General features: G+C 57.6%; 53 protein-coding genes and 2 pseudogenes. 14 read left to right on the top strand and 41 right to left on the bottom strand.

The window, feature by feature from the left end:
- Nucleotides 1-374: 374 nt before the first annotated feature.
- The 6 genes from FD02_RS10310 to FD02_RS10335 all read right to left on the bottom strand — a co-directional run bounded on the left by FD02_RS10310 (nt 375) and on the right by FD02_RS10335 (nt 4,832).
- Nucleotides 375-668, bottom strand: a complete 294-nt coding sequence (locus tag FD02_RS10310) for a PTS sugar transporter subunit IIB (protein WP_056952144.1) — start codon at nt 666-668, stop codon at nt 375-377.
- Between the two features lie 91 nt (nt 669-759).
- Entirely contained in the window at nt 760-2,154 is a 1,395-nt protein-coding gene (locus FD02_RS10315) for a PTS galactitol transporter subunit IIC (protein WP_054722066.1), read from the bottom strand.
- A gap of 23 nt (nt 2,155-2,177) precedes the next feature.
- Complete coding sequence (locus tag FD02_RS10320; protein WP_054722064.1) at nt 2,178-2,468, bottom strand: PTS sugar transporter subunit IIB; 291 nt, start codon at nt 2,466-2,468, stop codon at nt 2,178-2,180.
- A 2-nt stretch (nt 2,469-2,470) separates the two neighbouring features.
- Nucleotides 2,471-2,944 (bottom strand): PTS sugar transporter subunit IIA, encoded by a 474-nt coding sequence (locus tag FD02_RS10325; RefSeq protein WP_056952146.1) that lies wholly within the window; start codon nt 2,942-2,944, stop codon nt 2,471-2,473.
- A 3-nt stretch (nt 2,945-2,947) separates the two neighbouring features.
- Nucleotides 2,948-3,361, bottom strand: a complete 414-nt coding sequence (locus tag FD02_RS10330) for a PTS sugar transporter subunit IIA (RefSeq protein WP_056952148.1) — start codon at nt 3,359-3,361, stop codon at nt 2,948-2,950.
- A 1-nt stretch (nt 3,362) separates the two neighbouring features.
- Nucleotides 3,363-4,832 carry a BglG family transcription antiterminator gene (locus FD02_RS10335; protein WP_056952150.1) on the bottom strand — a complete coding sequence of 490 codons (1,470 nt, stop codon included), beginning with the start codon at nt 4,830-4,832 and terminating at the stop codon, nt 3,363-3,365.
- A gap of 177 nt (nt 4,833-5,009) precedes the next feature.
- Between FD02_RS10335 and FD02_RS10340 the strand changes: the two genes are divergently transcribed.
- A complete protein-coding gene (locus FD02_RS10340) occupies nt 5,010-6,419 on the top strand; it encodes a C69 family dipeptidase (protein ID WP_056952152.1) in 1,410 nt (469 codons plus the stop codon).
- A gap of 68 nt (nt 6,420-6,487) precedes the next feature.
- On the opposite strand, the gene FD02_RS10345 is transcribed toward FD02_RS10340, so the two are convergent.
- The 6 genes from FD02_RS10345 to FD02_RS10370 form a co-directional block, all read right to left on the bottom strand.
- The gene (locus FD02_RS10345; protein WP_054722053.1) at nt 6,488-7,060 is read right to left on the bottom strand and encodes a GNAT family N-acetyltransferase; all 573 of its coding nucleotides are present in this window, start codon (nt 7,058-7,060) and stop codon (nt 6,488-6,490) included.
- Nucleotides 7,057-7,467 carry a peptide deformylase gene (locus FD02_RS10350; RefSeq protein WP_054722118.1) on the bottom strand — a complete coding sequence of 137 codons (411 nt, stop codon included), beginning with the start codon at nt 7,465-7,467 and terminating at the stop codon, nt 7,057-7,059. The genes FD02_RS10345 and FD02_RS10350 overlap by 4 nt, the downstream gene beginning before the upstream one ends.
- Nucleotides 7,451-8,560: an endonuclease/exonuclease/phosphatase family protein gene (locus FD02_RS10355; protein ID WP_056952154.1), complete on the bottom strand. Its 1,110-nt coding sequence runs from the start codon at nt 8,558-8,560 to the stop codon at nt 7,451-7,453. Before FD02_RS10355 ends, FD02_RS10350 begins: the two co-directional genes overlap by 17 nt.
- Before the next feature lie 65 nt (nt 8,561-8,625).
- A complete protein-coding gene (locus tag FD02_RS10360; RefSeq protein ID WP_056952226.1) occupies nt 8,626-10,614 on the bottom strand; it encodes a KUP/HAK/KT family potassium transporter in 1,989 nt (662 codons plus the stop codon).
- A 136-nt stretch (nt 10,615-10,750) separates the two neighbouring features.
- Entirely contained in the window at nt 10,751-10,966 is a 216-nt protein-coding gene (locus FD02_RS10365) for a P8 family protein (protein WP_054722052.1), read from the bottom strand.
- 88 nt (nt 10,967-11,054) lie between these two features.
- Nucleotides 11,055-11,633 (bottom strand): uracil-DNA glycosylase family protein, encoded by a 579-nt coding sequence (locus FD02_RS10370; RefSeq protein WP_056952158.1) that lies wholly within the window; start codon nt 11,631-11,633, stop codon nt 11,055-11,057.
- A gap of 141 nt (nt 11,634-11,774) precedes the next feature.
- Here FD02_RS10370 and FD02_RS10375 point away from each other — a divergent pair, with 141 nt between their 5' ends.
- From FD02_RS10375 to FD02_RS10390, 4 genes are read left to right on the top strand one after another with little or no spacing between them, the layout of a single operon-like run.
- Complete coding sequence (locus tag FD02_RS10375; RefSeq protein WP_054722050.1) at nt 11,775-12,149, top strand: GntR family transcriptional regulator; 375 nt, start codon at nt 11,775-11,777, stop codon at nt 12,147-12,149.
- On the top strand, nt 12,142-12,849 hold the full coding sequence (locus FD02_RS10380) for an ATP-binding cassette domain-containing protein (RefSeq protein WP_056952161.1): 708 nt from the start codon (nt 12,142-12,144) through the stop codon (nt 12,847-12,849). The genes FD02_RS10375 and FD02_RS10380 overlap by 8 nt, the downstream gene beginning before the upstream one ends.
- A complete protein-coding gene (locus FD02_RS10385) occupies nt 12,846-13,634 on the top strand; it encodes a hypothetical protein (RefSeq protein WP_054722048.1) in 789 nt (262 codons plus the stop codon). The genes FD02_RS10380 and FD02_RS10385 overlap by 4 nt, the downstream gene beginning before the upstream one ends.
- Nucleotides 13,635-13,644: 10 nt before the next feature.
- Nucleotides 13,645-14,448 carry a hypothetical protein gene (locus FD02_RS10390; protein WP_056952163.1) on the top strand — a complete coding sequence of 268 codons (804 nt, stop codon included), beginning with the start codon at nt 13,645-13,647 and terminating at the stop codon, nt 14,446-14,448.
- 49 nt (nt 14,449-14,497) lie between these two features.
- Here the strand turns inward: FD02_RS10390 and FD02_RS10395 are convergent, their stop codons facing one another.
- Together FD02_RS10395 and FD02_RS10400 are read right to left on the bottom strand one after the other, a co-directional pair.
- A complete protein-coding gene (locus FD02_RS10395; RefSeq protein WP_054722042.1) occupies nt 14,498-15,007 on the bottom strand; it encodes a transcription repressor NadR in 510 nt (169 codons plus the stop codon).
- Between the two features lie 742 nt (nt 15,008-15,749).
- Complete coding sequence (locus tag FD02_RS10400) at nt 15,750-18,464, bottom strand: HAD-IC family P-type ATPase (protein WP_056952167.1); 2,715 nt, start codon at nt 18,462-18,464, stop codon at nt 15,750-15,752.
- Between the two features lie 175 nt (nt 18,465-18,639).
- Between FD02_RS10400 and FD02_RS10405 the strand changes: the two genes are divergently transcribed.
- Together FD02_RS10405 and FD02_RS10410 are read left to right on the top strand one after the other, a co-directional pair.
- A complete protein-coding gene (locus FD02_RS10405) occupies nt 18,640-20,004 on the top strand; it encodes a TrkH family potassium uptake protein (RefSeq protein ID WP_056952170.1) in 1,365 nt (454 codons plus the stop codon).
- A 16-nt stretch (nt 20,005-20,020) separates the two neighbouring features.
- Nucleotides 20,021-20,653, top strand: coding sequence for a potassium channel family protein (locus FD02_RS10410; protein ID WP_054722293.1), 633 nt, complete (start codon nt 20,021-20,023; stop codon nt 20,651-20,653).
- A 46-nt stretch (nt 20,654-20,699) separates the two neighbouring features.
- Here the strand turns inward: FD02_RS10410 and FD02_RS10415 are convergent, their stop codons facing one another.
- From FD02_RS10415 to FD02_RS10505, 19 genes and pseudogenes are all read right to left on the bottom strand, one after another.
- The gene (locus tag FD02_RS10415) at nt 20,700-21,026 is read right to left on the bottom strand and encodes an AzlD domain-containing protein (RefSeq protein WP_054722291.1); all 327 of its coding nucleotides are present in this window, start codon (nt 21,024-21,026) and stop codon (nt 20,700-20,702) included.
- Entirely contained in the window at nt 21,016-21,723 is a 708-nt protein-coding gene (locus FD02_RS10420; protein ID WP_056952173.1) for an AzlC family ABC transporter permease, read from the bottom strand. Before FD02_RS10420 ends, FD02_RS10415 begins: the two co-directional genes overlap by 11 nt.
- Before the next feature lie 116 nt (nt 21,724-21,839).
- The gene (locus tag FD02_RS10425) at nt 21,840-22,214 is read right to left on the bottom strand and encodes a hypothetical protein (protein WP_054722289.1); all 375 of its coding nucleotides are present in this window, start codon (nt 22,212-22,214) and stop codon (nt 21,840-21,842) included.
- A gap of 93 nt (nt 22,215-22,307) precedes the next feature.
- Nucleotides 22,308-23,225 carry an aldo/keto reductase gene (locus FD02_RS10430; protein ID WP_054722287.1) on the bottom strand — a complete coding sequence of 306 codons (918 nt, stop codon included), beginning with the start codon at nt 23,223-23,225 and terminating at the stop codon, nt 22,308-22,310.
- A 51-nt stretch (nt 23,226-23,276) separates the two neighbouring features.
- Nucleotides 23,277-24,131 carry a DegV family protein gene (locus FD02_RS10435; RefSeq protein ID WP_056952176.1) on the bottom strand — a complete coding sequence of 285 codons (855 nt, stop codon included), beginning with the start codon at nt 24,129-24,131 and terminating at the stop codon, nt 23,277-23,279.
- Nucleotides 24,132-24,206: 75 nt separating this feature from the next.
- Nucleotides 24,207-25,299 (bottom strand): annotated as a pseudogene (locus FD02_RS10440) (NADH-dependent flavin oxidoreductase).
- A 134-nt stretch (nt 25,300-25,433) separates the two neighbouring features.
- Nucleotides 25,434-25,754: a PTS sugar transporter subunit IIB gene (locus FD02_RS10445; protein ID WP_054722285.1), complete on the bottom strand. Its 321-nt coding sequence runs from the start codon at nt 25,752-25,754 to the stop codon at nt 25,434-25,436.
- Between the two features lie 82 nt (nt 25,755-25,836).
- Nucleotides 25,837-26,664, bottom strand: coding sequence for a tyrosine-protein phosphatase (locus FD02_RS10450; protein ID WP_056952179.1), 828 nt, complete (start codon nt 26,662-26,664; stop codon nt 25,837-25,839).
- Between the two features lie 272 nt (nt 26,665-26,936).
- Nucleotides 26,937-27,671: a GntR family transcriptional regulator gene (locus FD02_RS10455; RefSeq protein ID WP_054722281.1), complete on the bottom strand. Its 735-nt coding sequence runs from the start codon at nt 27,669-27,671 to the stop codon at nt 26,937-26,939.
- 45 nt (nt 27,672-27,716) lie between these two features.
- Nucleotides 27,717-28,205 (bottom strand): GNAT family N-acetyltransferase, encoded by a 489-nt coding sequence (locus FD02_RS10460; RefSeq protein WP_054722279.1) that lies wholly within the window; start codon nt 28,203-28,205, stop codon nt 27,717-27,719.
- 9 nt (nt 28,206-28,214) lie between these two features.
- Nucleotides 28,215-29,621, bottom strand: a complete 1,407-nt coding sequence (gene dcuC / locus FD02_RS10465) for a C4-dicarboxylate transporter DcuC (RefSeq protein WP_056952181.1) — start codon at nt 29,619-29,621, stop codon at nt 28,215-28,217.
- Entirely contained in the window at nt 29,618-30,559 is a 942-nt protein-coding gene (locus FD02_RS10470) for a nucleoside hydrolase (RefSeq protein WP_054722277.1), read from the bottom strand. Before FD02_RS10470 ends, dcuC begins: the two co-directional genes overlap by 4 nt.
- Before the next feature lie 271 nt (nt 30,560-30,830).
- On the bottom strand, nt 30,831-31,841 hold the full coding sequence (locus tag FD02_RS10475) for a zinc ribbon domain-containing protein (protein ID WP_056952184.1): 1,011 nt from the start codon (nt 31,839-31,841) through the stop codon (nt 30,831-30,833).
- A gap of 11 nt (nt 31,842-31,852) precedes the next feature.
- Nucleotides 31,853-33,115, bottom strand: coding sequence for a PDZ domain-containing protein (locus tag FD02_RS10480; RefSeq protein WP_056952187.1), 1,263 nt, complete (start codon nt 33,113-33,115; stop codon nt 31,853-31,855).
- A gap of 32 nt (nt 33,116-33,147) precedes the next feature.
- On the bottom strand, nt 33,148-34,266 hold the full coding sequence (locus FD02_RS10485; protein WP_054722267.1) for a serine hydrolase: 1,119 nt from the start codon (nt 34,264-34,266) through the stop codon (nt 33,148-33,150).
- A gap of 275 nt (nt 34,267-34,541) precedes the next feature.
- Nucleotides 34,542-39,719 carry a S8 family serine peptidase gene (locus FD02_RS10490; RefSeq protein WP_082603397.1) on the bottom strand — a complete coding sequence of 1,726 codons (5,178 nt, stop codon included), beginning with the start codon at nt 39,717-39,719 and terminating at the stop codon, nt 34,542-34,544.
- A 414-nt stretch (nt 39,720-40,133) separates the two neighbouring features.
- A complete protein-coding gene (locus FD02_RS10495; RefSeq protein WP_054722252.1) occupies nt 40,134-41,123 on the bottom strand; it encodes an aldo/keto reductase in 990 nt (329 codons plus the stop codon).
- A 40-nt stretch (nt 41,124-41,163) separates the two neighbouring features.
- The gene (locus tag FD02_RS10500) at nt 41,164-41,973 is read right to left on the bottom strand and encodes a Cof-type HAD-IIB family hydrolase (protein ID WP_054722249.1); all 810 of its coding nucleotides are present in this window, start codon (nt 41,971-41,973) and stop codon (nt 41,164-41,166) included.
- A gap of 14 nt (nt 41,974-41,987) precedes the next feature.
- Entirely contained in the window at nt 41,988-42,329 is a 342-nt protein-coding gene (locus FD02_RS10505; protein ID WP_054722247.1) for a hypothetical protein, read from the bottom strand.
- A gap of 191 nt (nt 42,330-42,520) precedes the next feature.
- On the opposite strand from FD02_RS10505, the gene FD02_RS10510 reads away from it, so the two are divergent.
- Nucleotides 42,521-42,784, top strand: coding sequence for a DUF2187 family protein (locus FD02_RS10510; protein ID WP_054722246.1), 264 nt, complete (start codon nt 42,521-42,523; stop codon nt 42,782-42,784).
- A 38-nt stretch (nt 42,785-42,822) separates the two neighbouring features.
- Here FD02_RS10510 and FD02_RS10515 read toward each other — a convergent pair whose 3' ends face one another.
- Together FD02_RS10515 and FD02_RS10520 are read right to left on the bottom strand one after the other, a co-directional pair.
- Nucleotides 42,823-43,503 carry a histidine phosphatase family protein gene (locus FD02_RS10515; protein ID WP_056952193.1) on the bottom strand — a complete coding sequence of 227 codons (681 nt, stop codon included), beginning with the start codon at nt 43,501-43,503 and terminating at the stop codon, nt 42,823-42,825.
- A gap of 11 nt (nt 43,504-43,514) precedes the next feature.
- Nucleotides 43,515-44,336, bottom strand: a complete 822-nt coding sequence (locus FD02_RS10520) for a Cof-type HAD-IIB family hydrolase (protein WP_054722242.1) — start codon at nt 44,334-44,336, stop codon at nt 43,515-43,517.
- A gap of 118 nt (nt 44,337-44,454) precedes the next feature.
- On the opposite strand from FD02_RS10520, the gene FD02_RS10525 reads away from it, so the two are divergent.
- Entirely contained in the window at nt 44,455-44,934 is a 480-nt protein-coding gene (locus tag FD02_RS10525; RefSeq protein ID WP_056952195.1) for a ribonuclease H family protein, read from the top strand.
- On the opposite strand, the gene FD02_RS10530 is transcribed toward FD02_RS10525, so the two are convergent.
- The gene (locus FD02_RS10530; protein WP_054722240.1) at nt 44,931-45,824 is read right to left on the bottom strand and encodes a LysR family transcriptional regulator; all 894 of its coding nucleotides are present in this window, start codon (nt 45,822-45,824) and stop codon (nt 44,931-44,933) included. The two genes, FD02_RS10525 and FD02_RS10530, sit on opposite strands and share 4 nt — an antisense overlap.
- Nucleotides 45,825-45,938: 114 nt before the next feature.
- Between FD02_RS10530 and FD02_RS10535 the strand changes: the two genes are divergently transcribed.
- On the top strand, nt 45,939-47,123 hold the full coding sequence (locus FD02_RS10535) for an aminotransferase-like domain-containing protein (protein WP_054722238.1): 1,185 nt from the start codon (nt 45,939-45,941) through the stop codon (nt 47,121-47,123).
- A gap of 25 nt (nt 47,124-47,148) precedes the next feature.
- Here FD02_RS10535 and FD02_RS10540 read toward each other — a convergent pair whose 3' ends face one another.
- The 3 genes and pseudogenes from FD02_RS10540 to FD02_RS10550 form a co-directional block, all read right to left on the bottom strand.
- Nucleotides 47,149-47,523: a DUF1634 domain-containing protein gene (locus FD02_RS10540; RefSeq protein ID WP_056952196.1), complete on the bottom strand. Its 375-nt coding sequence runs from the start codon at nt 47,521-47,523 to the stop codon at nt 47,149-47,151.
- Nucleotides 47,523-48,368: pseudogene (locus FD02_RS10545) on the bottom strand (sulfite exporter TauE/SafE family protein). Before FD02_RS10545 ends, FD02_RS10540 begins: the two are co-directional and overlap by 1 nt.
- 2 nt (nt 48,369-48,370) lie before the next feature.
- Nucleotides 48,371-48,952: a hypothetical protein gene (locus FD02_RS10550; RefSeq protein WP_054722236.1), complete on the bottom strand. Its 582-nt coding sequence runs from the start codon at nt 48,950-48,952 to the stop codon at nt 48,371-48,373.
- A gap of 154 nt (nt 48,953-49,106) precedes the next feature.
- On the opposite strand from FD02_RS10550, the gene FD02_RS10555 reads away from it, so the two are divergent.
- Genes FD02_RS10555 through FD02_RS10565 form a run of 3 tightly spaced genes read left to right on the top strand, consistent with a single transcriptional unit; the run spans nt 49,107 to nt 52,982 of the window.
- Nucleotides 49,107-51,488, top strand: coding sequence for an ATP-dependent DNA helicase (locus FD02_RS10555; protein WP_056952198.1), 2,382 nt, complete (start codon nt 49,107-49,109; stop codon nt 51,486-51,488).
- Nucleotides 51,466-52,149 carry a hypothetical protein gene (locus FD02_RS10560; protein ID WP_056952201.1) on the top strand — a complete coding sequence of 228 codons (684 nt, stop codon included), beginning with the start codon at nt 51,466-51,468 and terminating at the stop codon, nt 52,147-52,149. Before FD02_RS10555 ends, FD02_RS10560 begins: the two co-directional genes overlap by 23 nt.
- Nucleotides 52,146-52,982, top strand: a complete 837-nt coding sequence (locus tag FD02_RS10565) for a sce7725 family protein (protein ID WP_054722234.1) — start codon at nt 52,146-52,148, stop codon at nt 52,980-52,982. Before FD02_RS10560 ends, FD02_RS10565 begins: the two co-directional genes overlap by 4 nt.
- 459 nt (nt 52,983-53,441) lie before the next feature.
- Here FD02_RS10565 and FD02_RS10570 read toward each other — a convergent pair whose 3' ends face one another.
- Together FD02_RS10570 and FD02_RS10575 are read right to left on the bottom strand one after the other, a co-directional pair.
- Nucleotides 53,442-54,188: a DUF975 family protein gene (locus FD02_RS10570; RefSeq protein ID WP_054722232.1), complete on the bottom strand. Its 747-nt coding sequence runs from the start codon at nt 54,186-54,188 to the stop codon at nt 53,442-53,444.
- A gap of 54 nt (nt 54,189-54,242) precedes the next feature.
- Nucleotides 54,243-55,004 carry a DeoR/GlpR family DNA-binding transcription regulator gene (locus tag FD02_RS10575; RefSeq protein ID WP_056952229.1) on the bottom strand — a complete coding sequence of 254 codons (762 nt, stop codon included), beginning with the start codon at nt 55,002-55,004 and terminating at the stop codon, nt 54,243-54,245.
- Nucleotides 55,005-55,329: 325 nt separating this feature from the next.
- On the opposite strand from FD02_RS10575, the gene FD02_RS11640 reads away from it, so the two are divergent.
- Nucleotides 55,330-56,061 carry an RlpA-like double-psi beta-barrel domain-containing protein gene (locus FD02_RS11640; RefSeq protein WP_338034801.1) on the top strand — a complete coding sequence of 244 codons (732 nt, stop codon included), beginning with the start codon at nt 55,330-55,332 and terminating at the stop codon, nt 56,059-56,061.
- Nucleotides 56,062-56,194 lie beyond the last annotated feature (133 nt).

The raw sequence follows: 56,194 nt of genomic DNA on the forward strand, positions 1-56,194 counted from the left end.
ACAGCCCACAAAGCCCGGTATATCAACACCGTATTTTTGACGATTGCGGGGAAAATTCAGCGGGTGAGGCAACCCACTCGACCGAAAAAGTAAATTCTAAAGAATACTTTTGTTGAAGAATTACAACATGACAACTCCATCATCTTCAAGCCTGTTTTTTTCGCTGCATGGCTTTCTAGACCGTGAGATTTTTTTGAAAATGGCGATTTTTGCTGTACTGTGAAAACAAGTCAGGCCGGCGTTTTTCGAGCACTTTTAACACTTTTCTGGGCTGAGCGCTTTATATAAGTGTAGGGCGCGCAGGCCCGATCACCTTCCGCGCCCACACAAAAACCCACCCGGCCAAGCCGAGTGGGTCAAGTTCACGACGTTGATTATTCTTGGAAGCCCAAGACCTCAAACGCCTTGTCGATCAGCGGCTCAACGCCGATGTTCGTCAGGAATGGCAGACCGTTCAACACAGTCGTGCCTTCTGCGCCATCGTATTGGGTGGTGGTCACAACTAAGTCATAGTTGTCAGCCATCGAAGCCACTTGGGCAATCGAGGTTTGGTCGATTTGGTAAGCATCTTCTGGCACATGATGTTCGTCGAAGGCTTCCTTGAGCTTATTCATAGCAACGGTGCTGGTCACAACACCGGCGCCACAGGCAACGAGGATTTTTTTCATGAGAATCTTCCTTTCTTGGTGACAAGTCAATTATACGCGCTTTGGCGCCACATCGCTGCACGCACCATGAGCTTTACAAATTGCCGCCACATTACTTTGCGGCTTCTGCGGGCTTAGCGTTTTCTTCAGCAACAATCTTCTTGCGGTTCCAGAAAATCAGAATCGCGCAGACGATGATCCCAAAGGCATACAGGACCCACTTGTTTTGCGCCAACTTAACGAAGACCCAAGGGAACGGGTCGGACCCGTTGTCGATACTGTTGATCAACGTGGAGCCCTTAGGAATGGAGAAGTGAGCGGCACGGGCAGCGCGCGTAACCAGCGGTGCCAGGTCAGTACCGATCCACAGGCCGATGACAACGTGGATGGCCCCGATGATGAAGGAGCGGAAGAAGTCACCATGCACAACGGAAACGATCAGTGGGAACATGAAGACGAACCCAACCAAACCGATAGTTGGCAGGAACTGGTTGCCAGGCAGGATGAAGGCAAACAGCAAGGCGACTGGAATCATCAGCGTGGCACAGGCCAGAACCACTGGGGAACCAATCCCAACGGCGGTATCAAGGCCGATGTACAGCTTCCGGTTACCAGAGAACTTCTTTTGCGTCCACTTCTGGATGTTGCCAGAAACTGGCACAACGCCTTGCAGCAACATGGCCGCCATTTTTGGCGTGATGACCATGACGGCAGACAAGGTGACACCCATCAAGAGAATCTTCCCGATCTTGTCGGCGATACTGATGCCAGGGACGGCAATGTACGCCAGCAGACCGATGAAGCAGCCAATGACGAAGCCCAACAGCGTCGGTTCGCCCCAGGCCCCAAACTTCTTGTTGAAGTCCTTAGCTTCCAGGTGAATCTTGTTGACGCCAGGAATCTTGTCGATAATCCAGTTCATGACAATCGCAGTTGGCACATAAGTCGCGGCGTAACCATGAGGGATACTGATCCCAGGCAGGCCCAGATACTTATCAACCAGTGGTGCAGTCCGGTCGGCAATGACCATGACGATGATCATGAAGACCGAAGCGGTGAACAAGCTCAAGACAATGTCCTTAGTCATCGCGTAAACCAGAGAACCGGAAAAGGCGAAATGCCAGAAGTCCCAGATATCAACATCAATCGTTTGAGTGGTCTTGGTCACGATCATGATGATGTTGATCAAGATGCCTAGCGGGATGATGGATACCCCAACGGCAGTCCCATAGGCGATGGCACTGGCGGATGGCCAGCCCACATCGATAACCTGCAGGTGCAGGCCCATGGTTTTGATCATGCTTTGAATCGCAGGGTTCATGACGTCAGTCAGGATGGACACGGTCGCGTTCAACCCAATAAAGCCAATCCCGACCATCAAGCCACCACGCAGGGCTTTGGCAAATGGGACCCGGACGGCTAAGCCGAAAATCAACATGATGATCGGAATCATGACCGTGGGGCCGAGATTAACGATGTACATAATTGCATCGATAAATATCTTCATGATAACTATTTCACTCCAATTTATTAATCCAGTGACAAGTAATGGGCAAACTCAGCAAAGAACGCCGCCGTATCGTCGCCGGCCAACAACGCTAAGGCCGAAATGATGCGTTCGTCAGGGCCCGCCTCAAGCGGCGTGGTCGTGACGACCAAATCATAATCGGCGGTTTGCGCGTACACGTCGCTTAACGTGCCTTGCGTCAACTCGATGCCGGTCCAGCCGCGGGCCTGGATTTCCCGGGAAATCTTCGCCATCACAATCGTGCTGGTGACGATACCCGACCCGCAGGCGACCAATACGTGCTTGGTGTTCATGCTTAGTCCTCGAACTTTAAATCACTTAAAAAGGCGTCCACATCGGCGAAGATGTCGTCAACTGTGGTCATGCCTAACAACTTTTGCAGGTGAGCCTGATCTTGCACCAGGCTCATGATCTTCTGTAAGGTCGCCACTTGGCCGTGGGCCTCGTGGATTCCGAGCATGAAGACGAGACTGACATCAAGCTCTTGGGTGGTGTCCGCCATGTTGCGGAACTTCACCGGGTGGGCCAACGTGGCCACGGCAATTTTCGACTCGTTGGTGTACTTGGCATCGGCGTGCGGAATCGCCACGTTGATGGCCCCAGTCGGCAACCCTGTCGGAAATTTGCTTTCCCGGGTCAACACTGCCGCCTTGAAGCTATCCTTGACGAAGCCGTTCTCAGTCAGCTTGTCGGCCAATTGACTGATGACATCTTCGGCGGTGTCGGCAACCAACTGTGGCACAATTAATTTTGTATCTGCTAAACTCACGTACTAACCCTCCATGACTTGACGAATCAGTTCTTGAATAACGGGTAACGTGGCGGTGCTTAACCGCTGCAACCAGGTTGCATCAGCCAGTGCCGTCATCAACTTGATCATTTGCGCATCCGCGCCCCCTGGCGGTAAGACCAGCACCAAGCACAGGTGCACGGTGTGACCATCCGGCCAGGCCAATGGCGATTGGCTTCGCGCAATCACCAGCGTCGGGGTCAAGCCAGGAGCCACATAATGCGGCGTGGCAATGCCGGCCCCGATATAGGTCGAGCCCAGCGCCTCGCGCTTCGCGACAGCGCGAGCAAAGGCAGCAGGTTCTGCAATAATAGCGTGTTCTTGGAAATAGCGACCCAGGTCGGTCATCGCGGCTTGCACCGTTTGCCCGGCCATGGTCGTGGTCAGAATCTGCATGTCATGCCCGCCCTTTCAGTGTTTCGACGATGCGCCGCCGGTCTTCTTCGGAGAACAAGGCCGATACGACCACGACCGGCGTACCGGCAATTTCCGGCGCGGCCACCGTGGAAATCACGAGGTCGGGGTGCTCGGTGTTGACCACCGTGTCATATTCCGCCAGGGCCATCACCTTGATGATGTCGAAATCGGGAAAGGCTTTGTGCACCTTGACCTTAATCAGCATCGAGGTGCCGACGCCCGTGGTGCACATGATGGCCACCCGCTTTTGCGTCGCCTGCTGCTCAAGGCAGCGGGCGAAGTATAGCGTGATGAACCCGACTTCGGCGTCGGGGATTGGCTGGAGGTCAAACAGCGACTCCGAGCGGGTCATCACGCCGCGGATCTCGTCGAATAAGCGGCGGTACTGGCGCCGGGTTTCAGCCAACCAGACGTTGACCACGAAGATGCCGTTCTTGTTGCGGTTGAGCATCGGTTGGAGATGGTTGACCAAATCGTCCATGATCATGCTGGATTCGATTTGGTTGTTTTCCAACCGGTTCACCTCGTTGTACAGGTATTCGGTGTAGGCGCGAACCTGTGGATCCAAGTCCCGCGGCCGCGTTGGGCGGCTTTGTAACCGAATGGATAACAGGTATTGCAACAAGTTCACCGTTTCGCTGTACGGCATCTTGGTGTTCAAGTAATGGTTGAAGTCGGCAATGACATCCGTGACGATTTGGTACAACACGGCGTTATCGTCGATGAGGCTCCGCTCACGCGGGGACAGGCTTGGCTGTGCCGCCGGAATTAAGGTCCCTTGGCGCATGCGCATGATCAAGATATAGAGATGAGAAAAGATGTTGATGTTATACGGGTAGGGAATGGGCTCGCCGAGCTTCTTTTCGATGGTCAGCAACTCCCGGGTAATAAACTGCTGATCATAGGGGTTCAAGTCCTTGGCATCCGCCGAGAACTCCTGAATCCCACTCACGGAAAAGAGGTTCATGTTCGCCAACGTCGCGTTGATTGCCGTGCGCACCGCCGCTTCGGTGCCGATGACGCCGTAGCGGTGGGTGTCTTTGTTCAACGCGAGGGCATAGCCCTGGAGGGTCTCTTCTAAGGCGGCCAAGTCACTGGCTTGGGTCGATTCGCTGATGTAGAACTCCTCAAACAGCTGCTGCGCAGTCACCTGATACGGCGCCTTGAACAGCAACACGAGCAGTTCCTTGTTCCGCCGCTGCAACGGGGTGAAGCTCGCCTGGTTGCTTGGCGTCTCCGGCACCGCCACGGAGGCGGTGGTCGGGGTCATGCGAATGCCCTTGCCTGGGCTTTTTTCCACAAGGGGCGTGGCGGATTGCGCGTTGATCCGCGCAATCAGGCGATAAACCGTCTTGCTCGACACTCCGAGCTCCGTCGCGACTTGATTGGCCGAAACAAAGTCGGGATGGCTACGGAGAGTGGCGATCAGTTGGCTTTCATTGGCCCGCATAGCATTCATCCTTTCGTTGTCTACTTTACGCATTCACGCGTTGGCCACATGTCAACATGTGTCCACATCTATGGACAATTATCGTGAAAATCTCATGAAAAGCAAGTAATCGCCTTTGCTAATTATCCGATCCTCCCCTACAATATGGCTGAAGCCCCATTGAAGGAGGAAATCATTTTGACAAAACGCGTTCATGGTTCCTGCACCACTATTCTCGTCGGCAAGGCCGCCAGCATCGACGGCTCCACGATTATCGCCCGTAACGAAGACGGCAACGTCCCACTGCAGCCGCAGAAGTTCGTCTACGTGCACCCGGCCGACCAGCCGCGGCACTACCAAGCCGAGCTCAGCGCTTTTAACCTCGACTTGCCGGATAATCCGCTGGGTTACACCTCGACGCCAGAAGCCGTTGCCGGCAAAGGCCTCTGGGCAGCCGCTGGCATCAACAGCGAAAACGTCGCGATGACCGCCACGGAAACCATCACGACCAACGCCCGCATCCTCGGCATCGATCCGCTGGTGCCAGAAGGCCTCGGTGAAGAAAGCATCACCACCATCGTCTTGCCTTACATCCACAGCGCGCGCGAAGGCGTGCAACGCCTCGGCGCATTGCTGGAACAATACGGCACCTACGAAACCAACGGCATCTGCTTCTCCGACAAGGATGAAGTCTGGTACTTTGAAAGCATCGCCGGCCACCACTGGGCTGCCATTCGGATTCCCGATGACGCCTATGTGGTCGCCCCGAACCGCTTCAACATCACCGACTTCGACTTTAACTCCGCCGACTGCATGGCCAGCGCCGACCTCGAAGAGCTGATTACCACGTATCACCTCAACCCGGACCGTGACGGCTACAACCTGCGCCACATCTTCGGCAGCGCCAGTGCCAAAGACACCCGCTACAACAACCCGCGGGCTTGGTACGGTCAGCTGTACTTCAACCCAGAGTTCGACACTGAACCGATCGATCAGGACCTGCCGTTCATTTGTCGCACAGATAAAAAAATCAGTATCGAAGACGTGAAGTACGTATTGTCCTCGCATTACCAAAACACGCCTTACGATCCGTATAGCAACGCCGGTACCGAGGAAGAAAAGAAGCGGTTCCGCCCAATCGGCATCAACCGCAACCAGGAACTGCATATCCTGCAGATTCGCAACGATGTGCCAGCCGCCATCGCCGGCATTCACTGGCTCGCCTTTGGCCCGAACACGTTCAATGCGGTCGTGCCATTTTACGCCAATGTGACCGACACCCCAGCGCCTTACCGCGACACCACCAGCACGTACGATCCGCGTAACATGTACTGGCTGTTCTCCACGCTGGCCGTGTTTGGCGACACCGATTTCACCTTGTACCAAGACTTTGAAGACCTCTTTGAGCAAAACACGGTAGCCGCTTGCCGCCACCTGCAAATTGAGGCCGACGCGCACTACGCCGACCAAGCCGATCCCGTTGAATACCTCACCGCGGTGAACGCCAAGATGGCCGACATCGCCTTGGCCAAGGCCACGACCCTGTTAGGCCAAATGGTGGCCTTGGGCGCGCCAAAGATGAAGCTACAGTTCACGTTAAACGACTAATCTCGTTGCACATCAAAAACCACTTCGCATCTGCGAAGTGGTTTTTTCGTCTGCTCTAGCTCAGCCTGTCAGTGCGCCGTGCCAACCGCCTCACGTGGCCGCGGGTCACTGGCCAGCATCCCCATTAGAATGTCGTCACCATATTGCCCGGTGGCCGAGTCCCACACCGCATCGCGCAGCCGGCCTTCGTCGATAAAGCCGGCCCTTTGGTAGACGTGATGCGCCCGCGGGTTGAACGAGAACACATCCAACCCCAGCCGGTGCAGGTGCAGCTGATCGAAGGCAAAATCGCGCGCCGTCGTGACCAACCAGGTGCCCCAGCCGTGGTTGCGCAAGGCGGGGTCAAACAAATAGATGCGGTAGTTGGCGCAACGCAGCGTCCAGTCGATGTCATTCAGGACACTTTCGCCGGTGATCCGCCCATCCGGTGCCACCAGCAACAAGTCGTAGCGGTTCGGGTCAGTGATGGTGTGCAGGTAAAACTCGACGACTTGTTGCTTGGTGAAGCTGCCGCTGCCGGTGAAGCGATCCCCTTCCGGATCGCGCCGAGTGAAGTTAGCGTAGTAGGTCTCCGCCTCAGCTGGCCGCCCCAGCCGCAAGGTGTAGCCGGCGCGTTGCCACTGTGGATCGAGCTTGGTCATATCAAAATTCCTTTCAAGTGGTCGCATTCGTGTTGAATAATTTGCGCCTCAAAACCGGTGAAGCGCCCGGTTTGCGCTTCTCCGCTCGGCGTGTGCCAGCTAACCGTGATGCGCCGGTATCGGGTCGTCGGCCGCGTCCCCGTCAGCGACAGGCACCCCTCCTCGGTCTCAAAAGGGCCGCCTTCGCGGGTGATGACGGGATTCATCATCGCCACGGGGCCGGCGGCGAGTTGCGCGACGATGATGGCCACCGGCTGGCCAATCATGTTTGCTGCCATCCCCACGCACTCGGCCCGGTGCGCCGCCAAGGTGGCCAGAAGGTCCTGGGCAATGTCGGCGTCGGCAGTAGTCGCTTGCCGGGCGCGTTGTTGAAGCAAGGCTTGGTTGTGATTAATCGGTCGAATCATGAGGGCCCTCCATGGCTGGTTGTAACGCAAACGTCAGCCGTACCGGGTTATGGTCGGAGTCTTTAAAGCCGGCATCCACCACCCGCACCTGCTTAACGGTGACATTCGGCGACACGATGAAGCCGTCGATCAAGGTCACGAAGGTGCGCCCGGGTTGATACGGCGCGTCGAGGTAGCGCACCGAGGGCACCGCGGCCGCGGCCAGACCCGCCAGCGGCACGGTAAACCCAGCCGGCAAGTCCGCCACCGGAAACGGGTGCGTCCAGGTGTAATCCGGCTGTTTGGTGTGGAACACCGCTGCGCTATTGGTCAGCAGGCGGTGGTTAAAATCGCCGCCCACCACCACGTAGTCGCCGGTGCGGTACGCCGCGGCGATATAGGCAAAGAGTTTGTGCAACTGGGCGGCTTGTACCGCCCGGTTCTTGGTGAAGGCCGACAGGTGGACGTTGACCAGCTGCAGGTGGTGGCCATCGCTGGTGGGCAATTGCGCGACGGTAAAGGCCCGATCCAAGTCGAGAAACTTGCTAAGGTCGGTGGGAATCGGCAACGAATACCGCCGGGCGCTGTCGATGCGCGTGGTACTTAGCGTCAACAACCCCGACTGCGCCGCCCCAATCGGCTGGGTGAATGGATACGCCAGGTACTTGGTGGCGTAGTTTTGGCCGTACACCGCCTCGTGGGTCTGGGCGAAGGCCCCGGTGAGCCAGGCCACCTCGTTGACGTGCCGCGAGCGGTCGCCGTCGCTATCGACCTCTTGGAACAAGGCAAAATCGGGCAGATCCTGGCGCGTGGTGGCTTCGATGCCGCGCATGGCCTGCTGCACACTGGCGGCGCTAGTCGCGCGGCTAGACTTACCACCGGCCATGAAGAACGAATAACTCGGCGGATATGACCCGTAGCCGATGTTAAAGGTTTGCACGGTGTACTCGCGTCCGGTCTGCATCAAAGCAGCGCCCGGCCGGTGATGCACCGGCAGCGTCTGGTCATCCGGCAGTCGCCGGTAAGTCGCCAACATGTACGCCACGTAGCTACCGGCAACGAGCCCCACCCCACCGGCCACGCCGCCGAGCACCTGCCATAATCGTTTCGTCATCGCTGTCACCTCCACCGTTAGTTTACCATGAACAAAGCGGCCAGCATGCGCTGGCCGCTTTAAGCTTATTCTGGTTTCCGCGTGTTCTTGATTTCACTACTTTCGAAGTGTGGCGCCGGCGCTGCGTTGATAAATAGCGGCACGGTTTCCACCACCACGTCCGAGAATTCCAGCCCGTACCATTGCGCCGGGTTGGTGGCGATGTTTTGCAGCCACAGCCGCCCACCGATCAGGCGCTTTTGCCAGTTCGGGATGTCCTGGCTGGTTTGCAGGCCCTGCGGCTGTTCGGTGAGGATGATGAACTTGAAGTCCCCAACCGTGCGGTGATGTAGCGTGGAGTAGCGCGGCTGCTGCGCGTCGATGGCGTGGGCGTCGATCAAATCATTAATGATTTGGCGCATGTAGACATTGACGTGCTGCGAACACCGGAACCCGAGGTACAACTGCACGTCGACGACGTTGCGCGTGCCCATCAAGTCGGCGGTGTAGCTCATCGAATACGGCTCGGCGGTTTCGTTTACCGTCACGAACCAATAGACATGCGCGCGCTTAGGCCGCTTGTCGAGAATCGAATACATCGCGGTCCGGCGCAAGGTATAGTCCTTGCGCACCCGCGTCATGTACACGAGGTTGGTCGAATACAGCGGCACCCCGTGGTCGCCAATCAGGCGGTTGAGCTGCGGGAGGTAGTCCTTTAGGTTTACCGACTCGCTTTCGCCTTGGTACCGCTCGCGCAGCTTGTTGCCGAAGAACCACACCACCATCAGCAGCAAGATCAACAACATGATGACCAAGGTGATGTAGCCGCCGGCGATGAACTTGGTCAGGCTGGCAATCAGGAAAATCGACTCGATTAGCGCAAAGAAACCGGCCACCAGTAACGCGCGAACGCGTGACCCGTGCATGCTGAGAAATTCATACAGCAACAGTGTCGTCATCAGCATCGTGACGGTGATGGCCAACCCGTAGGCCGCCTCCATCGCCTCGCTGGTGCGGAAATACCAAACGACGCCCAGCGTCACCACCAACAGGAACCAGTTCACGGATGGAATGTACACCTGACTGCGATGCAGGTTCGGGTGGCTGATGTGCAGGCGCGGCAGGAACTTCAACCCAATGGCTTCGTTGACCAGCGTGTAGGACCCGGTGATTAAAGCCTGCGACGCGATGATCGCCGCCAAAGTGGCCAGGACAATCGCCACCGGCCGCAGATTATCCGGCAGCATGGCGTAAAACGGGTTTAAGGCGGTTTCGTTGGCGTATTGCGCGTCGTTGGCGTGGGCAATGAGCCAGGCGCCTTGGCCGAAGTAGTTCAGCATCAGCATGGCGAACACAAACGGCCAGGTGCGGTAAATGTTGTGCTTGCCGACGTGCCCCATGTCCGAGTACAGCGCCTCGGCCCCGGTCGTCGCCAGAAAGATACTGCCCAGCAAGAAAATCCCGACCTTATTGCCTGGTGCCACCAGCACCTTCAGCGCCGGCACCGGCGACAAGGCCTGGAGAATCTCGACGTGCCCGGCCAAGTGCCAGACGCCGACGATTCCGAGAAACAGGAACCACCCCAGCATCACCGGGCCAAACGCGCGCCCGATGGTGGCGGTGCCGAAGCGTTGAATCAGGAACAACGCGACGAGAATGGTCGTGGTAATCGCCAGCACCAACAGCTGCGAGTCGCTAAAGGTGAAGCTACCAAAGCGCTGGCTTTTTAATCCCTCTACCGCACTGGTCACGGTCACCGCCGGGGTCAAGGTCCCATCGGCCAACAGCGCTGCGCCGCCAATCAACGCCGGCAACGCCAACCAACGCCCGCGCTTGCGCACCAAGGCGTACAGCGCAAAGATGCCACCTTCGCCGTTGTTATCTGCGCGCATGGCAATGAGCACGTACTTCACCGTCGTCAGCAGCACCAGCGTCCAAAAGATCAGGGACACGCTACCAATCACGATGTCTGGCGTCATGTTGCCGACGCGTTGCTCGTCGCCGATGATGGCGTTCATGACGTACAACGGGCTGGTCCCAATATCCCCGTAGACGATTCCCAGCGTGATCAGCATCCCCGCCAGGCTCACCTGTTTTTTCGTGGTCAAAGTTTGTCCTCCTCAACTCAATACGCTTCAGCATAGGGCCTAAAGGCGAACGTGTCAACGGGCCACGAAAAAACCGACTCGCACTGCGAATCGGTTGAGTAGTTTACTTGAGTTCCTTTTCGGCCAAGGCCTTGACGTCTGCATCGGACATGTCCAATACCGGCTTCATTTGCTCCTCAGTCTTGATGGTATCCTTGCCGTTTTGCTCCATATAGTGATCCCACAGTGCGTCGCGAACAGGGAGCTCTGACTGACTCCAGTCGAACACCTCATTCATCTTCTGATCCAATACCAAGGTCTTCTCTAAATCTTCAGCCATTGCGAATCCTTCCTTTCTGAATCTTTCGTACAAGTTCATTATAGTTCATTTTTTAGCAGTCGAGCAAGAAAAGTGCTAAGCAACCAATTTAGAGTAAAGCGCGGACCCGTTGTTGGAGGTCTGGCACCACCTCTTGCTCAAACCACGGGTGCTGATGCAGCCACCCGTAGTTCAATGGCGAGGGGTGCACCAAGGGAAAATACTCTGGCAAATAATCTTGGTAGTGGGCCACGGTGGCGGTTAACGTGGGCTGGCGCCGCTTGCCGAGGTAATACTTTTGCGCGTACATCCCAATCAACAACGTCATTTGCAGGTGAGGCATTAATGCCAACAACGGCGGGTGCCACTTCTCCGCAAAGCCCTTGCGCGGCGGCAAGTCGCCGCGCCCGCCCTTGCCGGGATAGTAGAAGTCCAAGGGCATCACGGCAATCTTGCCGGCATGGTAAAACTCCTCATCGCTGACCCCCAGCCACTGGCGCAGCCGGTCGCCACTAGGATCATGCCAAAAGGTCATCGCCGCTTGGGCCTGGCGACTCGGCGCTTGGCTTAGGATCAACATGGTGGCGCTTGGCATCACCTTAAACAGCGGGTGCAACCCCGCCTTGGTGTAGGCCTGATTCTGCGCATCGGCTTCGATGGCGGCAGTAATGCTGGCAACAGTGGTCATGGCGCGCCTCCTTTACTGGTTTCTATTCTACCAGCCCCCGCCTGACCGCAACTAACGATTTTTTTGCCACAGTGCTTGCGCATTTCGTGTGATGGCATTATAGTGTACTAGTAATCTAATACACTAGTAAGGAGGGCCACAATGGAATTCAACGATAATCTGCCCATTTACCTCCAAATCAAGCAGGTGTTGGCCGATCGCATCATTCGCGGCGACTTGCGGCCAGGTGACCAGTTGCCGCCGGTGCGCCAGCTGGCCTTAGACCTCACCGTCAACGTCAACACGGTGCAGCGCGCCTTGAGCACGATGATCCAAGACGGCATCATCGTCACCCAGCGCGGGCGGGGCAATTTCGTCACCGAAGACGCCACCGTGGTGAGCCGCCTCACCGCCGCCGTGGTCGACTCGGCCGTCGCCAGCCTGTGCACGCAGCTGACGACACTTGGCCTGACCGATTCGCAAATCATTCAAGCCGTCACGCAGCACCTGGCCGGAAAGGACGATTCCAATGACTGATTTATTGCAGATTGAGCACCTAGACTATCAACGCAACTACCACCGCATTCTCACGGACATCAACTTGACCCTGCCGGCCGGGCAAATCGTCGGCTTGCTGGGCGCAAATGGCGCCGGGAAAACCACCTTGATGCGCCTGATCGCCGGGGTGGCCCCGCATTTTCGCGGCAGCATCACCGTCGCCGGGGCCACGGCCATTGCCGCTCGCAAAGCCGTGGTCAGCTACTCGGCTTTGCTGGCCGGCGCGCCGGCCAATGCGCGGCTGGAACAACTCGCGCTGTTTTGTGAGCGGCTATATCCCGATTTTGCCTTCGCCCACTTCCAACAACTGGCCACAGAATTCGCCCTGGACTGCCACGCTAAGCTCTCAACGCTGTCCAAAGGGAACCAGCGCAAGTTCACCATCGCCTTGACGCTGGCGCGGCGCAGTCAGCTCTACCTGCTCGATGAGCCCTTCGATGGCATCGACAGCATGACGCGCAAAAAGATTCTGGCCGGGATTATTCAGTGGAAGCCCGACGCCGCCACCATGGTTATCTCCGACCACCACGTCGGCGATATCGCCAACTTGCTGGATAGCGTCGTCATCATCAAAGACCAGCGTATTGTCGCGCATGAACGGGCCGACACGATTCGCGAGACGCATCATCAAAGCATCGAGGACTACTACGAGGCGCTGTATGAGGAGGCGCAATCATGACCCATTTTCGGCATTATTTCGCCGCCTGTTTGCGGCAGCGCACGCGCCTCTTCGGGTTTGCCTGCGGGTTGGAAGTCGCCATCGTCGCCGGAATCATCTTCTTAATGGCCATCGGCTGGATCAATAGCGACCTGAGTGTGGACAGCGCGCAAGGGGCCTTGGTTAGCGGCGGCATCCTCGCCGCGATCGTCTTGTACATTCGCCTGGCCGCATTCACCGAGCACACCTGGGGGCGCAACCTGGACCGCCTCGTGCCAATCAGCGAATCGGCGCGCTACACCGCCAACCAACTCGCCACGCTGGTGTGGTTCTGCGCCTTTTTCCTCCTGCAGATTGTGCTGTGGAATCTGTTTGCCGTGCTCGATGGCGGCGCGTTTAACTTCACCTCTGGCGACTGGGGCTTTGGCTCGTGGCTGCTGGCGGTGCTGACCTTAAGCTTTCTGTGGGGGTTCGTGCTGGTCAGCCTGGTCCACCTGCTGACGACGCTCATCACCACATTTTTGCCAGGGCGGCGCCAAAAGCTCGTCACCCAAGTGCTGTACGTCCTTGTTGCCATCGCCGTCATTTGGTTCATTAACTGGGTGATCGATTTGATCACCCACATCGCCGGATCCGCGCTGAAGGGGTGGTTCAACCACGCCTTCAACGTCGAAGGCACGCACTTCGGTGAGCGCCCCGGCATCTTGTTCATCGCCCTGGCCGTGTTCGCCTTGATCATCGCCGGCTTCAGCGCGGTGAACGTGTATCTGCTTAAGCACTGGACGGAAACTCAGACCCAACCTTAGGAGGCCCAGGATGAAAATACAGTTTGCCTACCTGCGGGCATTACTTTCGCCGCGCCTGCGCACCGTGCACCTGCTGTTCGGCCTGCAAGCCCTCGCCGTGCTGGTCACCCTCGGCGCTGAAGTCCTCCACCTCGGTCACCTGCGGCTACATCCTGGCGACCTGGCTGGCTTCGGGCTCAGCTACGCCGTGCTCGCCGGCATCGTGTTGTTCGTGCTGCTGGCGCGCACCACCGAAAGAGAGTGGACGGCCAATCTGTGGCGGCTCGTGCCGCTTGGTGACGGCACCCGCTTCGTGACCGCCCAATTGGCGACGGTGCTGGCGGCCACGTATTTTGTGCTGGTCCAAATCATCTGGCTGGTGCCCGCCGCCCACTTCGGCGGCGGCGCCGGGTTCTCCACGAATCTCCACGCCTCGGGGCCGGTGATGGTAACGCTGGCCTTCATCGCCTTATCCGCGTTGGTGTGGGGCTGGTGTTTCGTCTCCCTGGTCCACCTCGCCGGGTTGGCCCTGGGCACCTATCTGCCAACCACGCAGGAACAATTCTGGCGCGGCTTCTTGTACATCGGCTTGTTCTTCTTGCTGGGCACGACCTTGGATAAACTGGGCGACCTGCTAGCGCTGGTGTTAGGTCCAACGATGATTGCCGGGCTCAACTTTGTGCTTGGCGGCAGCGGCAACACGTTAAACTTCTCCGGTCACTGGTCGGCATTATGGGCAGCAGCCGCCTATCTGTGGGTGCTGAACCTACTCATGGGTGCTGCTAGCGCCTGGTTGCTGGCCCACCGGGTGGAAACCACGGAAAATTTAGCCTAAAAAAATGTGGCGGCCAGCTGGTCGTCACAATTTTTTTGCCTCGAGGCACTTATTCGTAAAGGTAGCCGGCATCGCGCAGCGTGGCCTTAATCGCCGCCAACTGTTCGGGCTCGTCATAGGCAACCGTGTGCAGGTGCACGCCGTTGGTCAACTCCGACAATAAGTGGCCGGCATGACCGCGCCACTTGCTGACGAAAAGATGCACGTCGACTGCCGTCCGAATCTGTAGCTCGCCGCGCAGCTGGCCGTAAAGCGGATGGTCGATCAACACATCCAACACCGTACCCCCGGCGCCGACGATTCGCAGCAACTCGTCTTCGGTTTCCTCTGGCGTGTGGCGGCAAACAATCACCGCCTGGTGCCGCACCGCCTGGCGGTATTCATACCCTCGTGGCGTGGCAATAATATCCTCGCCAAGCGCACGGAGCAGGGCGACATCCCCCACTACCGTTTGCCGACTCACGTTAAATTGCTTGGCAAATTCCGTCGCCGTAATCGGCTCCGGCGTATCCCCCAAAGCCGCCTTAATCCGAGACTGCCGCTGTGCACCAGATAACATGATAAAACCTCCCATTGAACAAGTTGCGAGCGGGGACGGTTATGAGACGGAGCAGATGCGCCGCCTGGGCGGTGAGTCGCGCTTTTTGCGACTCGGCGACCGGGTGGTCATCTGTGCAGTCTCATGCCCCCGCGAGCACGATTAAGTTGCGAGCAAGCCCGGTTAAGGGCCGAAGCGTAGGCGCCGCCTGGTGCTTGAAAGGCGCCTTTTGCCTTTCGAGTGCCGGGTGGTCCTACGTGCAGGCCGCTGCCGGTGCGAGCACGATTAAGTTGCGAGCGGGGGCGGTTATGAGACGGAGCAGATGCGCCGCCTGGGCGGTGAGTCGCGCTTTTTGCGACTCGGCGACCGGGTGGTCATCTGTGCAGTCTCATGCCCCCGCGAGCACGATTAAGTTGCGAGCAAGCCCGGTTAAGGGCCGAAGCGTAGGCGCCGCCTGGTGCTTGAAAGGCGCCTTTTGCCTTTCGAGTGCCGGGTGGTCCTACGTGCAGGCCGCTGCCGGTGCGAGCACGATTAAGTTGCGAGCAAGCCCGGTTAAGGGACGGAGCACAAGCGCCGCCTGGTGCTTGAAAGGCGGGCTTTGCCTTTCGAGTGCCAGGTGGACTTGTGTGCAGTCCCTTGGGCTTGCGAGCACGATTAAGTTGCGCCCCCAACCACGATCTAGACTCTCCCATAAGTGTACCGTTTTCCGTCTCGCGCGCAAGCAAAAACCGCCTGTCCATTTCAGACAGGCGGCAGTTAGCGCTTAGGCTTTGGCTTTACTGGTACTCATTTTATCGCGCCCGGCGCGGTGGCGCAGGCTCATGCGGATCAGCTTGTCGATTTCCGTAACCACCAACACGATGAAGCCGGCGGCGATGGAGATGCCCCATTCGCGCCACGACATGTTGGCGGTGCCCATCACGTGGTGCATGAACGGCACGTAGGTCAAAATCAGCTGTAGCACAATCATGATGCCGATGATCACGAAGGCCATCGGGTTGGAGAAGAACTGCTTGGAAAACGCCAAGGCCTTGGTGCGGATGTTGAACAGGTAGAACACCTTGCCAATGATGATGATGTTGACCATCATCGTGCTGGCCGTGGCGGTATCCACCAAGCCGCGGCTTAACAGATAGTCATGCGCCAGCAGGCCAATCCCGGAAATCATGATGGCCACATAGATCAGCTGGAAGACGTCATGCTTGTTCATCATCGGCGCGTTATTCGGCCGCGGCGGACGATCCATGATGCCGCCTTCCGCCGGTTCGAAGATGAACGCGAACTGAATCGTAATCGCCGACACCATGTTGATCCAGAGCATTTGAGGCGCGTTCAACGGCATGTCGTCCATCGTCAAAATGGTAAAGGCAATGACCAGCCCTTCGGCAAAACTCGTTGGCAACAGGAACAAGATACTCTTTTTGATGTTGTCATAGATGCGGCGGCCCTGAGCGATGGCGCGCTCCATGGTGGTGAACTTGTCGTCGGTGAGAATCATGTCGGCGGCGTCTTTGGCGACGTCGGTGCCGGCCATCCCCATCGCCACGCCGATGTCGGCCTTCTTCAGCGCCGGGGCATCGTTCACCCCATCGCCGACCATGGCCGTGATGTTCCCGGCCTTTTGCAAGGCGGTGACGATTTCCAGCTTGTTCTTCGGCGTGGTCCGCGCGAAGACATCGGCTTGCACCATCGCCTTGGCCCGGGCGTCGTCATCCATTTCATCCAGTTCGGTGCCCGTGACGACTCGCGGTGAGTCGGCTAAGCCGAGCTTGCCGGCAATCGCGGCCGCAGTTTCCGGATGGTCCCCGGTAATCATCTTGACCTTCACCCCGGCATGGCGCATCGAGCGAATCGAAGCGATGACGTCCTCCCGCGGCGGGTCGATAATGGCGGCCAAGCCGAGGAAGGTAATGCCAGAGTCGAGACAATCGGGCGTAATCTCCGTCATGTCGGTCGGGCAATCCTTCTCTCCCACGGCGATGACCCGCTGACCTTGCTGGCTAAATTGGCTGGTCAGCTGCAGGTAATGTTCGGCATCAAACGCGGGGTCGCCGGCCTGCGCCATCGGCAACAGCTTATCTGGTGAGCCCTTGATGTACAACTTGTGGGTGCCATCCGGCAACGCCAGCAGCTTGGCCATGTAGCGGTAGTCGGAATCAAACGGCAGCAAGTCGAGCTCTTCGCCTGCCGGCTCCTGCTCACCATAAGCCTTGTGATAGGCAGTTAAAAACGCCCCATCCGTCGGTTCACCATTGATTTCATATTGACCATCGATTTCCGCCAGAGTCGTGTCGTTGGCCTCAAAGCCGGCAATCAACAGCGCCGGCAAGCCGTCGGTGCTGGTCGGGTCCACCACTTGGCCCGCCTGGCTGAACTCGCCAGTCGGGGTGTACCCCGTGCCACTCACGTCGAAGGTGGCACTCGGCGTAACGATGGTGGTGATGGTCATTTCGTTTTTCGTCAGCGTCCCGGTTTTATCGGTGGCGATGACGTCAACACTCCCCAGCGTCTCGGCGCTTGGCAGGGTCTTCACAATCGTGTGCTCGTGCTTGGCCATGCGGGACACGCCCATTGCCAAGACGACGCTGGTGGTCGCCGGGAGGCCTTCAGGCAGCGAGCCGACGATCATCGTGACGATGGCCAACGCCAAGGTGCCGAGCGTATAGTGGCCGCCAATTAAGCCCAAGATAAAGAAGCCTACCGCCGCCACCAGAATCCCCTTGGAAATCCCGGAGCCGACGCCATCGAGCTGCTTCATCAGTGGGGTTTGGCCCTTGCGCACATCGGCCACCGACTGGGAAATCTTCCCCAGCTCGGTGTCGGCGCCGGTGGCCACCACTAACCCAATCCCGCTCCCGGTGGCAACCGCCGTGGAGGCAAAGGCCATGTTGCTTTGTTCGGCCAGCGGAACGTTACCGGTTAAGGCCTCAGTTTGTTTCTCTACCGAGTTAGATTCACCGGTCAAGGCGGCTTCTTGAATCGTTAAGTTATCTTCTTCGATGAGGCGCAAGTCGGCCGGCACGTTATCGCCGGCCTCCAAAAAGACGACATCCCCGACCACCAAGTCGGCAGTCGGCACGTCAATGCGGTCGCCGTCACGATAAACCGTGGCTTCGGCCGCCAGCATCTTTTTGATCTTCTCCAATGCGTTACTTGCATTGGCTTCTTGGTAATAGCCAATCACCGCGTTAATAATGATGACCAAGGCAATGATGATTGTGTCGGTGGTGAGCCGCATTAAGCTGGTCATCACCGCCGCTCCAATCAAGATGTAAATGATCAAATTATTAAACTGCCTCAAGAACATGACCCATTTAGGCGTTGAGTGTGACTCTAAGGCGTTCGGGCCGTTTGCCACCAGTCGTCTGGCGGCTTCCGCGCTGGTTAACCCAGCCTCCAAGTCGGGCGTGCCGACCTGTCCTTGCGCTTGCTCAACTGTTAAATGGGTCATCCTTCGCTGCTCAGCGGGATCGTCCATATACCATCATCCTTTTTTAACGAAATTTGACAACAAATGTTGCCATCGTTTTGACATTATTTTAGAGGAGCCGCGGGCTAGAATCAAGCAACCCCGCAATATTGCCTGGGAAATGTTCGCGTCGCGGCCCGCAGTTCGATAAACTAGAGGTAACCCTTACCGAAAGGAGCCTGCGATGCGCGCTCACGTTCACCTGTCCGCCGCCCAAGCCATCTTATTGAGCTTCGCCGCGATGATCACCGTTGGCACCGCGTTGTTGGCCCTGCCGATGGCCTCGCGCAGTGGTGTCAGCGTCGGCTGGCTCGATGCGCTGTTCACCGCCACCAGCGCCAATTGCGTCACCGGCCTGGTGGTGGTCACTACAGCCAGCCACTGGACCCGATTCGGCCAGCTGGTGATTCTCGCCTTGATTCAGCTTGGCGGCATTGGCTTCATTACCGTGGTCACCGGCGGCTTGATCGTCTTACGCCGGCGCATCAGCCTGCGGCAACGCCTCACCATCCAAACCAGCTTCAACCAAGCCAACATCGGCGGCATGGTAAAGCTGGTTGGCCGGGTGTTGCGCTACACGCTCCTCATCGAAGGCGTCGGCGCCGTGGGGTTGACACTAGCGTTTTGGCGCGACTACCCGCTCGGCCGTGCCGCGTGGTACGGCGTCTTCCACGCGATTTCCGCGTTTTGTAACGCCGGGTTCGACGTGCTCGGGGCCAACTCACTGGCGCCGTATCGCGACGACCCGTTGGTAACCGGCATCATCATGCTGCTCATCGTGCTGGGTGGGTTGGGCTTCACGGTGCTAACCGAACTGCGCAACCTGGTGCGGCCCAACCCGCGGCGCTGGGACAAGCGACTGCGCCACCTCTCCTTGCACACCAAGCTCGTCTTAGTCACGACCGCCGGCTTGCTGGTGGGTGGCACGCTACTGTTCGCCTTGCTGGAGTGGCACAATCCCGCCACGCTGGGAGCAGCCAGCGCCGGGCACAAGTGGTGGGCCAGCGCGTTTGAAAGCGTCACGTTGCGCACCGCCGGCTTCTTCTCCATCGACCAGGGTGGCCTCAGCGACATCAGCAAGCTCGCCGCCAGCGCCTTGATGTTCATCGGGGGCTCCCCGGCCAGTACCGCCGGTGGGATCAAAACCGTTAGCCTGGCGGTGATGGCCGTGGCCGTGCTCGCCGCCATTCGCGGGTCGAATCGTCTCACTGTTTTCCGCCGTCAGCTGCCCCTGGCCGCGCTCCAAAAGGCGTTGGCCATCACCGGCACCCTAGCCGGCTTGATCGCGGTGGCGGTGTTGATTCTGCACTTCACCGAACCCGGTAGCTCGGCGTTAGACCTCTTGTTTGAAGCCACGAGCGCCACGGGTACCGTGGGCCTGACCACCGGCTTGACGCCGAGTCTATCCGCCGCCGGCAAGCTCGTCATCACCTTGTGCATGTTTATTGGCCGGCTGTCGCCGCTGACGCTTGCCGTGGCGCTCACCGGCCGCATGGCGGCCAACCCCGACCTGCTGGCCTATCCCGACGAAACCATCATCTCCGGCTAACGTGAAAGGAGCCCTTATGTCTGAGCAACACAGCTTCGCCGTTTTCGGCCTCGGCCGCTTCGGCACGAGTATCGTCACTCACCTGGCAGCCCACGACGTCGAGCTACTCGCCGTCGATCGCGACCACGACCGGGTCAACGCCATCGCCGAGTTCGTCGACCAAGCCGTCACCGGTTCGGCCGACGCCGAGGAGCTGCTCGCCCGCATCGGGGTCGAGCATTACGATGTCGTCGTTTTTGCCATGGGGGAAGCCTTCGAAAGCAGCGTGATGGCCACGATGATCGCCAAGGAGCGCGGCGCCAAGCGCGTCGTGGTCAAGGCGTTGAATGAACGCCAAGCCCAGATTCTCCGACGAGTCGGCGCCGATCAAGTCGTCTTGCCCGAGGTGGAAATGGGGGCAAAGCTGGCGCGCAGTCTGGTCAATCCCAATATTCTCGACGTCATCGACCAAACCAACGGCATCAGTCTCACTGAACGCCGGCCCGATCCGGAGTGGGTCGGTCAAACCTTGGCCGAAGCCAACATTCGCGCCACGGCGAACCTCGAGGTGATTGCCTTGATTCGCCAGCGCCGCACCTACATCCCCGCTCCCGCGGACCTGGCGCTGGCCGCCGATGACGTACTGGTGACGATTGAACAAACGCAGTAACCAAACAGACCCGACCACGCGTTGCGTGACCGGGTCTGTTTTCACATTATCCCCAGCCAAGCGCGCGCACCGCCGCCATGCTGACGACGCTGACCACCACCGTGACCAACAGGGACTTGCTGATGATGGCCGCCACCACAGTCGGCACGGCGGCAATCAGGTTTTGCGGGTTGACAGTCGGCCACTGTCCGGGCCGATACACCAGCATGCCTTCGACGAAAATCGCCGTGAGAATCGCCACCGGCACGAAGCTGAGAAACTGCAATACCCACTTCGGCAGGCGAGCGGCCTTAACCAAGAGGAATGGCACCACGCGAATCAGCCAGGTGCCGATCCCGGCGCCGAGAATGGTCAGCATGATTTTACTTGGCATCGCGTTCCACCACCATTCCAAAGACGCACCCAACCACCGTCGCCAACAAGATTGCCGTGTTGCCCGGCATGAAGCGCTCGAGCACCACCATTTCCACTGCCACGAACCCGGCGATCAACAGGTGCCGGAGCAACGGCCGGGAGCGGTCGCTAATCATTTGCAGGTACAACAACCCGATAAACATGCCCACCACCGCAAAGTCGAGGCCGAAGGTTTTGGCATCGGGAATCATGCCGCCTAACAATGCCCCCACCACCGTGGCCAGCGCCCAGACGAGGTAGGCGGTGATGTTGGCGGCGTGAAACCACGCCGGCTTCAGGCGGTGGCCGGTCAGGTTCAGCTTGTTCATCGATAAGGCGAAGGTCTCGTCGGTCAACAGCGACCCGATGCCGATGTTTTGCGCCAAGGATTCCTGCTTCAAGTACGGCGCCACGGTCATACTCATCAGCGCCATGCGCGCATTGACCAGCACCGCAGAGGCAACGATGGCGCTGACCGGGGCGCCGGCGAGAAACATGCTAGCGATGATGAATTGACTGGAGCCCCCGTAGACGATCAACGACATCAACCCGACCATCAACGTCGGGATGTGGCTGGTGTGCGCCACCACGCCGAATGCCAAGCCCACGCCGATGTAGCCGAACACCGTCGGCAACACATCGCGCAGGCCGGCCTTGAAGTCTAAAGCGTCATCCATGCTCATCACCTCCACAAACACGTTACTTTTTAGTGTATCGAAGTCTCAAGTTTAATCAATATCTAATCTGAATTTAACCGTAAAAAAAACGCCCGCGCTTGGCGGGGGTCTTCAAGTTATTGCAATGGTTGTTTCGGAGTGAAGTTCTTCAAGTTGGCCAAGGCGACGCCGCCGCCAACGATGACGACAATGCCCCCGGCCCAGCCGAGAAATGGAATCAACGCGACCGCGCCGCCGACAATCAGCAGCACGGAAGCGGCGGGCTTCATCAAGGTCGTACCCTTGTAGAACACCAACGACAAGATGCCCAGCGCAATGGCGACAATCTTCAGTAAGGTCAGAAAACCGCTGGCCCCAGCCGTGCCACTGGTGGTTTCATTCGCCACATCACTCACCGCAGAGGTGGTGATGATTAGTGGGCCAATGAGTAAAATAATGCCTGCCACTAACCCATACACCCCATCGGCTAAACATAAAGATTTCGACTTCATGATAATCTCCCCCTAAGAGATAATAATATGATAAGAACGCCTGAATCTTACCACGTCATTCGCTTGGGGGTCAAAGAATTTGCAAATTTTTGCCTAAAATTGTTTGAACGCCTGGTCGATGGCCTGGAACTCGGCAGCGGTCAGCTGCACGTCCAAAGTTCCCACGATGCCGCGCACCTGCTCGGCATTGCGCGCACCAGGAATCATCACGTCGACCCCAGGCGCGGCCAGATACCAAGCCAAGGCCGTTTGCGTCACCGATGCGCCATGCGCAGCCGCGACGTCGCGCAACACCGCCACACCTTGCAAGGCCGCGTCGAATTGCGCCCCTTCAACGAAGCGGGCAAACCGCGCGCGATCCGCCGCCCCATACTTACCGGTCAACAGGCCCGAAGCCAGCGGGAAGTACGGCACGAAGCTGATGTGATGCGCCTTGAGGTAGGCCATTTCCTCCCCTTCTGGTGCCCGGTGAATCAGGCTGTAGTGGTCTTCAACCACGTCGATATCGCCGTCGACGTTGGCTTCCTTGATCTGGGCCAGCGAGAAATTCGACACCCCGATGGCGCGAATCTTGCCCGCCTGCTTCAACTTGGCCAGGGCCCCGACCGCCTCGGCTTTCGGCGTGGTGGCGTCTGGAAAATGAATATAAAAGATATCGATGTAGTCGGTTTGCAGCCGGGTCAAGGCGTCATCGACGCTTTGCGTCAAGAAGGCCGGATCGTTGTTGGGCTGCATGTCATGCTTGGGGTCATGCGCGGCCTTGGTGGCAATCACGACCTTGCTGCGATCATAGTCTTTCAGCACCTCACCAATCACGGCTTCCGAGCGGCCTTGGCCATACATGTAGGCCGTATCCAGCAATTGAATGCCGCTATCTAAGGCAGTGCGCACCACTTCGCGGCCACTTTGTTCCTGGTCGACGCCGGCGCGGCTAGTGCCCCCCACCTTGTTGGTGCCTAAGCCCAGCCGCGTCGTGTACACATCGCTGGTACCAATTTGAATCTGTGTCATCGAATCCCTCCTTTGGTTTGTGTTTATTGTAGGCTTCAATTCGGCTCACGCCTAGTTGGACTTGCTTTGGCCCACCGCCACGCCAATCAAACCAGGGCCGGTATGGGCGCCGATGGCCGGCGACACCGAACCGATGTAGGTCACCGGCCGCCCTGCCGCTTGAATTTGTTGGCTGACGCTGTGAAGCAGTGCCGGATTTGCGCCATGCGCCACGGCAATCACCGCGTCAGGCCGCGCTGCCGCTAACGCCACATCGATGAGCTTAGCGACGGCTTTTTTCTCCGAGCGCACCTTGGCAATCGGCGTGATCTCGCCTTGTTCGTTCACCGTCAGCAGCGGCTTGATGTTCAATGCCGTGCCCAGAGTGCCGGCGACGCGCCCGATGCGGCCACCCGCTTGTAAATACGTCAACGTCGGCAGGTACAGGTACACGTGGCTGTGCGCAATGGCGGCTTGAGTGCCCGCTATCACCGCGGGAAAATCCAGCCCCGCCGCAATCAAGGCCGCCGCCTGCGCGACGACCAACCCGGTGCCGATGCCGGCGCTTTTGCTGTCGAGCACCATCACCTGGCCCTCGGCAAACTCGCTACTGGCCAGGCGAAACGTCTGGTAAGTCGCCGATAGCGCCGAGGCAATGGTAATGCCCAGCACCCGGGTGTAGCCGGCGGCAAACAAGACTTCCAGCGTACCGGTCACGGTTGCCGGAGCCGGGCTGGCCGTTTGCGGCAGGCGTTGCGCACTCAGCGCCGCGTAGAACTCATCGGGCGTCAGGTCCACGTTGTCGCGGTATTCCTGACCATTCAAGCGCACCGTTAGCGGCACCACCGCAATGTTGGGGTGAGCGGCCAGCACTGCCGGCGGCACATCAGCCCCCGAATCGACAATTAACGCAATTTTCTCAGTCATCGTAATCTCCTAGTCGTTTTCCAAGAGTATACCGGGCTGAGTAAAATTTGTAAATGGGCTTAACGATTAAGGGGATTACTTGCGGAAGAAGCCCGAGGCAAAGTGGTGCAACGGCGTCGTCAGCGGCACAAAGTCGACCGCCTCACTAAACGGTGCGGTAAGCATGGCGTCGTCGGCACCGTTGGCCAGTTTGACCGCCCAAGTCGGGTCGTACAGGAGTTGTTGGCCCACCGCTACGAGGTCGGCCGTGTCCAACACGTTGGCCACGTCTTGGCGCGTGCGGACGCCGCCGACGCCCACCAGTGGGGTCGCTGGCAAAGCCGCCCGCGCGTAAGCCAGCAACGACTGGTCCTGATACTCGGCCTTCCTTGGCGACGCGGGTGTAGTCGTTGAGCGACAGGTGTACGTAATCCAACCGAGTGTCACCGAGCTGCTTGAGCAACCACAACGTGTCCGCCACGCGAATGCCCGGCGTCTCGTATTCCTCCGGCGACACGCGGTAGCCAACCAAAAACGGCCGCGTGGCGTACCGATCAACGGCGGCAAACACCGCGTCAATCACCTCGTGAATGAAACGGTAGCGGCGCGTGCGGTCGCCGCCATAGTCGTCTGTGCGGCGGTTGGAATGCGGGGAGAAGAATTGCTGCAACAAGTAGGTGTTGGCGCCATGGAGCTCAACGCCATCAAACCCGGCTTGAATCGCTCGCCGCGTCGCTTCCCCAAACGCGGTGACGATGGCCTGAATCTCGGGCACCGTCAACTCACGTGGCACCTCCGCGTCCGGCCGCTGCGCCGGCACCGCACTTGCCGATACCGGCTGGGTACCGCCTAACGTCGCGGCATGCGTCATCCGCCCAGCGTGAAAAATCTGCACGATGGCCTTGGCCCCTTGCGCTTGAATCGCCCGGGCGAGCTGGCCGAGCTCCGGCAGAAACGTGTCCGCTTCGATGCTTAACTCGCCGGGCCACCCCTTACCCGTTGCCTGGACATTGGCCGCACCGGTGATCACCGCGCCTAAGCCCTTGGCCCGTTCGGCGTAGTAGTGAATCTCCTCTTGCGTCACCGTGCCATTATAAAAACTTTGTTGCGTCGTCATCGGTGACATCATGAGGCGATTGGCCAGCGTCACCCCTGATTTGAACGTCAATGGTTGATCAAATGTTGTCATATGCGCGTATTTCCCTCCTACAATATCATCATCAATTACTAATTGTATGTAGTATGGCACTGCCGGCAGGGAGAAACAACACAACTCTGCACACCAAAAAGCGGCTCACCGCCATCGCAGTAAGCCGCCTTTACTTATGATTCCGCCGCTTCGATGGTGGCCAAAGCGTCGCGCAAGACGTTTTCGCCCTTCATCTGGCCGTAATCCTGCATGTTGATGACCTTCACCGGCATCGGGTACTGCTTGGCCAGCTGGTCGGCCATGAAGCGCACCTGCGGCCCAAGCATCATCACATCCGGGTGGTGCTCGGCCACGTCCGCAGCAATCCCCGCCGAACCGGTGGCGAAGATGTCGACATCTAGGCCATCCGCCTCAGCCGCCTTGTCCATGCGCGCCACCAGCATGCTGGTGGACATCCCCGCCGAACACACTAACATGATCGTTTTCTTGCTCATTGTCCTAACCCCTTTCGCAATCGCGTGACTGCCTATCTTCACGATACAAAGGTGACGGTTGACTTGGCAAGAAAAACGATGACTACTGCAAAAGCGCCGCTTGCAGGCGCACACACATGGCGGTGGTGACACCGAGCTCGTCGTGTAAATACGCGTGGACCCCACCCCAGCGGTTGGCCAATGCCGCCTCATACGCCAGCAGATATTCGCCGCGCACCGTCATACGGTCGCGAACAATCGCCAACACGTTGTCCGGCGCGCCGGCTGCCTTGAGCTCCGCCCACCGCGCCGCAACATGGGCGTGGTTGAAGCTCGCGCTTTGCAGATAGTCTTGCTGGATCTGGTCGTGGTCGACGCCAAGCGCCGTCAAGAGCAGATACGCGGCGACTCCGGTACGGTCCTTGCCCGCGCTGCAGTGAAACGCAATCGCAGCCCCAGCCTCACTGGTCACCAACACCGCCTGGAAAAACTCGCGATACGCCTTGGCCGCTGAGTCGCTGGTCGCCAGCCCCTCATAAACGTTTTCCATTCGGTGCAGGCCCAAATCCGCCGGCGCATCGCGAAAGGCTTCAATCACCTGGGCCGCCGGTTCGTTGGCCGCATCCTTCACCGTGTTCGCAGCACCCGTCGTTTTCGCACCGGGCATCGTGGTGAAGGTCGGCAACGCCAGCCGTTGGACCCCAACCGGTAGTCGGTCCGGCCGCGGGGTACTCTCGTCGAGGGAGCGAAAATCGACCACCGTGCGCACTCCATAGGCCTTCAGGTAGGCCAGGTCCGCTTCACTCAGGGCGTTCCACGCGCCGGTGCGCAAGAGGCGGTGCGTGCGGATGGTCTTGCCTCGCGTCGTCACGTAGCCCCCGAGTTCACGAAAGTTGAAGCCGGTTGTCACCGGCAATGCAGTTGGGTCCATGCTTACTCCTCCATTTCAGACAAAAAGCCATAACGCGAGTCCATCTACCAAATCAAATCTGACAGTCGTAACCTTGAGTACCACGAACTGGGCTTACGTTAATGAACTATTGTTTAGTATAGGCAATTATTCTCCTGTGTGTACACTTTCATCCTTATTAATTGGTCCGTCCATATCCCCGTTTATTGTGCCCAGCATAATAAAACGTTCCAGACTAACGGCAATCACCGAAAGACTGGAACGAATGAGTTAATGAATTTCTATATGTGACGCTACGACTGCCCCCTCGTCTGCATGGCAGTTGGGAACCGCATGAGACTGGTCCGAAACAGTTCACTTGGAATGTAGAACTTGCTTTGCGCCAAGAGTTCCCCTGTAACCGCAAAAAGGTTCTCGGTCATCAGCATCAAGGGGCTTTTACTTCCCCACTGTCGTTTGAACGAACTTGGCTTACGGTCAGACTGCGTGATGGTGAGTTCCGAATTTGCACAATGCGCGTACAACTTCTGTTCAACGAACTTCACAATCTCCGCTTCGCTGGACAAGTTAATCCCCAGTCGATCAATAACGCTTGGGGGCGTAATGACGAACGCATTAGCCACATTAACTTGCTCATGACGGTACCAAATGTTCAAAGTGTAGTATGGCACGTTTTCCATCTGAAATAGGCGGTCGGTATATGCGCTTGGAATAGCTTCGTGATAGTAGACTTCTCGGTCATCAATGGGGACAGTTAAGCTTTCTGCCACTGGTATCCGCAGTGCCTCGATACCGGTATGATCGGTATTTGTGCTGGGTGAGACAAAGTGTCCCTGACCATGAACACTCTTAATGACGCCATCTTCCTTTAATAAAGATAACGCCGTTCGCAGCGTCACCCGACTAACTTCGAATTCATTACCTAGGATTTCCTCGGACGGTAACTTGGACCCAGCAGGAAGCTGGCCGTTCTTAATCATCTGTAGAATCTGGTTGTAAATTTGAACGTACTTGGCTGGTTTGTGCATGTTGGCCCCTCACATTCTGTTATCAGTGCTATCTTACCATTCACTTCAAACAAAATATTGATAACTTACAAACCCACCAAACGCCTCCCGACCAGGCATTAGGAATACATCACCACAGGTATAACCCGCCTGAGCGAGAAGATACCGCATTGGCAAGTTTTTCAAATGGGTCGTGACCTCCAGTCTCCGCACGTCATTTCGCCGTGCTGCCTGCTCTGCCATCGCAAGTAACTTAGCTGCTAAGCCTTGATGTGTGGCAACTGAACGAACCATCAATCGATGCAAGTGCCACGTTGAATTATCCTTGTCGCATTCAATACTTATCGTTGCATCAACCGTCGTCCCTAACGTCCACAACCGGGCCTGATTGATATCAGCCACCAGCACCTGCCTGTTGGGATACCGCTCATCCCACTGCTGGAAACCCTGTTTTTGCATCTGTGCCTTAGCATCTAACAGCAACGTCAATAACGCAGGCAAATCAGCCAAAGTCGCCAGTCGGGCTGTTAGTAGTGTCGAACTACCGTAAGTCACTAGATCCTCCTAAAATACCAATAGCGAGAGTACAAGCATCATTACCGTCCCAAATACCATTGGCACAGATGTACGTTTTACAATCTGTAATGGCTCTAGCTTTGTTGTTCCGGCAACAATCAGGACAACCGCAGCCACCGGTGAAACCGCCCGCAGTAAGTTGCCTGCAAGTTGCATTGGGATTGCTAATGCCTGAGGCTCTATTCCGGCCGCCTTACTGAGCGGAACAATCAGCGGAATCATCGCGAAGATTAACGCAGTGCCGCTCCCGCTGAGTAACACAATAATTGCGGTGAAGACAACCATGATCAGTGGCAGAATAACTCCGGATCCACCAACGTGCTGCATTGAGGTTTGAATCATCTGTATGATTCCAATGCTGGTCAGGCCCTGGACAAATACTGATGCAGAAACCAGTAATGCAACGACACTCATCACGTCGCCCATACCCTTGAAGAATGCACTGGTTTCCTTCAACACGCTTTGTAGCTGATGCTTCGTCACCATTTCCACAATTACTGCCACAGCAAAACTGATTAGCGATACAAGCTGAACAGAGATGTTATAGGTTTTCCCTGTCGCGATATTTACGAAGAATACGACCAGTAGCAAGATGATTGGTAGCAGGGGTAGGATGCTGTATAGGACACCAGTAAATCCTTTATAGGCTGGTGCCTCGGCCTGCTGCTTACTATCTCCTGAAGAATATCGATCCAGCTCTTCAGCATAACTCATGTCAGATTCAGCACGCTTATCCAGATGCTTTTGCCAGAAGTAATGCACTGCAGCAATCGCAATTAACGTTGGAATCGAGATAATCGCGTGGTAGCGGAACACATAATCTGTTACTGACATGTGAAGCTGTGCTGCTACGGCGACATTATCAGAACCGAGTGGGGTTGGAATAATTGTTGCAGATGTGCCAATAATCGCCGCTGCAGATAGACGTGACATCCCCGCTGTACGAAGGACTGGGTATAGCGTTGCTAACAAGATAATGGCTAAATTTGATGCGCTTGGCACAACAAGTGAGAGTAAGTTGCCGAGAAGGAAAACAACCGGGATGAGCACATAAACTGACTTTACCTTCGCGATTGGCTTCGTTAAGGCATGAACCGTCATTTGATTCGCACCAATATGGCTCATATATGCGCTATAGCCACCCAGAATTAAAATGACGAACCCTGGTCCAACTAACGTCGTAGAGAACTGATCCACGATAGCTTGAAAGGGATCCAGCCATTTGATACCTGTCGTGGCGGATACGGTCAGCTTATTCCCCAACAGCAATGCGATATACATCAACACAAGCCCCAACGTGAGCAAGGTCATCTTGATGTCATTTTTCTTTAACAGCATGTATACCAAGAATGCAACTGCGATAATCCCAATCACAGAAATCAGTATTGCGTTCATGAGTGCTCCTCCTCAGTTGTTGCACGAATCGCTTCGACAAACCACTGCTTAAATTTATACGTATCGACTGCTGTTGCCACCGTCACATTTGCGTCCTGATGTAGATAACCCCGCAAGTCGAACAGTGACGCTCCAGCAGTTAACGTGCCTGAAGTCTCAATGGCAAGATATGTGTCTACTGTCGTAAAGATATCAGGGTCTAGGATCAACCCCATCGCCAGTGCGTCATACATATGCAGGCCAGTCTTGAATGAACCACCGCGATACTTCGAAAACAAAGCGTAAAACATATCGCCAACTTTGCCCATTTCCTTTAACTGCTCCGAAGTTTCTGGCATTAGCTTTGCCTCACGCCCGACTTCCATTGGCGCAATTCTCAGTTTGAGCCCACTATCAATCACAATCTTGGCGGCTTCAGGGTCTGTACCAAAGTTGAACTCAGTCAAGACGCCTAAGTTCCCACGGCCAAGCGCACCACCCATGAGTACGACTTCGCCAACATTCGCCAAGTCGTCCGGATACTGATGAATGAAAAGCGCCAGATCGGTAAGCGGACCGATTCCAATCAATGTCACGGGAACATTACTGCTAGAAACCACTTCATGCATCGCTTGAGCAGCGGTCACAGAAGAATCAACCGCTACAGTGGGTTCAGGAAATGGATAACCGTCCATCCCTGTTTCGCCGTGCACATTGCCCGCATGTTGTGCGGCGTGCAGTAAAGGCCGCCGACTTCCGGCGACAACCCGAACCGGGCGATTTAAGAAGGTCAACAGTCGTCTTGTGTTAAAAATCGTCTTCTCAATGCTGACGTTTCCTTCTTCAGGAACAATCAATTGAACATCTAACTTTGGACTAAACAATGCAATTGCGATTGCTACTGCATCATCAATTCCTGGATCTGTACTGATAATGACTGGCACCTTTGAATCGGACATGAATAATTCCTCCTATATTGTTAACAGCGCTTTCATCTGAGCTCGTGAGAATTATACAACGTTGTATCTTTAAATACAACGTTGTTTTATTTTTTTTTTGTTTACGAACCGACAAGTCCTTCGCAATTCCTCATTTGAGTTGTCGCAAATTTTGAACCGATCGGTTAATCAAAGCAGATGCTCCGGTTCACAAGAAAAGCCTGCCATTAAACTGGCAGGCTTTTCTAGAGATGAAATCCGTAAACTGTACGAAAAAATGTTTTTGCTGTCGTTACCGGCGATAAATCGCCGTCGCATCATACACGCGCGTACCGCTTTTCGGTAGCTTGTCCTTGCTGGTGTCGGGACCGCGGAAGGTGTAGCCAACCACGGTGTAGTCAGCCGCGGTGGCCTTGACCTTATAGATGTAATCCTTAGGGTTGGCATGATAGGTCGCCATCATCGTCTTGACGTCCTTTTTCGTGTCGCTTGGCAACCCATTGTAGCTCTTCGCGTTAGTCGCGCGCTGCGCGGTGACCTTATCGGCCAGAGCCGCAGCTGCGGCTTGGTGGCTATGCCAAGCAAAGGCACCACCCCCAACAATGACAACGGCAACGCCAGCCACGATCAAGATGCGGTTGCGCCGGCGAGCACCAACAGCATGCGCGGCTTTTTCCTGCTCAGCCAGTCGCGTATATTTCGCCTGAAACTGAGCGAGTTGGGCCGCGCCGTCTTGATACCCGGTGAATTGCGCCAGATAGGTCAAGTAGCGTTGCAAATCGCTCGTCGTCGTGGCCGCCTGAGCGCCGGCCAAACCTTGACGATAGGCGGCATCGTAGTCTGCGGCCTGCTTCTGCTTGGCCGCCGCTGCCGCTTCCGCCGCCGCAGCTGCTTGCGCCTTTTTCACCAAGGCGAGCTTGGCTTCGGCATCTTGGAAGCCGGCGACTTGTTGGAAGCGCGCCGCGGCAGTGGTTAAGTCGCCGTGGCTGAAGGCATCGAGGCCTTCGCCGTATAGCCGTTCGCGTTGTCGCTGTTGGGCTTCGGCAAAGCCGGCCTTGGCCTTGGCCAATTGATCCGGCGCATCGGTGTAGGCGCCGAGTCGGTTAAATCCGTCGATCGCCTTGGCAAAATCACCAGCGGCCAGTGCCTCTTTGGCCTGAACGTACAACGCCTTTTGCGGATCGGCTGCGGCCTTTACCACGGCGATGGCCTGGGTTAAATCGAAGCCACAGTGCGCGCAAAATTTATTCGTCAGTTGATTCGTGGTCCCACAGTTGGGACAAATTACAGTCTGTTCTGCCATGTTCGTCCCTCCTAGTCCGTCAAATCGACGTCAGTGCTCTTCAGATGACCGTCAGCGGTGACGTAATCCACCGTCACGGTATCCCCTTCAGAGTAGTTGTACAAAATTTTGTCGACGTCCGCCGTGGTGCCCACGTAATAACCGTCGATGCGACAAATGACGTCGCCTTCTGCTAAGTCGGTGCCGCCGACGGAGCCGTCGGAGTCGATTGCGGTGATCACCAGCCCGATTTCCTTGTTGTTGTGCTTCTGGCCGATGTTGTAGCCATCGACGCCGAAGTTGATGTCTGTATCGTCATCAGTGCCTGGGTCAGGCAAGTCATCGTAGTCGGCCTTTGCCGCCTCATTTTGCGTAAGGTTCAGGTGTACCTTGGTGGACGACCCGTCAAGGAATTTCACCGTGACCGTTTTGCCTAACGGGATGCCTTGCAAAACGCTTTGCATGCTATGGCTCCCGAGAATGGAAGCACTGACCTTTTGACCGTCAATGGCGGTGATGACGCTGCTGTCAGACCAATCGGTACTAAAGCCGGCGTTGTCGGCGGGACCATCAGGCATGATTTGCATCGGAATCACGCCGATGCCATTGGCCATGTCGCCACGCAGCATCCCTAGCGACGGGTAAGTGCCCTTCTTTTTGGCCTCGGCCAGTTGCTTGGCTTCTTCGGCCTTGGCCGCTTCGCGCGCCTTTTGCGCCTTGGTCTTGGCCGCGATGTAAGTCGTGGTCTCACCGGCGATATCCTGCAATCCGGCGACGGCTACGTTATAGCCAACGGCGTCACCCTTAGCCTTAAAGGTCTTGGCTAGAGCTTGGAGGCTATCGATTTTCGCCTGGTTGTCCTTCGGGAAATTCTTGTCACTGGTCAGCTTCGTGAGCTTGCTGGTAGTAGCGTCTAACATATCGCCTTGCTTACTCATTTGTGCCGCCGTGGTCGTTTTTAGCTCGCGCTTGGCCGCCGCAATCAGTGTGTCCAAATGTTTGCCCTTCACGCGGCCAATGAGCATCTGATCGGTCGTCGTTTCGCCAACCTTGGGCAAGGCGGCCTTCAACTTCTTGCTGGCCGGGCCCGTCGCCAACGGATTAAACATCACGAGCTGGCGGGCTTCCTTGATTTGCGCGGCGACCACTTGATTGCCGTGCACATGCGAATAACCCAGCCAGCCCCCGGCGCCAATCACGACCACCGCAATGATGCCAATGATGACCCACTTGCGGGTGCTTTTCCCCTTGGCCGGCGCGGCTGGCGTCTGCTGAATCGGTTGTTGTTCTGTCATCCCATTATCCTCCATAATTATCCCCAGTTGGTTCAGTTGGCCGCGATCCACGTGGTGAGCTTGGCCCCCAGTGTCGCAATCGCGGACACTTCGCTGTCGGTTTGAGCCTGACTCGCGGTCAATGGTGCGTCGTGTTCCCCATCCATTTCAATCAACGCACATACCGCGAAAGTTTGGCCGCGATAGTCGATGATGGCCATGTCGTTTTCTATCCCACGCCAGTTCGATTCACCTGATTTGTTGTAGGCGACGGCCCCCGTCGGTAACTGGCTCGGCAACTTCGTGCGGTTCTTCGTGTGCAGCATGAGCGCCAGCATCGCCTTGTCCGCCGCAGGACTAACGATTTTCCCCTGCTTCATTTTGAGCAAGGTGTCGACCGCCTCTTCGGCATTGATGCGATTGGCCTTGCCGTTCTCCAAGTGACTGGTATCCATCATCTTGCGTTCGAGGCTGGTTTCGTGATCCGGTCCCACCACCTGGGCAATCGTCTTGTTCACCGCGGCAAAGCCACCTACTTCATCCATCATGACGTTGGTCGCGATGTTATCGCTTTGGCGAATCATCAAGTTCACCAACTCCTGCAACGTATAGGTGGTCCCCAGCTTGGCGTGCAACATTACCCCAGAGCCTTGCACGACGTCTTGCTGCCGCAACGTGTACTGCGTCGACGGATTAATTTGTTTAGCCTGAAGCAATTGATAATAGCGAATTAGAATGTAGAGCTTAATCGTCGACGCGGAAAATTGATGGCTGGCTGGGGTCCAATCGGCGACATAGGCGTGCGCCCCGCCGTTCAATGCCCGCACGGCCACGGTCCAGCGCGCTGGCCCATGGGTGCTTGCGGCCACGGTGCGCATCGTCTGCCCAATCACGGTGACCAAGCCAGCAGTGCTCGTTTTATCCAGCGGCGTGGCGACGCCGCTGACGTGCTCCGCTCCCGTCAGGCGGGTAAACTTGGTGTAGCGAGGAGGGGTCGGCTTGGTGACGCGTTTAGAACTAGTTTTCACGGCCACTTTACTGGACTGGCTTGGCGCCACCTTGCGCTTGCTGCTAGCCTGCGCGACCGGCTTCGCCCGGGTTTGCCAGGCGTGGACGCCCCAGATCCCCCCGCCAAGCACCAGTAGCACAACGACCACTAAGCTACTGAGCATGATGCGTTGTCTTCGTCGTCGCTGTCGCCGCATATCTCTCCCCCAATTTCTTCATCCCACTGTAATATGATTCTACTTATCGCAGTTTAAGTATACAAAAAAGGCGAGCCGCTGTCTGGCCCGCTTTGCATTATTGCGAGATTTTCCGCACTTTCTTGCTCTGATGACAAACAAACCGCCTTCACTTCAGCGCTGGGCTAAAGTAAAGGCGGTTATTAGTCTGGTGAATCGATTACCGTTCAACCGATATGGTGTCAATTACAAACGGATTAAACCTATTTCTCAACTCGCCGCTTCAGCTCCGCGCTACCGATGAAGGTCAGCACCATGACGCCGGCTAGTGCTAGTGCGCCGCTTGGATTGTCGCCGGCTTGTGGTAACGCCGCTGCAGCAGGCTGGGCTGGTTGCGCCGTAGCGACAACCTTCAGACTACCTTTCGCCGCTGGCTTGGTTGCTAACTGTTGTGGCTGCGCCGGTTGTTGCGCAGGCGTGGTGACTGCTGGGGTGGCTGAAGCTTGCTTGGCTGCGGCCAGGCCGGCGTTGTATCCCGCCACAAAACTGGTCAGCCACTGGCTCGTTTGCCCACTCAGGTCAGGTAGTGGCGAGTTGGTCTTACCCAAGGCGAATCCGGTGGCATATGCCGCTTGCTTCGCCTTGGTTTCGGCCGTCTTCGAGGCTTGGCTCGACAGGTTCGGGGTGTCTGCCGTGGTGAACGTCGCATCCACGCGCTCGATCACGTAGGTCTTGTTAGTGGTATTACCCAGCTGATCAGTCGCGACGATGGTCAAAATGTTGCGGCCATACTGGAGCGGTACGCTGGTTTCGCCCGAGGCGGCGCCGAACTGGTTGACGCCGGTATCGCCGTCGGTTTCCGCTGACTTTTGCCGAAGCAGTTGGCTACCGTTGACGGTAAGCGTGAAGTCGTCGCTATCGTCATTGGCGGTGGCATCAACGTCCATGTGATCCGCGCTGGTGGTCAGCACGGTCACGCCATCCCCAGTCGCTTGGATATTCGGCACCTCAAGCGTTGGGGCAACCGTATCAGTGGTGAAGACCAACGCGTTCCGGTAGATCTGGACCTCACCGTCGCTACCATCATCGTTGATCTGCTGAAGCACGAGGGCGTATCCGATTGCCTTGTTGTCGCTGGCGCCGATTTTCACGGTGTAGCTGAAGTTGCCATCTGCATCCAGGGTGACCCGGTTGGCCGGATCGGCCTCGCTAGTGGAGTTGCCCAGGATGTACAACCCGGCGTTGTGGTACTTGCCGTAAACCACAGAGTCGCCGCTAGTCGCCACGTGCCCGGTGATCGTGTAGGTGCCTGCCGCCGCGTCATAGCCGGCGGTCGTGTCAGTGACGGTTGCCGTCGTGGCGTCTGCCGCAGCCGCTTGCGCGGTGCTCAGCACCCCGGTGGCGTTAATTTGGTTGGACAGTTGCGCGTTATCGAAGGTCAGCACATCCTGCTCCGGCATGCTGAACTCGCTGCCGGTGTAGCCTTGGCTGAACGCTTGCGCGTGGGCGAGGTCGATGATGTGGCCTTGGCCGTTGCGGTCTTCTTCAATGTCGTAGTTCAACTGGTTGAGCCAGTTGGCCTTGTTGTGCGACTCGGTGTAGCCGCCGTCGTTGTAAAACAGCAACAGGTTTTCCGTCGCCGGATCCATTAACATGTCGCGCAACTTCTCGTAATCCGTCGATGGGGCGAGCAACGTCGCATTGGTTTGATCGACCAGCGTCCCGGTGTTATCCCCTGCGACCACGAACGAGGCATCGGTGGTCGACATCTTATAGACACCAGCCTCACTGGTCGGCGCAATGCCGTAGCCGAGGTACAGCCCGCCGCCGAAGCTAAAGCTCATCGCTGCGGCGTCGTTGATATCGTCAACCGTGAACAAAATGTCGCCGTTCGCATCAGGCGTGCCGGTGTATACCGCACCGGTGATGACGTCGCGGATGAAGTACTGGGTGCCCGCTGGCCCAGAGACATGGGCCTTGAGAATCGCCTTCCCCGTTTCGTTCGTCCAGGCAATGGCAGCGCCAAACGCATCGGTGGTGATCCCGGCGCCGTCCAGGGAAATCATTTGCACTTGGCTCAAATCCGTCCCGGTGGTGTAGAAGTGGAACGTCGGGGTCTCGGTGTCGGCCGCCGTCGTGGTCGTGGCATTCGCCGCAACGCCTGAGTCAACCGTCGCCTCAGCCGCATTGCCGGCGGCGTCATGCAGAGTCAACCCGATTTGCCCATCGCTTGCCGTCAAGGCCGCCACTTGAGCCGCCGTCAAGGTCGCGGTGAAGTGACCGGATGCCGCGCTGGCGTTCAGGGCCACCTGCGAATCCGCATCGCCAATCGTCACGGTTACCTGCGTATTCTTGGTGAAGCCGATTCCGGTGTCGCTGTAGTCGAAGCCGATCGTTTGCGTGGCGGCATCAAAGGCCGCAGCAGTGATCGTCGGCGCGCTGGTATCAACGGTAATTGGCAGCTCAAACGACTGGGTTTGCTTGGCCCCAGGGTAATTCAGCGTGCCGATGACCTTGTAGTAGTACTGGCCATCTGCAGCCGCCACCTGAGTCCCCGTGGTCGGATCGTAGACCGTGCCGTCCCAGTTCAGCGCCGTCGGGTGACCGTTGACACTTGTACTCATGCGAATGTCGACGGGATCGTTGTTTTCCCCGTAGGCACTGGTGCCGCCGCCTTCGAGATTAGTTTCATGGTCCAGCGTCCGGATGACGTTCCCATCCGCGTCCACGATTTCCACCGTCAACGTCTTCAGGTTCTGGGTGGTGTAAATGACTGGGGCCACGGTGTCGTTTTCGCCGTCGCCGTTCGGTGAAATGGCGGCCTTGGTTGGATCGGCCAACGCGACTGCGCCTTGAACTGCGGCCGCATCATTCCCGCCGTTGGCAAAGGTCGTGTTGCCGTTATCGGCCAGTGCCTTTACGGCGTCGCTGCTGCTACCAATGCCCAGTGGCAACTGGTTGTTGTCTTGCAGGTAGTTGACCAGGCCCCGCCCGGTGTTGTCGAACACGTCTTCCTCGGTCAAATCGCCATAAAAGCCTAAGTAAGGGACGTGAATGGTTTGCTTGGCATCGCTATTCACACTGAAGGTCAGGTACCCTTCCACCGCCTGATTCTTGGCGACGCTGGCATCGAAGTGCAAGGTGAAGGTCACGTCTGCCGTGCCGCCTGCGTCAACGGTTACCGTGGTTGGCCCGTCAATTTTTGCCCCGGCCACGGCCTCTTCATGCGTGGTCCCAGCGCCGGTGAGTTTACCATCGGCGCCCTTGTCGAACACGCTAGTCAAAACGGCGCCCGGATCAATCGTGTAAGTCGCGGCGGCCGTGCCAAAGTTGTTCAGGTGAATGGTGAACTGATCGCCATCTGCCACCGTGTATAAGGACTGCGAGCCGACCCCGGTTGGTGTACCGTCCGCCGTGGTGCCTTCAGCCGTCACCGACCGGGCCGCCGCCAGGTAGACCTGCACGGAACCGGCGCCTTGTTGCCGCGGCGACAACGGAATCGTCGTGTCGTCTGGTTCGTAGTTCAATTGCGCGCTGTTCATCAGCAACAGCTTGATGGTTTGTACCAGCGCGCTGCCCGTGACCTCAGGGTGCTCGTCCTTCATGTATTGCATCAGGACCGCCGCGGCGCCAGAGATGTACGGCGTGGCCATCGAGGTCCCTTGCATGATTTGGTACTGGTCCTCGTATTCCGTAGACTTGATGTTACTCCCTGGTGCCGTGATGTCCGGCTTCAAGGTGAAGTCAGCCAACGGACCAACGGAGCTAAACGGTGCCATCGCCCGGTTTTGCGTGGTCAGGTAGGTCATCAAGTCGAAGGTATCCTCGGCCGCGACGGTCATGGCATCATCTGTGGTCGCCGGGTTAGAAATCGTCGAATAGTTTTCTGGCGTGTAATCCTTGCCCCCAGCTGCGCCAACATTGGCCCGACTGTCGGAGTTGGACGCCGCTACGACAACGAAGACGCCGTGTTCCATGGCGTACTTAATCGCCTGTACGGTTGGATTGTCCGGGTCGTTGTTGAGGTAAGTGTTCCCAATCGACATGTTGATGACGTTGGCCCCTAAGGCGACGGCATCGTAAATCGCGCGCGCCAGGGTGTCGTTAGACTGGGAGCCTGCGTCGTCGATGATGCGCAGATCCAGCAGTTGTGCTTCCGGCGCCACGCCGACCGTAAACCGGGCCGGCCCGTCTTCGCTGGCCACCAAGGCTGCTTCCAGATCATCCTCGGGCAACGTTTGCAGATCCGTCGCAGTTGGCAGCTTGTTGCCCGTTTTTTCACCGTTGGCCGCGATGATCCCGGCGACGTGTTCACCGTGGTCCTCTTCGGCGGTGTAGGTGTTTTGATCGGAGTTGCTGCTGTAATTATAGGCAAAAATAATCTTGTCGTTGACGTAGGTGCCGTAGCCATTCTTCGCGATGAAGTCCTTGGCCTTTTGGGCGTTGGCTTTTGCCGAATCGCTGTCGGGATCGGAAAGGCGCAGATCCTTTTGCGGTTCAACCCCGTCGTCAATCACAGCGACGACGGTGCCGGCACCGGTATACCCAGCTTGCAGCGCCTGCAGCGCCCCACCGTCGTACAGCGAGTCGGCGTCGACTGGCGGTTCGCTGGCATCAAAATACTTACTGTTGAACAAGGTCGCGGCGCTCATCGCCGTATCAGATTGCCATTGCGCAAAGGCGTCATTGGCCACCATGGTCGAAAAGTCGCCATAGGTGAAATCGCCATTCTTGACGTATTTCTCCTGTTGCGCGTAATAATCCTTCACGATGGCATCAAGCGTCTCCGTGGTCGGATCGATGCCGGCATAGGTGAGCTGCTTGGTCAAATAATCGTACAAATGGTTCGCAGCTGCCGGTGTCAGCGCGGTCGAGCCGGCGGCCGTTGCGGTCGCAGTCGCGGCGTCCCCGGTACTCGTCTCCGGTTGGTCGCCGGTCGTTGTCGCGTCGCCGCTTTGATCGGCGGTCGTGGTGTCGCCGTTCGCGTCGTCATCATCGGTGGTCGCCGCGTCCGAGTCATCTGTTGTTGCATCATCACCAGTTTGCCCCGAGTCGGTGCTGGCCGCCGGGTTGGTGGCCGGCGTAGCCGCTGGTTCAGTGGTCGGCGCAGTCGATGCGGTGTCTGCATCGGTCCCGGCTTGGGCCGTCGCTGGTGCGGCCGGAGTCTGTGAGGCCGCAGGTGTTGCAGTGGTCGCTGATTCTACAGTGGCCGCAGATTCCGCGCTGGCCGCAGATTCCGCACTGGTCTCCGTTGCCGTGACCTGCTGGCTGGCGTTTGGCTCGGTTGCCGTGGCCGCTTGAACAGCCGTGTTCGGTGCGCCAAATGCCGCAAAGGCCAACCCGGCGACGGCAATTGCCATATACGCCCAAGTCTTGCCCCGCTTGAACATCTTATAATGAAGTTTGATCTCACCCAATTTACGTTGTGCCCAATTCCTCATTCCATCACATCCCCTTCAAGTTTTCGGCGCCTACCTCGCACCGTTGATGGAGATTGTATATCTAATTATTCTCACTTTCAACACACAGAATTCTCACATAATAGTCTTATTTTTATGTGCATTGGATTTTCCTTTTTGTTTCGCAGAATATTCGGGCCGGACAGTACAACTCAATTTGGGCTTCCTCGCTGCGTTACGACCCGACTGTCGCGACACCAACCCCGAACCGGCATGTTTTCAGTATTTTCATGATTAACGTTAAGGCAGACGTAGCCACCGGTAACGTTATTTTTTTGATGGCTTCGCGCTGGCCAATTTTTTTAAAAATATTTTTTTGCTAACTAACTTTTTATCACTTGCCCAGCAGCCAAAAAAAGAACCGCTGCCAGTCAGCAGCGGTTCCATGAACGTTAATTACTTCAAAATGTCATCGATTGCCTTTAATTCGGCCGGCGTAAAGTCGAGGTGGTCGACCGCCGCCAGGTTGTCTTCAAGGTGCGCAACGCTGGTCGTCCCAATCAACACGGTCGTGACCACGGGATCGCGCAGCAACCAGGCCAGCGCCATTTGCGCCAGCGTCTGGTGCCGCGACTGGGCGATTTCGTTAAGCTGATTCAGCTTCTTCACGACGGCATCCTTGCCGTCCTTAAAGGTCGCCTCGTTCGTCGGGTGAATCTTAAAGTCGGCCGGGATGCCCTTGAGGTAGCGATCCGACAACAGGCCTTCGGAAAGGGGCCCGTAGCTGACGATGCCGGTGCCGGCATCGCGCATCACGTCGGTCAAGCCGGTGGTTTCAACATTGCGGTTGAACATGTTGTAACTCATCTGGTTGACGACAAATGGCGTGCCGAGGTCCCGGAATAGTGCAATCGCCTCTTGGGCCTGCGGTGTCTGATAATTCGACACGCCAATGTACAGCGCCTTGCCTTGGCGCACGACTTCGTCCAGTGCGCGCACGGTTTCCTCGATGTCGACGGTATCGTCGAAGCGGTGCGCATAGTACAAGTCGACGTAATCGAGGTGTAGCCGGCGCAGCGACCCGTCGATGCCTTGTAGCACCGCCTTGCGGGAAGTCCCGGTGCCATAAGGGCCGGGGTGGATCTCATAGCCGACCTTGGTGGCAATCACCAACTCGTCGCGGTACGGCTTCAATTCGCGATTCAATACTTCGCCGAGCAGCGTTTCACTGGAGCCAAAGTCTCCGTCACCGTAGTGATTGGCAACGTCGAAGTGGAACACGCCACGGTCGAATGCGGCGAGAATCACGTCGCGCCGGGCGGCCAGTGGATCCTGGCTGCCATAATGCTGCCAAAGGCCTAAGGAAATCACCGGCAACATCAAGCCACTATTGCCGGCATGGCGCACCGGAATGTGGTTATATCGATCTTCATTAGCTGAGTACATACAGATTAAACTCCCTTCGAGTCAGTCGCGCAATGCGGCCTTAAGCAAAATAGGTTTCGAGGAACTGGGCCAGTCCGTCTTCAGTATTCGCACCGGTGACGTGGTCGGCCACGGCTTTCACCTCCGGCAGCGCATTCCCCATGGCCACCGCAATGCCGGCCGCGCGCAACATCCCCACGTCATTGAGGCCGTCGCCAAAGACGATGGTCCGCTCCGGTGGAATCCCGGTTTTGGCCTGAAGCTCGCGAATCGCCACCGCCTTGTCGACATGGGCCGGAATCAATTCGAGGTTAGTCGGCTCAGAGGCGGATACATGTAGCGTACCACCGGCGTTCAAGGCCGTGCGAATCTCGGCCAAGGCCGGCACATTCGTAAAGCTGAGAATCAGGCCGTTGGTAATGCGATCGGCATATTGCAACAAGCCGGCCACGTCTCCGGTTTCAATCAAGTCGATGTGATTTTCCGCGGGGGCAAAAATCTCCAGGCCAGCTTGAATGTCTGCCGGGGGCGGCGTGATGTAAAACAGCTGATCGTCGCTGAAGTACATCGGTGTCACGCGGTGGGCGATAGCTGCTTCGGCGGTGGCCCGCAGCGCCGCGGCACCGAGCAGGTGATGCACGCGCTCGCCGTTGAAATCGTACACCGCACCATTGGCGGCAATGATTTCGGCGCGGGAATCGACTTGGCTAGCAATCGGGTGCGCCAGGTTGTACATGCGGCCGCTAGCCACGTAGAACTCGTGGCCGGCGTCGAGTAATTGACTTAACGTCGCGGCTGTCCGCGGCGTCACGCGCGTGTGATCGACGGCTAAGGTGCCATCGATATCGCTAATAATGAGGTGTGGGGCCATGAGTACCGGCTTTCTTAACGTCCTTGGGGAATCTTGGCAACCGCGGCATTGTACCACTCTTGCCAGCTTTGGGTTGGCACCCCAGAGGCGTTAAAGGTCGCCCCTAGCGTGGTCAACAGCGCAATCAAATTCTCGCGGCGCAGGCTCAACAACCCAGCCGCTTGTTCTTCCAGTGACAGTGGCTGGTTATCGTACAGCCATTGGTTGATATCCGCCACGTGGCCGGCCGCGTCGATTTGCACAATCACGTCCAGCTCGCCGTCCCGAAACTTCTGCAAGTAAAACTTCACGAACCCGTCGAGTGCGGCGGTTTGGGCTGAGGCCTTTAGGTCTGTGATCAACATCTCTTTTGCCATCTTCGTCTCCCTTTCATGAACCATACTACTATAACGATAGCGCATGAACGGGGGTCCGGGCAAGGGAAACCGCCGCCTACCGTTCTAGTCAAGAAAGCGTGAACAATATTTATTAATGGTCATATTCCTTGCGTTTTAATCATCAATGCTTTAGACTGCCCTTTATTGTCATTCTGAAAGGACTGGATACGATGAAGATGGAAGAAATTCGCCTCGGCGATAGCGTAGCGTGCAAGGTCAAGGAAGACATGGACGCGCCGTTTACCGGCACGGTCGAAAAGAAGTACGAAAACTCGGTACTGCTCGATATCACGGACTACGATCAGCGCGACAAACAAAACGTGACAGAGCTTAACTTCAAAATCGTCGTCAATTTAAAGGCCATCACCACGAACTTCGGTGGCGGCGTCGAACCCGAACCTGAAGAAGCAGATGATGAAGAAGCCGCAGAATAAAGCTTAGAAACCAGCCTTCCCGCCACGCGAGAAGGCTTTTACTTTGCCGTCATCCCGGCGTGCACCCACGCCAGGCTGTTGAAGTCTTGAACGTGGAAGGTGGCCTGATCGTAGGTCAAGGTAGTCACGCTGGCGTTGCCAACGGCGGTGAGGTTGCCGATGTCGAACCCAATCGCGGCGAGCCATAACAGAATCGACGCACCATGCGCCACCACCAACACGCGGGCCTGGTCAGCCGCCGCAGCGGTTTCGGCAATCTCGCGCATTGTCGTGTCGAACCGCGCGGCAACCTGCAGGGCCGTTTCCGCCTCGTTAGGCGTCTGGTCGCGGTTGGCAGCGTTGGTCAAGTTAGCCAAGTCGATCAAGGAATAGCGCGCCATCACGGCCGCCAACGTTGGCAGGTGAAAGACGCCTTGCGTCAATGCAGTGGTCGGCTCGCCTTCGTACTTGCCATAGTTCTCCTCGCGCAACCCCGGCCGCTTGTGCACGGTGAGGGCGTTGCCCGCGGCGGCCAAGGCATAGTTGGCCGTATCAAAGGCCCGTGTCAAGTCGCTACTATACGCGGCGGCGACGCGCACACCGGCCAGGCGCATACCGCGGCCCAGCGCCTGAGCCATGTCAACACCCGCTGGCGTCAGCTCAGAATTGGCCATGCCTTGAATCCGGGATTGCACGTTGAACACCGTTTCGCCATGGCGCACCAGTAATATTTCTACCATCATAATCTCCTTTACATTGCCTGCGCGGCCAACCCGTGGGCCGTCAGGTACCGCGCCACGCCGTCATGGGCATTGTCTGCACTCGTGACCACATCAGCCAACTGTTTGATCGCCGGCTTGGCGTTGGCCATCGCCACGCCGGTGCCGGCATACGCCAACATGTCCGCATCGTTTTGATCGTCGCCAAACGCAATGATGTCTGCCGGTGCGATGCCATACCGGCCGGCGACATACGCCAGGCCCTGCGCCTTACCCGAGCCAGGGGCAGTGACCTCAAGCGCGGTGTGCTCACCTTGCCACGCGCCCCAGGTTTGGCTGGTCAGCTGCGGGAAGCGTTCGTGCACCGCGGCTTGAAGCGGCCCCAAGGTGTGCTCGGCGATAAACATCGTGACCGAAATCGGTGCCTGGCGCAGCCCCGCTTCATCAAACAAGGTCGTCGGGTGTGGCAGGTCCGGCAAAAAGGGAATATTGGTGTAGCCATGATCCGCCAACAAGAGTTGCTTGCCTTCCGCCACCATCACCTTAATGGCAAACTGCCGCTTCAGGTGCGTCAACGCCAACGCCGTGGCTGGCGAAATCGTCACCTGCCGCTCGCCGGCCCAGGCTTGGTGTGGGCGGTGAATCAGCGCGCCATTGAAGTTGATCAGTGGACTGGTCAGCCCCAGTTCATCATAAAACTGCTCCGAAATACTGTCGGGGCGCCCGGTGGCGATCACCACCACGTGGCCGGCCTGCTGCGCGGCACGCAAGGTGGCAATCGTGTGCGGCGTCAGGTGGCCGGTCGCATCTAAGGTGGTGCCGTCGAGGTCTAAGGCAATCAGTTTGCGTGTCATGGGTTCCCTCCGTTCACTAAGGTTCCATTCTAGCAGAAATCCCCCGACTCCTCTATAATGGGCAAAGCAACCAGTGGTCGATTCCGCGTCCACACAACTATTCCGAAGGGAGCTCGAGATGCCAGACATAATTTTGTATACCGATGGTGGCAACCGCAATACCGGCAATAATAAAGGTGGCAGCGTCCGGCCCACCGACAAAAGCGCCTGGGCCGCCTTGTTGAAGTGGGGCGACTACGAAAAGATGCTCACCGGCGGCGACTATGGAAAAACCAACAACCAAATGGAAATCACCGCCGTCGTCGAAGGCCTGCGCGCCATCACCGACCCCAGCGTGCCTGTGGCGGTTTACTCCGACTCGGCTTACGTCATCAACACGATGACCGAGCGCTGGTGGGTTAAGTGGGAGCAAAACGGCTGGATGAAGCAAGGCCAACCGGTGAAAAACGCCGACTTGTGGCAGGCCCTGCTCGAGCAGGTGCGGCGGTTCGACCACCTGAGCTTTCACAAGGTCAAAGGCCACGCCAATAACCGCGACAACAATCGCGTTGACGCGGCCTTAAACCAAACCATGGACGAACTGGCGACCAAGCACTAGGCTAGACACGCCTCACCATACGTCGTTTTCAGATAATCGAGAATCACCGCCTGCATCTTTTCGACAGACGGTGATTTTTGCGTCGTCGGGTTGACCACCATGCACAGCGTCCGGGCAAACGGCTCACTAAACGGGTAGACATTGACGTCGCCGGTGAGCTTTTGGAGCGCCAGCTTCGGCAAGACGCCAAAGCCCAACCCGGCTTCCACCATCGAGAGAATCGACTGGTCGTCAATCGAATAGCGCAGCTCGGTGTTGGCGACGTGGTAGCGGTCCAAGGCGGCCTTGGTGTCGCGGTCGTAGTCGCTTTGCTGCAGGATGAAGCTTTGCTTGGCCATGTCCGAATCCGTCATCACCGAACCGTTCTTCGGGACGAAGGCCTTGGGGGTCACGGCGTAAATCGGGTCGTGCAACAGCGGCGTCGTTGGCAGTTGATTCGGCACCGGCATCAGGGAAAAACCGATGTCGATGGCGCCGATTCGCACCTGTTCGACAATCTCGTTGAAGCTGCCCTGCATCACCGTCACCTGCACCTTGGGGTACAGGTGCTTGAACCGGCGAATAATCGGCGGCAACCAGTTGGTCGACACCGACGAAAACGCGCCGAGGCGAATGCGACCGGTGTTGAGGCCGTTGATGTTATCGGCGATTTGCGTCAGCTGGTCGTCGAGGTTCAAAATCGCCTGAACGGTGGGTAAGATCTGTTGGCCATCCGGCGTCAAGGTGACGCCGCTGCGGTTGCGGATGAACAGCGGAAACCCGAGGTCGCTTTCCAGCTGGCTAATGCTGTGGCTGACCGCGCTCGGCGTGACGTTCAAGCTGGCGGCTGCTTGGATAAAGGTGCCGTTATCGACGACGGCGCGAAAGACTTCATAGCTAAAATTACTCATGCTGACCCCTTTAAGTGAATTCGTTTCATGATGAATTGAACAGGTTGAGTTTGTCTTCACCTTAACACCGCGGTAGCATGAACTCAAGGCTTAATCTCGAAGGGGGAGCAACACATGGAATTTGCTAACAGAGTGGCGCGGGTCGAACGCGCCGGCTTAACCGATTTGTTCGCACCGGATGAGCAGACCATCAGCTTTGCTGGTGGCCTGCCGGATCCCGCGGTGTTCCCCAAGGCCGCGCTGCAGGCCGCCTTTGCCAGCCGCGCCCAAACCGATAGCGCCTTTCAATACGCCAACAGCGACGGCTACGCCCCGCTGCGCGCCCAGCTAGCCAAGCTGATGCAGGCAGACGGCGTGTCCGTCAATGCCTCGGACTTGTTGATCACCCAAGGGGCCCAGCAAGGCATCGACCTCACCGCGCGGCTGCTGCTCAATCCCGGCGACGGCGTCGTGGTTGAAGGCCCCACCTACCTCGGGGCGCTGGCGGCGTTTGACGCCTATGAACCCACCTATTATGAGGTGCCGGTAGAACCAGACGGCATGGATCTACACGCCTTGCAGAAGATTCTGCTGACTCACTCGGTCAAGGTGATCTACACCGTCCCCGATTTTCAAAATCCAACCGGGGCCGTGATGTCACTGGCCAAGCGGCAGGCCTTGATTCGCCTGGCGCACCAATACGATGTCGTGATCCTCGAAGACGCCCCTTACCGACTGTTGCGTTATGAAGGCGACGCATTGCCGACTCTGCACAGCCTCGACCCAGACGGCCGAGTGGTGCTGCTTGGCAGTTTCTCCAAGATTCTCTCGCCCGGCTTGCGCATCGGCTGGCTCACCGCGGCGCCGCGGTTGTTGCAGGCGCTCACGGCGTTAAAAGGCGGCGCGGACGTGGAATCCAGCGCGCTGGTGATGCAAAGCATCTCGACGTATTTAGCCAGTGCGGACTTTCCGCAACACCTGGCCAAGCTGCGCAACTATTACCGCACCAAGCGCGACGCGATGCTCACCGCCTTGGCGAGTCTGCCGCCAGCCATTCATTATACGCGGCCAACCGGTGGGTTCTTCGTCTACCTCACCGGGCCGAGCTGGCTAGACTTTAGTGCCTTGCAGCAAACCGAGCTGGCCGAAGCCCACGTGGCGCTGGTGCCCAGCAAGAACCTGTACCCGTCGCATGCGATCACCAACGGCGCGCGGCTGACCTTTGCCGCGCCGGCGCTGGCCGACATTGCACCAGGAATAGCCCGCCTCAACCGCGCCTTGACCCAGGTGCTCCACGAGGTCCCGGCAGTAAACAAATAGGCAACTCGCCGCGGCGAGTTGCCTTTTATTTACCGAAATAACCGATGAGCATGGCGATGACAAGGATGACCAGCACCACCGTGGTGATCCAGGCGTACAGCTTGTCATTCTCCTTGATGAACGCGTAGATGGACACGACGACCCGTAACACTGGCGTCAGAATCAGTAAAAAGATGCCCAGCATCATGATGGCGTAAGGCTTGAACGCCGCCACCCCGGCCAAGATGGCCAGCGGTCGACTCGGATGAGCGCCGGCGGCATAACCGCCATCCCCTTGCACGAGCAAGGCCACGACGCCGACAATCAAAACGGCGCCGGCAATAAGCACCCCAATCTGCATGATCTTGCCGATGATGAGTTCGACGTCTTCGATTTCCTGCTTGATTTTATTATCTTGCATTAGATGCTCACCCCGAATCCTTTCAGCAGCATTTGAATCCCCATGTAGCCGATAACGGGAATGAAGATCCAGCGCAGGACCTTGGTCGGCAGATACTGCATAATCCGCGACCCCACCGTGGCGCCAACGAGGATGCCGATGGCTAGCGGGGTGGCAATTTGCGGCTGCAGACTGCCGTTGAAGAAGTACACGGTGGCACTGGCGGCCGCCGTGACCCCCATCATCAGGTTACTGGTGGCCGTCGAGGGCTTCAGCGGCATCTTCATGATGGTATCCATTGCCAGAACCTTGAAGGCCCCGGAACCGATTCCCAGCAAGCCAGACGCCAAGCCGGCGCCGAACATCATCGTGAATCCGCCAGGCACATTGGTCACCTTGTACTCGACTTCTTTTTGCGTGGCCTTATCGAAGTACGCGCCGTTCAAGCGGAGCTTTTCGGCGTATTTATCCGGCACCGGTTCCTTGATCTACTCGGGCTTCATCAGCATCTTGCGAATCATGTTGTACACAGAGAACACCAGCAAGGCGCCAAACAGGAAGTACAGCACCTGGCCGTTGACCAGCCCAGTGATGACGGCCCCGAGGATGGCGCCGACGGTTGTGGCGATTTCCAGAAACATCGCCACGCGCAGGTTCAGCATCTCGTCTTTTAGATAGGCAATCGTTGCGCCGGAACTCGTCGCAATCACGACCACCACCGAGGCGGCAATGGCGTATTGAATCGGGTAGCCCATCAGCACCGTCAGCACCGGCGTGACAATGATGCCGCCGCCGAGGCCCAGCAAGGCGCCAAGGATGCCGGCCAGGATGCCGACCAACATGAGAATCAGGAGTTGTTCAACCATGCCTAGCCCTCCTTCTTTGGTGTGCGCTTGCGGGTGGTTTTCTTCGTAGACGCGCGCTTGGTGGTGCGCCGCGTGGTCTTGGTGGTCTTGGTGCGGCTGGCCGGGGCGGTTTTCACCGTCGGCTTTGGCGCCAGGCGCGCCTCCTCGATGGTGGCCAGCTTCTCGCTGACTGCCGCCGTGATGGCCACGAGTTGGGCGGCTTGATTGGCCACGAAGTCGTCGCCGGTCGCTACCTCATCGATGCGCAAGCCAGAGGCGTTCACGTTGGGATTCGTGATCACGAGGTACACGCGCAAGGGGGCGTCGGCGGTAGTGTCGAGAAAATTCGTCACCTTCTTGGCGTCGGCAAACGGCAAGTTAATCACGCCGGTTTCTAGGGCGATCACCGTCGGCTCGGCGCTGGTGATCGTCACCGTGGCTTGGCTCAACTTGCCCGCTTGCAAATTGGCCACCGTGGCAGCGACTGCCGGCTGCAGGGCCGCCTGCAGGTCCTTGGCCGCCGCGGCAGGCGTCACCGTGAAGCTTGGCGTCTCGAAGTTCCCCGCGAGCACCGCCGTTTGAAATGTGTTGACATTAATGTCCATGGTCACCGTTCCTTTTGTGTGAAAATAATTGCTCTTGTAAGCATACCACAACGGGCAAACAGGCGGGGTGACGCAAACGCGGCTGCTACCCCTACTCTCCTCCGAACAAGTATTCTATAATATAGAACAGATTCGTGGCAAAGGAGTCAGCCAGGTGGCAGATCATCGCATCGGCGTGCGGGAATTCGTGGAATTCACCGTGCGCACCGGGGACTTGAATCCCATTACGACCAACTCGAATAACACCGCCTTAATTGGTGCCCAGATTCACCGCCGCCTGCAATCCGCCTACGATGACGCCGACGAGAAGGAAGTCTACCTGCACACCCAGGTGATGGTCAATGACACCGCCTTTGTCATCGATGGCCGCGCAGACGGCGTGCTGGCTGGCAAAAACGGCCCGATCGTCGAGGAAATCAAAACCAGCGCTCGGCCGTGGGCAGACCTGACGCAAAACACCCGCGACCGTTACTGGGCCCAAGCGCGCGTCTACGCCCATTTCCTGTGTATGGATCGCGACCTTGATGCCATCGACATCGATTTGGTTTACGTCCAAACCAGCAACGACCAATTGACGCGCTTCACCGAACATCAAACCGCCGCCGACTTGAGCCTGCTGTTCGACGACTTGATTGCCGAGTTTGGCGACTGGTTGCGAATGCGCAGCGACATCGTCAAGGCCCGCAACGCCAGCATCGCTGACCTCGACTTTCCCTTTCCCGCCTTTCGCACCGGCCAGCGCGAACTCGCCGCGGCGGTGTACCGCACGATTGCCAACCACACGCGCCTCTTCGCCGAAGCCCCCACCGGCACCGGCAAAACCATTTCGACACTGTTCCCCGCCATCAAGGCGATGGGTGCCGACTTGATCAACCGCGTCTTCTACCTCACCGCCAAGCAAAGCACGCGCCACGTCGCCGAAGCCGCCATGGGGCTGATGGAACTCCACGGCTTGGTGGCCAAAAGCATCACCCTCACCGCCAAGGACACGATCACCTTTGAGGAAGAACCCGACGATCCCACCATCAATCCCTACATGCTGGGCTACTACGATCGGCTCAAACCGGCCTTAAAGGACATGCTGACCCATGAGAACCAGCTGACCCGCGGCACCATCGAGCAGTACGCCCGCAAGCACACGCTGGATCCCTTCGAGTTTTCCCTCGACGCGTCGCTATTTTGCGACGTGATTATTTGCGACTACAATTACCTGTTTGACCCCGCCGTGTTCTTGCAGCGCTTCTTTGCCGAACCCGACCCGGAGAATTGCTTTCTCGTCGACGAGGCGCACAACCTCGTGTCCCGGGCGCGCGACATGTACTCCGCCGAGCTCACCGACACGCTGTTCACCGAGCTGAAAACGGCCTTGGCGCCGTACAAGCAACACGGCGTGCCAGCCATCAAAGGCGGCATCACCAAGACGCTCACCGCCTTTGACGTCGTGCGCGCCGCCGTCCCCACCGGCCAAACCGAAGTCTTCCAGCCGGCACGGTTGGAGAATCTCGTAGCGGTGCTCAACGGCTTGGCGCAGACTATTCACGATTGGCTCACCGGCGAGCTCGAAAACCGCGACCAAGCCGTCGTCGACCTCGTACTACCGGTATATTTTGCCGTCAACCAGTTCCTGCGGATTAACGATTTCTACGACGACGCCTTTGAAACCAAGGTGGCCTTGACGCCGGATACCGTCACGGTGAAGCAGCTTTGCCTCGACCCTAGCAGCTTCATCGACGACTCGCTGAGCCTCGGTGGCGGTGCCGTGTTGTTCTCGGCCACGCTATCGCCGCTGGATTACTACCAAGAGGTGCTTGGCGGCGTGGCCAATAGCCTCGCCTACCAGCTTCCATCCCCGTTTCCCACCAGCAACACCGCCGTCTTGGTCGCCACCGACGTGCAAACCACCTATCGCCAGCGCCAAGCCAGCCTGCCGACGGTGATTGCTAGTCTAACGGCGATGGTGCGCGCCAAAGCCGGGCATTATCTGGTGTTTCTGCCGTCCTACGCCTACCTCGATCAGGTGGCGACGGCCTTTACCGCCGCCAATCCCGACCTCGCCTGCGTGACGCAAACCACCAACATGGACGCGGAAGCGCGCAGCCAGTTTCTCGACCATTTTCGCGAATCGGTCGAGCCGGTGGTGGGCTTTGCGATTCTCGGCGGGATTTTCTCCGAAGGCATCGACCTGACTGGCGACCAGCTGATCGGCGCGGCCATTGTCAGCGTCGGCCTGCCCGGCTTGAACTCGGAGACCAACCGGCTGCGCGACTATTTTGATCGCAAAAACGGCAACGGCTTCGCCTACGCCTACCAGCTGCCCGGCTTCAACCACGTACTGCAAGCCGGGGGCCGCGTGATTCGCGGGGCGCATGACGTCGGGGTGATCCTATTGTTGGATGCGCGGTTTGCCACGCCACGCTATGCGCAGCTGTTCCCGCCACACTGGGCACACGCTCAGGTGACCCGCAACCCCACCGAGTTGGCGACGCGCCTGACAGACTTTTGGGAGGCTCATCATGAAGACAGCCCTGACGCTTGACCTCGAAAAAACACTCTTCGCCTATTGGCAGGAGCTCGGCGTGCCGGTCGTGGAGGAAGTCACGATGCCGCAAGCTGCCGGCATCGTCGACTCGCTGGCCCGCCAGGTCAACGCCGATGGCACCATCACCTGGCGTTGCTTCGAGCTGAAGGTAACCAAGGCCGATTTTCACAGCGGCGCCAAGTGGTCCTTCGTCGGCGACTACAACTACTTCGTCTTGCCGGCGCGGCTGTACCCGCAAGTCGCAGACGCCATTCCCGCCGGCATCGGCGTGATGACTTACCGGGCGTATTCGAAACAGGCCGTCGCCGCCAGCAACTTGCCGGTGACGACGCCGGGCCAGCTCACCGTGGTGCGACCACCGCGGCACCAAGCGCTAGCCGTGCCTGCTGGCGAATTAGAGACGCGCTTTGTCGCCAGTCTGAATCGCGAGGTGGTGAAGGCCAAGCGCGTCGCCCGCGGCTTGAGCCAGTATAGCGACGAGCAGTTACTCAAGGAGCTGCAGCGCCGCAGCGACCAGTACGCGATTTACGACCCCGAAGATAACCTTTACGACCATTTCGCCGACCAGCTGCAAAACACCACCATTGCCGCTCTCCAAGCGGAGCTCGACGCCTTGGCGGCAGAAAACGCGGCGTTGCGGCTTGGAGGCTCGGCATGAACTACTACCCTTTGATTCGCGGGCGCCAGGCGGATTTATTGGCGTTGCGTGCCGCGGTGCAAACCGGGCTATCCCCGCACATCATCCCCGTCATCGAGCCGGTGAAAGACAACGCCGCCTTACCCAGCACCGTGGCCGCATTTGCTGCCGCCGAGCACCCCCTGTATGTGATCGCTAACCCGCAAGTGGGCACCTATGGCTTGCTGGCAGCGCCGCGCCACCCGTTACCCACGCCGCTGCCGGCGCCGGTGCAAGCGGCCCGCTACTTCGACGCCCAGCCAGCCCCGCTGATTATCGCTGGTACTTCCGCAGAGGCGGCGGCGTTGCCGTCGCGGCAACTGCTCATGGTACCCAACGAGGCGCGGTTTCGCGTGCGCGGGTCGAACCAAGCCATCTACCTTGGCGACTGGCACCCGAGTCGCGAGCGAACCGAAGCCTTCCGCGTCGTGCAACGTGAGCTCTATCAGTACCCCAAGGCGACCCTGGCCGGGCGCGGCTGGGCCGACTACCCGTTAAGCAGTCACCACTATTCCGAGCAAGGCTACCCGCAACGCGCCATCGCCTTGCACCTCTTATTTCCCAGCCACGGCGCGCTTTACTGGCAACATTTCACCTCGGTTAACAATACCGACTTCAGCCAACCGCAAGCCAAGTTTTTCGAGGCCGTCACACCGCTTGCCGCCTGGCTGGCGGTGCACCCCGAGGCGGCCACGCCAGCCACCAGCGAGCTTTTGCAATTGTTGACCCAGCACCATTTTCCGGGGTTAGGCAAGGTCCGCGAACTTCAGCTTCGCCACCTGTTCACCATCATCGGGCGCTGGTTGACGGATTAGGGGGTCACAAATTGGCGAGTTGTTCACTTCTATAGAGGTAACGACCAACCGGCGCTCACCGCAGTCACCCGCTTGAAGGATCCGCAAGCAGGCCGACTCGGTGGCGACGCGAGGGCGTTACCCGCTGGGCGCAGCCGAGTCATCCGGAGACTCGGGCGGGGGCCTAACCGCCACTCGGGCCCATTGGTGGTTGGCACCCCCCAGCACGCCGCGCAAGGAACCGCGTGGTGCGAAGTTCAGTGGTCGACCAAGTGTAGATCAGACGTTATCGGTGAGGTGAACCCCTTCATTCGGTCAAGCAGTCAGCCGGATTGCCCATTGTTGCCTACTTTGGGTGCCAATACTCGGTACAATCCCGCCTTCGCCTTGACCGCAAGTGACTGAACAAACTTCCCCGATAACAAAACCAGCCCCGGTTGCATGTGCAGTCGGGGCTGGTTGGCGTCTCGTGATGACAAGTTATTGCTGAGTTTGCAAGTCGGCTTGGTACTGCCGCACGTTTTCGTAAAAACCGGCTTTGGCCACTTGCAGGTAAGGATCGATCAACAAATTGAACAGGTTGAAGGTGATGCCTTCCAAGATGTACCAACCCAGCAGTGACAGCTGGAAGACGAATAAATCGAGCTTGAAGCCGCGCATCAGGCGCCAAGACACCCCTAATGCTTGAAACACGCCAAACGGCCCGCGCTCGCGGCCATCGTAAAAGACGAAGTAAATCTGGCTCCACCCATAGGCCAGCAGAATCCCCGGCACGATGATGTAAGAGCCTAGTTGAATCAACAGGCGGCTGACGATAGCCAGCAACAAGACGCCGAAGAAGTAGCGACTGTTAAACAGGCGAAAGACCGCCTTAAGCGGATTGAACTGCTGTAGCTTGCCCCGGTAGACATCTAGCGCGGTAATTGCCACGCCTTGGGTGAACCACAGGGAAATCAGCGCTTGAATCAACGACTGCTTTTGGACCTCCGCCGAGCGGCTTTGGGAAATGTGGAGGATGGCGGTTTGCGCGTCTGCCCCACTGCCGTTGATGGCCAGCATGCTTTTATACATCCCGATGAGCAGGCCCATCATTAAAAAGTAAAAGACGACTTGGATCAGCCATGGAATCAAGTTGGCCAGAACCATATTCTTAAATACTCCAGGCTCGTGCAATTGCGCCTTGGCTTGGGCTTTCACTTCCGAGCGGGAAAGATATTGATGCGTCATGTGTCCTCCTTACGCAGTCTCTGCGTGAATCTGGCAGTAGTATAGCACCGCTGCTTACTGCTTGGCCACCAGGAACTCGGTGCCCGGTGCAAACCACATGCGTTCCGGTTCGCGTAGCGGCCGTTCGGTGATCAATGTGTCGATTGCGCCAAGCCCGAAGCCTTGGTAGGTCGACTTCAGCTGAAACTTCTGTAGTTCGGTCACCACCACCAAGCGGCGGGCGGCACCGGCCACGGCGGTTTTGACCTGGGCGTCTTCGTCATAGGCAAAATACACCCCGTGCGCGTCCATCGCCGCGGCCCCGACAAAGGCGGCGTCAAAGGCGATGCGACTTAAGGTGTCGAGGCTGGCCGGGGAAAAGAAGAACCGCGCGTGGTGATTCAGCCGGCCACCAAGCAGGTGCAGCGTCACCCCGGTTTTCACCGACAGCGCGATAGCGTTGTCCAGCGAATGCGTATAAATGGTGACCGAGTCATCGATACTTTGTGACAACTTCAAGAGCGTGGTGGAATCATCGACGAAATAAACCCCACCGGGATGAATCAGCTGCAGTGCGGTTTGCGCCATCGCCGTTTTCTCCGCGGAAAACAGCTTCTGGCGCATCGAGTAGCTGGGAATCGTGTGGCCGAATGTCAACGACACGATGCCGCCGCGCGTGCGCCGGCCCGCGCCGGCCGCAGCCAGCGCGACAATGTCCCGCCGCGCGGTGTCACGCGACACCCCCACCGCCTGCATGATGTCTTCGATGGACAACTCCTGCTTCGTGTTCAATAGGCGCTTGATCTCCTCAAAGCGCTTCTCCCGATACATGGCCATCGAACTCACCTCACCCAATTAATACTCTCCATTATACCGGAAAACTCCGAAGAATCGCTTAAAACAACGTATTCCCTGTTTTTTGCGCTTTGTGATGGAAAAGTGGTAACTGCAACCGAATTCAATCCAGTATTTTGGCGGGATTGGCCCAGAATTTTACAATCACGATCACAATGAAATATTGCCGAGTTTGTGACAGTTATGTGACAACGTGACAAAACTAGCTTGAATTGTAATGCGACTGGCACTTGCATGACACGTCCAACGTCTATACTTTGCAGTGTTCCTAGGGGGATATTACCAAATCGAACCAAAATAGGAGTGGATGATTATTCTTAAGAACAAAATCCAATTAACAGCCGTAACGGTTCTCACGTTACTCGGCGGTGCAGCCGTCGCCACGTTACCGGACAAGCCGGTCAACGCGTTGGGCACGGATACCGCCTCATCGAAGTCAACAACTACGCAATCCAATACTGAAAGTGTCGACGGTGCTGCTCGGGCCGCCGGCGAAGCCACGGTTAAGCTGCAAAAGCAGGCGCAACCTCAGCAGACCGTTCAATTACAGGGTAAAGCACAAGACCCTGTTGAATTGAACCTGCAGGTAAAGAAGCAACAAGCCATCGCCGCCGCTAAGAAGAAGGCTGCCGCCGCTCGGGCCGCTGCCGCCAAGAAGGCGCAAGCCGCTAAGGCAACGACGACCAGCACCACGAGCACGACGAGTTCTAGTGCGAGTGCCACGACGACGGACTACACTAAGTCTGCCAGCAACACGAGTGCCACCGGGGCCAACAAAGGGACGTTCAAGCTCAGCTTCTACGATCCTGCTTCCATGGGCTCCAGCATGGGCTATGGTGGTGTTGCCGCCAACCTCAGCGTCTTCCCGAAAGGCACTCGCCTGAAGATCACGTTGAGCGATGGCACGGTTTGGTATCGTGTTGTTAACGATACCGGTGGCTTTGCCGCTGCCAACCCACGTCAGCTTGACGTGGCGATGCCAAATAGCCAGATTCCTTCAGCTGGTATTCTCTATGCCAACGTTGAAGTCTTACACTAAATCTGCTTTGCGACCACACTTGCTGTGGTCGTTTTTTTGTCCTCACTGCCACTTACCCAGAACGTGTGTTGCCCACGACTAAATTGTTGACGGGGAAAACGCTTCCGTGCTATATTATGGCCAGACAAGTCCG

The organism is Lacticaseibacillus nasuensis JCM 17158, assembly GCF_001434705.1.
GTDB classification, from domain to species: Bacteria; Bacillota; Bacilli; order Lactobacillales; family Lactobacillaceae; genus Lacticaseibacillus; species Lacticaseibacillus nasuensis.

Excerpts from the sequence above, each read along its gene's own strand:
- FD02_RS10450 (WP_056952179.1), bottom strand. The coding sequence starts at position 26,664 with ATGGACCCAACTGCATTGCCGGTGACAACCGGCTTCAACTTTCGTGAA.
- FD02_RS10550 (WP_054722236.1), bottom strand. The coding sequence starts at position 48,952 with ATGGACATTAATGTCAACACATTTCAAACGGCGGTGCTCGCGGGGAAC.
- FD02_RS10385 (WP_054722048.1), top strand. The coding sequence starts at position 12,846 with ATGACCCATTTTCGGCATTATTTCGCCGCCTGTTTGCGGCAGCGCACG.
- FD02_RS10365 (WP_054722052.1), bottom strand. The coding sequence starts at position 10,966 with ATGGCTGAAGATTTAGAGAAGACCTTGGTATTGGATCAGAAGATGAAT.
- FD02_RS10320 (WP_054722064.1), bottom strand. The coding sequence starts at position 2,468 with ATGAACACCAAGCACGTATTGGTCGCCTGCGGGTCGGGTATCGTCACC.
- FD02_RS10405 (WP_056952170.1), top strand. The coding sequence starts at position 18,640 with ATGCGCGCTCACGTTCACCTGTCCGCCGCCCAAGCCATCTTATTGAGC.
- FD02_RS10525 (WP_056952195.1), top strand. The coding sequence starts at position 44,455 with ATGCCAGACATAATTTTGTATACCGATGGTGGCAACCGCAATACCGGC.
- FD02_RS10535 (WP_054722238.1), top strand. The coding sequence starts at position 45,939 with ATGGAATTTGCTAACAGAGTGGCGCGGGTCGAACGCGCCGGCTTAACC.
- FD02_RS10540 (WP_056952196.1), bottom strand. The coding sequence starts at position 47,523 with ATGCAAGATAATAAAATCAAGCAGGAAATCGAAGACGTCGAACTCATC.
- FD02_RS10480 (WP_056952187.1), bottom strand. The coding sequence starts at position 33,115 with ATGACAGAACAACAACCGATTCAGCAGACGCCAGCCGCGCCGGCCAAG.
- FD02_RS10560 (WP_056952201.1), top strand. The coding sequence starts at position 51,466 with ATGAAGACAGCCCTGACGCTTGACCTCGAAAAAACACTCTTCGCCTAT.
- FD02_RS10500 (WP_054722249.1), bottom strand. The coding sequence starts at position 41,973 with ATGGCCCCACACCTCATTATTAGCGATATCGATGGCACCTTAGCCGTC.
- FD02_RS10475 (WP_056952184.1), bottom strand. The coding sequence starts at position 31,841 with ATGGCAGAACAGACTGTAATTTGTCCCAACTGTGGGACCACGAATCAA.
- FD02_RS10435 (WP_056952176.1), bottom strand. The coding sequence starts at position 24,131 with ATGACTGAGAAAATTGCGTTAATTGTCGATTCGGGGGCTGATGTGCCG.
- FD02_RS10530 (WP_054722240.1), bottom strand. The coding sequence starts at position 45,824 with ATGAGTAATTTTAGCTATGAAGTCTTTCGCGCCGTCGTCGATAACGGC.
- FD02_RS10395 (WP_054722042.1), bottom strand. The coding sequence starts at position 15,007 with ATGTTATCTGGTGCACAGCGGCAGTCTCGGATTAAGGCGGCTTTGGGG.
- FD02_RS10370 (WP_056952158.1), bottom strand. The coding sequence starts at position 11,633 with ATGACCACTGTTGCCAGCATTACTGCCGCCATCGAAGCCGATGCGCAG.
- FD02_RS10425 (WP_054722289.1), bottom strand. The coding sequence starts at position 22,214 with ATGAAGTCGAAATCTTTATGTTTAGCCGATGGGGTGTATGGGTTAGTG.
- FD02_RS10420 (WP_056952173.1), bottom strand. The coding sequence starts at position 21,723 with ATGGATGACGCTTTAGACTTCAAGGCCGGCCTGCGCGATGTGTTGCCG.
- FD02_RS10490 (WP_082603397.1), bottom strand. The coding sequence starts at position 39,719 with ATGAGGAATTGGGCACAACGTAAATTGGGTGAGATCAAACTTCATTAT.
- FD02_RS10445 (WP_054722285.1), bottom strand. The coding sequence starts at position 25,754 with ATGAGCAAGAAAACGATCATGTTAGTGTGTTCGGCGGGGATGTCCACC.
- FD02_RS10510 (WP_054722246.1), top strand. The coding sequence starts at position 42,521 with ATGAAGATGGAAGAAATTCGCCTCGGCGATAGCGTAGCGTGCAAGGTC.
- FD02_RS10565 (WP_054722234.1), top strand. The coding sequence starts at position 52,146 with ATGAACTACTACCCTTTGATTCGCGGGCGCCAGGCGGATTTATTGGCG.
- FD02_RS10520 (WP_054722242.1), bottom strand. The coding sequence starts at position 44,336 with ATGACACGCAAACTGATTGCCTTAGACCTCGACGGCACCACCTTAGAT.
- FD02_RS10455 (WP_054722281.1), bottom strand. The coding sequence starts at position 27,671 with ATGCACAAACCAGCCAAGTACGTTCAAATTTACAACCAGATTCTACAG.
- FD02_RS10360 (WP_056952226.1), bottom strand. The coding sequence starts at position 10,614 with ATGCTGATCACGCTGGGAATCGTCTACGGGGATATTGGGACCAGCCCG.
- FD02_RS10400 (WP_056952167.1), bottom strand. The coding sequence starts at position 18,464 with ATGGACGATCCCGCTGAGCAGCGAAGGATGACCCATTTAACAGTTGAG.
- FD02_RS10415 (WP_054722291.1), bottom strand. The coding sequence starts at position 21,026 with ATGCCAAGTAAAATCATGCTGACCATTCTCGGCGCCGGGATCGGCACC.
- FD02_RS10330 (WP_056952148.1), bottom strand. The coding sequence starts at position 3,361 with ATGCAGATTCTGACCACGACCATGGCCGGGCAAACGGTGCAAGCCGCG.
- FD02_RS10485 (WP_054722267.1), bottom strand. The coding sequence starts at position 34,266 with ATGCTCAGTAGCTTAGTGGTCGTTGTGCTACTGGTGCTTGGCGGGGGG.
- FD02_RS10505 (WP_054722247.1), bottom strand. The coding sequence starts at position 42,329 with ATGGCAAAAGAGATGTTGATCACAGACCTAAAGGCCTCAGCCCAAACC.
- FD02_RS10410 (WP_054722293.1), top strand. The coding sequence starts at position 20,021 with ATGTCTGAGCAACACAGCTTCGCCGTTTTCGGCCTCGGCCGCTTCGGC.
- FD02_RS10355 (WP_056952154.1), bottom strand. The coding sequence starts at position 8,560 with ATGACGAAACGATTATGGCAGGTGCTCGGCGGCGTGGCCGGTGGGGTG.
- FD02_RS10430 (WP_054722287.1), bottom strand. The coding sequence starts at position 23,225 with ATGACACAGATTCAAATTGGTACCAGCGATGTGTACACGACGCGGCTG.
- FD02_RS10315 (WP_054722066.1), bottom strand. The coding sequence starts at position 2,154 with ATGAAGATATTTATCGATGCAATTATGTACATCGTTAATCTCGGCCCC.
- FD02_RS10470 (WP_054722277.1), bottom strand. The coding sequence starts at position 30,559 with ATGTCCGATTCAAAGGTGCCAGTCATTATCAGTACAGATCCAGGAATT.
- FD02_RS10350 (WP_054722118.1), bottom strand. The coding sequence starts at position 7,467 with ATGATTCGACCGATTAATCACAACCAAGCCTTGCTTCAACAACGCGCC.
- dcuC (WP_056952181.1), bottom strand. The coding sequence starts at position 29,621 with ATGAACGCAATACTGATTTCTGTGATTGGGATTATCGCAGTTGCATTC.
- FD02_RS10570 (WP_054722232.1), bottom strand. The coding sequence starts at position 54,188 with ATGACGCATCAATATCTTTCCCGCTCGGAAGTGAAAGCCCAAGCCAAG.
- FD02_RS10335 (WP_056952150.1), bottom strand. The coding sequence starts at position 4,832 with ATGCGGGCCAATGAAAGCCAACTGATCGCCACTCTCCGTAGCCATCCC.
- FD02_RS11640 (WP_338034801.1), top strand. The coding sequence starts at position 55,330 with ATGATTATTCTTAAGAACAAAATCCAATTAACAGCCGTAACGGTTCTC.
- FD02_RS10495 (WP_054722252.1), bottom strand. The coding sequence starts at position 41,123 with ATGTACTCAGCTAATGAAGATCGATATAACCACATTCCGGTGCGCCAT.
- FD02_RS10515 (WP_056952193.1), bottom strand. The coding sequence starts at position 43,503 with ATGGTAGAAATATTACTGGTGCGCCATGGCGAAACGGTGTTCAACGTG.
- FD02_RS10345 (WP_054722053.1), bottom strand. The coding sequence starts at position 7,060 with ATGACCAAGCTCGATCCACAGTGGCAACGCGCCGGCTACACCTTGCGG.
- FD02_RS10310 (WP_056952144.1), bottom strand. The coding sequence starts at position 668 with ATGAAAAAAATCCTCGTTGCCTGTGGCGCCGGTGTTGTGACCAGCACC.
- FD02_RS10380 (WP_056952161.1), top strand. The coding sequence starts at position 12,142 with ATGACTGATTTATTGCAGATTGAGCACCTAGACTATCAACGCAACTAC.
- FD02_RS10375 (WP_054722050.1), top strand. The coding sequence starts at position 11,775 with ATGGAATTCAACGATAATCTGCCCATTTACCTCCAAATCAAGCAGGTG.
- FD02_RS10390 (WP_056952163.1), top strand. The coding sequence starts at position 13,645 with ATGAAAATACAGTTTGCCTACCTGCGGGCATTACTTTCGCCGCGCCTG.
- FD02_RS10575 (WP_056952229.1), bottom strand. The coding sequence starts at position 55,004 with ATGGCCATGTATCGGGAGAAGCGCTTTGAGGAGATCAAGCGCCTATTG.